The organism is Flavisolibacter ginsengiterrae DSM 18136, from assembly GCF_059568575.1.
In genome coordinates this window covers 1-57,671 of record NZ_JCANTR010000004.1, presented here as the reverse complement: position 1 = coordinate 57,671, position 57,671 = coordinate 1, and the positions used below count along the sequence as shown (strand labels likewise).

The window sequence follows — 57,671 nt, the reverse complement described above, 5'->3', positions numbered from 1 at the left end:
AGAGCATGGTGTATTGGACAGGGGAGATCATGCACAAATAGCAACCTATATTAAAGAATCCCTGGATAGTGAATTTATAGGTAACGTCATAGATGTTTGTCCAGTAGGTGCCTTGACGGACAGAACTTTCCGGTTCAAGAACAGGGTTTGGTTCACCAAGCCTGTTGAAGCCCACCGGGATTGCCCTACCTGCAAAGGAAAGGTGCGTTTATGGATGCGTGGGGATGATGTGTTGAGAGTAACAGGACGTAAAGATCAATGGGGTGAGGTGGAAGACTGGATCTGTAATGACTGTCGCTTTGAAAAAAAGAAAGTAAGCGATTGGGTTATTGAAGGGCCTACAACAGTGAACAGACATTCAGTGATATCGCAAGGTCACTATACTGGTATCAAAAAGCCAGGAGAAACATTTGAACCTTTGATGCATCGTAAGCCAAAGTTGATGATGGATATTCACAGCGTTAGCAATGTGAATAATGTAGACCTGAATAATATCCCGGGGCCGGCAACAGGCAAGACCTTTAATGGCGACCCCCTTGCTATGGGAAATAATCCTACAGATGTAAAAGAGGGTGTAGGTAGAAATAAAGCAGGAACTGATTCAACCAACCCTGATACTCATTAATGAGAGGACTCTGAAGGTATCAGGTGGAACATTCATATATTGGACTAACATAAAAAGGTAAAGGCGGCGGGAAACTGCTGCAGGAACCGGAAGCGAACAACATGTATTTATTGCAAATTGACTGGTGGATATTTTTCGAAAAGCTGATACTGGTAGCGGTGATCGTTACAACAGCCCTGATCGTTGCCATGTACAGTACTTATGCAGAACGTAAGATCGCGGCCTTTTTACAGGACAGGCGCGGGCCCAACAGGGCTGGTCCCTTTGGATTGCTGCAGCCTGTGGCTGATGGGGTAAAGCTTTTCATGAAAGAGGAGATCATTCCGCTTACTTCTTCCAAATTCCTTTTCGTACTGGGGCCTATGCTGGCCATGATAACTGCCTGTATGACCTCTGCGGTCATACCCTGGGGTTGGACCATTGATGTGGCAGGTCGCCAGGTGCCCTTGCAGATATCAGATATTAATATTGGTATACTTTACATATTTGGTGTTGTAAGCCTTGGTGTATATGGTATCATGATTGGAGGCTGGGCTTCCAACAACAAGTTTTCCTTACTGGCTGCCATTAGGGGTGCATCCCAGATGATCTCATATGAACTGGCAATGGGCTTATCACTTCTTGCGGTGCTGATGGTGGTAGGAGACCTGAGGATGAGTACTATTGTTAACCACCAGATCGCCCACGGATGGAATGTCATTTACCAGCCCTTAGGCTTTTTGATATTCTTTATCTGCGCCCTTGCCGAATGCAACCGTACACCATTTGACCTTCCTGAAGCAGAGAATGAACTGAATTTTGGTTACCACCAGGAGTATTCATCCATGAAGCTCGGATTTTACCTTTTTGCTGAATACATCAACATGTTCATTTCCTCGGTAGTCATGTCTACTTTATTCTTTGGGGGTTATGATATACCTTTTGTCAACGAAGCAGCCTGGGGCAATCATTGGTGGGTGGGCCTTATAGGGTTTGTAGTGTTAATGACAAAGGCAGCTATTTTTATTTTCCTGTTTATGTGGATACGCTGGACCATCCCGCGTTTCCGTTACGATCAATTAATGAATCTTGGCTGGAAAGGATTATTGCCCCTGGCCCTGGTAAATATGCTTATAACTGCAGTAGTAATACTGCTTCTATATAAATAATTGGTTTTAAGATTAGCTGCATCAAAACGGCTAATTTTGCGACCGTTAAAGAAGAATGAGGATCGAAGATGCAAGCATTAACGAACAGAAAGCAACAGGTTGAACGTAAGCCCATGACAATTTGGGAGAAGCTTTACCTGCCTTCCATATTTAAAGGCATGGGTATCACTTTTAGTCACCTGTTCAAGAAAAGGCCTACCATTAATTACCCTGAAGAGCAAAGACCGTTTTCATCGGTCTTCAGGGGACTTCATATTTTAAACAGGGATGAGGAAGGAAGGGAGAAGTGCACAGCCTGCGGGTTATGTGCTCTTGCCTGTCCGGCAGAAGCCATTACTATGGAAGCGGCTGAGCGTCAACCGGGAGAAGAACACCTGTATAAGGAAGAAAAATATGCAGCCAAATACGAGATCAATATGCTGCGTTGCATCTTCTGCGGTCTTTGTGAAGAAGCCTGCCCTAAAGATGCTATTTACCTGTCTCAAACCTTTGCACCTTCCAATTATGGCCGCAAAGGATTCATTTACAGCAAAGATGACCTACTGATACCTGATCCCAATAAAGATCCTGAAGGATATGAAAAAGCGAAGGGAGACATTGGTAAAAACATTAAATAATTGAAGACTGCACAATGGGAATTACTCAAATACTTTTCTGGATACTGGCAATAACTGCAATTTTCAGTGCATTAATGGTAGTTATCAGCAAAAATCCTGTGTATAGTGTTTTGTGGCTGATCGTGACCTTCTTTACTATATCAGGACATTATATCTTATTAAATGCCCAGTTCCTGGCTGTGGTCAATATTATTGTTTATGCCGGCGCCATTATGGTGCTGTTTCTTTTCGTGATCATGTTGATGAACCTGAATAAAGAGACAGAACCTCAAAAAAGCAAGTGGTTGAAGCTGGCAGGTGCGGTGGCTGGTGGCTGTTTGTTACTGGTACTGGTGGCAGGGCTACGTAATACTGAAAAACAAATGACAGAGCTGGTGACCGGTGATATCGGTTTGATCCAGAACCTGGGCAAAGTGTTGTTCCGGGATTATGTAGTTCCATTCGAGATCAGTTCCATCCTTTTTCTGAGTGCAATGGTGGGTGCGGTTATACTGGGTAAGAAAGAACCGAGAAGCCCTATTGAAAAAGAAACCAGGAAGGTGGAAGAGATCGAACTCGAAATGAAGTGATCGTGATATGTACGATTTGAATGTATTGCATTCAATGACACAACTTCGGATATTCAAATTATATTATGCCTATTAACTATTATATTTTTCTTTCTATCGCCTTGTTTGTGATAGGTATCATCGGGGTGCTGACACGCCGCAATGCCATCATCATATTTATGTGCATAGAGTTGATGTTGAATGCAGTGAATTTATTGCTGGTTGCTTTTTCCAAAATGCACTACATGGCTAATGTGGCCAGGGTAGCCAATGCAGGAAGTGATGGCCAGTTGTTCGTGTTTTTTATCATGGTAGTAGCGGCGGCTGAAGTGGCGGTGGGTTTATCCATCATTGTTATGTTGTTCCGCAACACCCATTCAGTGGATGTGAACTTTTTGAACAGGTTAAAACATTAATAAAGCTTTTTTTATTCCTGCTGCCAATAACTGCCTGCAGGTAATAAAGGAACTTGTAGATTAAATATGAAGAATTTAATATTCTGGATTCCTCTTCTGCCATTTATTGGGTTTTTGATCAATGGATTGGGAAGAAAATATTTGTCCAAAGGAATTGTTAGCATCATAGGCTGCGGAACTGTACTTGGTTCTTTTATAATATCACTTTTGGTTTTCTTCAATAAAGTGTATTCCGCAACACCACTTCAATATTTTGATTTTTTCACTGTTGGCACCCTAAAAGTTCCTTTTGCATTCCAGGTTGACCAGCTTTCTACATTATTTCTTCTCATCATCACAGGCGTAGGCTTTTTGATCCATGTGTATTCAACAGCCTATATGCACGAGGAAAAAAGAGAACATTTTGGCCGATACTTTTCTTTTTTAAACCTGTTTGTATTTTCCATGTTGCTGCTGGTACTCGGGGCAAACTATGTGATCATGTTCATTGGATGGGAAGGTGTGGGTTTATGTTCTTACCTGCTCATCGGATATTGGTTCAAAAACATTGATTTTACAAAGGCTGCAAAAAAAGCTTTTGTGATGAACCGTATTGGAGACCTTGGATTCCTGCTGGCACTCTTCTGGATCATTTCTAAGATAGGCTCTGTAAACTATTCAGATGTATTTGCCAATGTGAGCAAGCTATCAACTACAGACCTTATCGGCATCACCTTATTATTATTTGTAGGCGCAACTGGTAAAAGCGCCCAGATACCATTATATACCTGGTTGCCCGATGCCATGGCAGGTCCAACACCTGTATCAGCCCTGATCCATGCGGCTACGATGGTTACTGCAGGCATTTACATGATCGCCAGGAGCAATGTGTTGTATATAGCAGCTCCTGCTACCAATACGGTAATTGCCATCATTGGTGCGGCTACGGCTTTACTGGCAGCCACCATTGCCATCAGGCAAAATGATATTAAAAAAGTACTGGCTTATTCTACAGTAAGCCAGTTAGGCTATATGTTTCTTGCCCTTGGAACGGGCTCGTATGTAGCTGCTGTTTTCCATGTAATGACCCATGCTTTCTTCAAGGCTCTTTTATTCCTTGGCTCAGGCTCCGTTATTCATGCTGTAAGCGGCCAGCAGGACATTCGTTTTATGGGAGGCCTGCGCTCTAAATTGCCCATCACTTATATCACATTTTTAATTGGTTGCCTGGCCATTGCCGGTATACCACCTTTATCAGGTTTCTTTTCAAAAGATGCCATCCTTTTGGGAGCATTTGAACACGATAAATTCCTCTATGTAATAGGAGTACTGACAGCTGCGCTGACTGCCTTTTATATGTTCCGGTATTGTTCGTCACTTTCGGCGGCAGTTTCAGGGGCTCTGAAGAACAAAGACATCATATTCATGAAAGCCCGGCGGCCATGACCATTCCTTTGATCGTGCTGGCTGTATTAGCCATTATCGGGGGATTTGTTGGTGTACCTGAAGTTTTTATGCATGGAGGAGAAAAACTGGCAGAATATCTCTCACCGGTCATTCACCCAGTTGCGGAACACACTGTTAGTCACTCCACTGAAATGTTGCTGATGGGATTAACTACGGTAATTGCCATTGTCGCCATAGTCATTGCATGGATGCGTTACAGAACTTACAGGGAAGAACAACCTTCCTCATTTGGGAAAGTGTTGGAAAATAAATGGTATGTCGACGAATTGTATAATAGCGTCGTGGTGCGTCCGGTAAACAAGCTGGGTGTGTTTGCCAATAAATATTTTGAAAAGAGTGGCATCGATGCATTGGTAAATGGGGTAGGGCGGATGGTGAACTATGGTGGCAGGCAGATGCGCTGGTTGCAAAGCGGGCAGGTAGGAAGCTATATACTCTTGATGGTTATCAGCATGCTGATGTTCTTTGTATTGCAGTTCTTCCTGAGAAAATAATATTAATGAAGAATGCCCGATGCATTCTGAAATATATTCTGAATTGATATGATCGTTTTATTACTGTTCTTAGTTCCACTGATCGGCGGTTTCCTGTCTTTCTTTTTAAAGAATGATAAGACAGTTCGCACCTGGGCGCTGCTTACATCGGTTATCACTTTATTGATATCTATTGCAGGAAATACTATTGCCAAAACTCCGGGTCAGCTGCATTTCAGTTATTCCTGGCTGGGAAGCCTGGGAAGTTCTTTTTCCTTGCAACTGGATGGACTGTCACAGATACTTTGCCTGCTCACAGCTGTTTCTTACCCGCTTATCCTGGTATCTATCTGGAGATCGCAGTATAAAAAATCCAATAACTTTTTTGCCTTAATGCTATTAACGCAGGCAGGCCTGATGGGTGTGTTCCTTGCCACGGATGCTTTGCTCTTTTACTTTTTCTGGGAGCTTGCGCTGGTGCCCATGTATTTCCTTTGCTCAGGCTGGGGTGGAGAAAAAAGAATCCCTGTAACATTCAAGTTCTTTATTTATACGTTCACGGCTTCAGTGTTGATGCTGACCGGTTTGTTATACCTGTATTTTCAAACTCCTGACAGGTCATTCTCCCTGCATTCCTTCTATGCTTTAAAGTTGTCTGATGATACACAGAGCTGGGTGTTCTGGTTATTGTTCCTGGCCTTTGCCGTAAAAATGCCTGTTTTCCCTTTTCATACCTGGCAGCCTGATACCTATGAACAATCGCCAACCGCGGCTACTATGGTGCTAAGTGGTATCATGGTTAAGATGGGTGTATATGGTGTTATCCGCTGGGTATTGCCGGTAGTTCCTGTTGCGGCCTATTCATGGGGCGATGTTGTCATGAGTCTTTCTGTTATCGGGATCATATATGCATCAGTTATTGCCATTCAACAGGATGACTTCAAGCGAATGATAGCCTATTCTTCCATTGCGCATATTGGATTAATGTCTGCCACCCTCTTTGCAGAAACAAAAGCTGGCTACCAGGGTGTGATGATGCAGATGTTCAACCATGGCATTAATATTCTTGGTCTCTGGATAATTGTAGAATTGATAGAGCGCCAGTTTGGTACACGTAAACTCTCCCAGTTGGGAGGAATAGCTCAAAAAGCTCCGGCATTGGCTACCTTATTTGTAATTCTTGCATTTGCCAATATTTCACTGCCACTCACCAATGCATTCGTAGGGGAATTTATGATGTTCAGTGGCATCTGGAGTTCCGCGGTTACCCATTACAATATACTGTTCACAGTTCTTGCGGCACTTAGCATCATCCTGGCTGCGGTGTATACATTAACAGCTGTACAGAAGGTTCTTTATGGTCCCTCCAGCAGCATAACTGAAGCAACCCGGGATATCTATGGTAATGAGAAAATGGTGTTGTGGATCATAGTTATAGTTGTTGTAGTATTTGGAGTTTATCCGCAGCCCTTATTGAATGTAACGGATGGTTTTGTGGACCTGTTGTTGAATAAAATAAATGTTGCTCACCTGTTTGTAAAATAATATGAACGCATTAATCTTTTCGGCTGTCAGTGGTGTAATTATGATGTTCAGCTCTTTTTTGCTGAACAATAAGAATAATGTCAGGATTCTGGCACATGTGTTACTGCTGGCCACCATTATAGCTAACATCCTCGAATTAAGAGGCATTACATTTTTTCATATTGATACCAGGGGCATGCTTGAATTTGACCGCTTTGCGCTCTTATTTACGCTGGTAGCCAATCTATGCACTTTTGCCTTTTTCTTATTGTCTTCGCGTGACCTGGAAAAGGTAGGCAACCATTTCAGCGATTATTTTTCCTTGATCTTCTTCATATTAGCCGGGATAGTGGTAGCTTCTTCTTTCAAATCGCTATTGATGCTATTCCTTGGCATTGAGATCTTTTCTATACCATTATACATTCTTACGGGTAGCGATAAGCGCAACCTGAAGAGCAATGAAGCTTCCCTGAAGTATTTCCTCATGGGTTCTTTCTCCACAGGGCTGATGCTGATGGGTATAGCATTGATATATGGTGCTACGGGCACATTTCAAACGGGTATAACTGTTGCCGAAAAGGTTCCTGTATTACTCATCACTGGTATGATGCTGCTTCTATTCTCGATGTCTTTTAAGGTATCCGCAGCGCCCTTCCATTTCTGGACACCTGATGTGTACGATGGTGCACCTACGGTGATCACCTCTTTTATGGCTACGGTGGTTAAGGCTGCAGGTTTTATAGCCTTTATGAGATTGTTCTCGGAGGAATTTGGAAGCATACGTCCCGAATGGAAATTATTAGTGGGTATTGTAGCTGCAGTTACTTTATTTATAGGAAATATTACCGCGGTATTCCAGCAAAGTGTAAAGCGTATGCTGGCTTACTCCAGTATCTCACAGGCAGGCTTTATGATGCTTGCTATTTACTCACTGAACAATGATGCGAAGGAAGGTTTGATACTTTATGCTGCAGCTTATTCCCTGGCCACCATTGGCATATTTGCCGTGTTGGTAAGGATGAAGGATTACACCTTTGAAGGATTCAATGGTTTTGCCAAACAGCAACCATTCCTGGCAGGGATACTTGTAGTGTTTCTTTTATCACTTGCCGGTATTCCATTAACAGCTGGATTCCTTTCTAAGTTTTACATGCTCAAAGCAACCATAGACGGTGGAAGCCTGGCCCTTGCCATATTTGCCGTGTTGATGGCTGCGGTCAGTGTATATTATTATTTCCGGTTGATACAATCCATGTATTTCAAGACCGGCAATGCAACCATAACAGGTAGTACCATGGGTTTTAAATATACACTTGCTGCCCTTGCAGGCATAACTATCCTGCTTGGAATATTTCCTAACCTGCTGACTTACTGGTTATATTTTTAGTCCCGGAAAAAATTAACGGCGTTGTATAATGGGTTTACTAATTTAGTAGACCCATTTGCATGAATAACACAGATGTTTTAAGGCTCTCCTTTCGCACCGTTCGCAGCAATAAACTAAGAACAGGGATCACTATCGCCATCATCGCTTTAGGCATTATGGCGCTGATTGGCATTATAACGGCCATACAGGCCATGAACCAGAAGCTAACTGAGAGTTTTTCCACTATGGGAGCCAATGGGTTTAGCATTCGATTTAAAGAGCGTAATATTCATTTTGGAGGCAATGGTCCTACAATGAAGCTGACAAGAAAAGGTCAGCGTAAAGAAAAGACTTCCAATCTCGATAAGCCCATCACTGAAGACCAGGCAGAACATTTTGTTGATTATTATACTTTCCCCAGCCAGGTAAGTATTTCCGCTATGGCCGGGAATAACTATACGGTCTCCTATGCCTCTAAGAAAACTACGCCCAATGTATTTCTTTTTGGGGCCGATGAAAATTACCTGGACCTGAATGGATTTACGCTGGATGCAGGACGCAACTTCAGCAACCAGGATGTTACCTCGGGCGCTAATGTTTGTTTGTTGGGATATGATGTAGCTGTAGCATTGTTCCGTCAAAGTATTTCTTTGGCAGTTAATAAGATCGTCCGTATCAATGACATGCCATACCGGGTATTGGGTGTGTTGGGTAGCCGCGGATCATCTTTTGGATTCAGCAGGGATAAGATCGTTATTGTGGGCTATAAAAATCTGAAACGCTATTTTGGCGCCGACAGGTATGTAATAGGTGTTATGACCCCGGATGTGAAACAGGTGGAAACTGCCATGGGCCAGGCAGAAGGTTTGTTCAGATCTATCAGGAAGTTGAACACCACGGAAGAAAGCAATTTTGTTTTGGAAAGAAGTAATAGCATAGCTGAGAAAGCCATCAGTGTTTTAGGCTACCTTACAGCAGCGGTTATTGTGATTGGCTTCATTACACTTATAGGTTCCGCCATTGGACTGATGAATATCATGCTGGTGTCGGTAGCTGAACGTACCAAGGAAGTGGGGCTGATCAAGGCCATTGGAGGAAAGAGCAAAGCGGTCCGGCAACAGTTTTTATTGGAATCAATTATAATAAGTGTGCTGGGAGCTTTATTTGGCATCATACTGGGAATATTAGTGGGCAATTTATTTTCAATGGTGCTGAATACTGGTTTTGTAGTTCCCTGGAAATGGGTACTTTACGGAGTAGTAATTTGTACAATAGTTGGGTTGCTTGCAGGATTATACCCTGCATTAAAAGCTGGAAAGCTCAACCCGATAGATGCTTTACGCTATGAATAAATAACATAAATTGGACAGTGTTCTTTATTTCTATTATTGAAACACATAACTTGCTACCTTTAAAAATTACGGACTCACTATAAAAACTGTTTGAAAAAAATGCAACTACGTAATTATTTATTGCATTTTTTCAGTAGAATTGTGACCTTGAATTTTAATACTGAAATTTTTTAAATTAAAAACTAAAAATTACGATCATGGCAGAGACAAGACCGACTGCAAGTGCAACATCAGTTAAGGCTACATCAGTACAACCTAAAAGAAGCGGTAATGCTATTTCATGGCTTGCACCCATTATTTGTGTTATAGCCGGTTATTGTATTTGGAGATTTTTAATGGGAGATCCAAACGGCTTTAATCAGCCAGGTCAGGGAGCTTTTTGGCCAGAGCACAAAGGACCAAAAGACGCCTTCCACAGGATCTATGAAGGTGGTATCATCGTTCCATTATTGATCGGTATGTTATTGATGGTTATTACTTTCTCTATCGAGCGTTTCTTAACGATCAGCAAGGCTTTAGGTAAAGGTTCTATTGCTGATTTCATCAGGAAAGTACAATATCATTTAGCTAACCGTAATGTAGATGCGGCTCTTGCAGAGTGCGACAAACAACGCGGATCTGTTGCCAACGTTATGAAGGCTGGTTTGCGTCGTTACAAAGAAATGATCAATGTTACAGAATTAGATACAGAACAAAAAGTGATCGCGATTCAAAAAGAAGTAGAAGAAGCAACTGCACTGGAATTGCCAATGCTGCAAAAAAATCTGGTGTTCCTTTCTACCATTACTTCCGTTGGTACCCTTATCGCCCTTTTAGGTACGGTAATCGGTATGATCCGTTCATTCTCCGCGCTTGGTGAAGAAGGTGGTGGTAATGCAGGTGCACTGGCAGTTGGTATCTCTGAGGCCTTGTATAATACAGCCCTTGGTATCGGTACTTCCGCTCTTGCCTTGATCATGTATAACGTGTTCACTACCAAGATCGATAGCATCACATATGGTATTGACGAGTCTGGTTTCACATTAACACAGTCTTTTGCTTCTTTATACAAATAAGGGCAACAGGGTTTATGGAATTTTGAAACAATTGAATCTCAATACAAAACTTTTTATTAAACATGCCAAGTGTTAAAATACCCAGGAAAAGCACAGCGACGGACATGACTCCCTTTGTGGATGTGGCATTCCTGATCCTGTCTTTCTTTATGTTGGCTACCAAATTCAAACCACCAGAACCAGTAGAGATCACTACGCCCAGGTCTGTTTCTTCAGATAAATTGAAAGAGCAGGATGCGCTTTTGATAGAGATGGATAAAAATGGCCGTGTGTACTTTACTGTTAATGTTCAGAAGAGCTCTGATGAAGGTTTGAAAAAGAACGTTATTGCAAACGTGAATAAAAGCCGCAACTTAGGTCTTACTGAATCTGAAATGAACAGCTTTGCTAAAAATACTACGGTGGGTGTTCCATTTAGTGGTTTAAAGTCTCTTCTGGCAATGTCCAATGAAGACCGCCTGAAAGTGAAGCAGCCAGGTATCCCTGTTACAGATACATTGAATAATGAACTGACAACTTGGATCGCCAACGCGGTTACCGTTTTCCAGGGTCATAAGTTGAACTATATGATCAAAGGTGATAACGCTGCCAAGTATCCTTCTTTCAAAGGTGTCATTGATGCATTGAGAAAGAATGAGATCAATAAGTACCAGCTGATCACAGATCCTGAAGGAGTACCACCAGGAACTGATCTGTACCAAATACAGGAAGCTAAAAGGAAATAATATTCACAATTTAAAAGATTAACTATGGCAGATATAGATGTAGCCGGTGGAGATAGTGGCCATAAAAAAGGCCCGGGGGTCAAAAAAGCCAAGAAGCTATCCACTCGCGTAGACATGACTCCAATGGTTGACCTGGGGTTCCTGCTCATTACGTTCTTCATTTTCACCACAACGATGAGTACGCCCACCACTATGGGACTGATCATGCCAAAGGATGAAAAAAATCCTAAGGATCTTACCGAAGTAAAAGAGTCGGGAGCACTGACTATTTTATTAGGAAAGAATGACCTGGTGTATTATTACATGGGTCAGATCAAGCCTGATGGTTCAAATTTCAAGTCCACAACGTTCAAGGAAGTGCGTAAGATCATACAGGATAAGAAAAAGGAAGTGATCGCTAATTATTATCCAAGTCCGCTGGATGAGAATATAAAGAACAGGGCCAGGGAAGCAGGTGATCCCAACTGGCAGAATGCCGCCAAGGATAAAGACTTTGTAGTAGTGATCAAGCCAAATGAAGATGCTACCTACAAAAACACGGTTGATATCCTGGACGAAATGACCATTAATGATGTAAAACGTTTTGCTATTGTTGACATATCAGAAGATGAGAACAAGCTTATCCATGCTACTGAACCTAAGTAGGGCGGATAATCAGCTCAATTTTTGTGGAAAATAAAGCAGGATCGCATCTAAATACAAACAATACTAATGGAAGCAAATAAAATATTAAGTGCCGATATACTGGACCTGGTGTTTGAAGGCCGCAATAAGGATTATGGCGCCTATGAGCTCAGGAAAAAGTATAACAAGCGGATAGTTACAGCCCTGGGTATTACTGCGGCTGTATTGATCCTCGCTATAGGGGCCTCCTTTTTATCAAAGGCCCTGGGTCCAAAAGACAGCGGCAAGGTAGAGGTAAGGGATGTTGTTATGGCTGAGATCAAACAGGAAGAAGAAAAGCCACCACCCCCGCCACCGCCACCGCCAAAAACACCACCCCCACCAAAAGTGGAGATGGCCAAGTTTACTCCTCCCGTTATTAAAAAAGACGAAGAGGTAAAACAGGAAGAGATACCGCCGGTAAAGGAAATGGAGGATAAAAAGATCGACGTTATCAACCAGGAAGGTGTAAAGGATGAAGGTATTGCCGCACCTCCTGTGGTGGATGAAGGTAAAGCTGTAGTTGCCGCACCTAAGGTGGAAGATGAGAACAAGGTATTTGAAAAAGTGGAGATCGAAGCCAGTGTGGATGTAAAGCAATGGAGAAGACACCTGGAAAGCCAGTTGCAGCGTTATATTGAAGATGCTGCCTCACAGGGTATGAACCCAGGCAATTATACCGTACAGGTTCGTTTCCTTGTAGAGAAAGATGGTAGCATCACCGATGTTAAAGCCCTTAATGATCCGGGTTACGGATTGGGTAAAGGTGCCGAAGACGTGGTGAAAAGAGGTCCAAGATGGTCTCCAGGTGAGCAGAACGGAAGAAAAGTACGTTCCTATCACACGCAGCCTATCACCTTCGTAGTTTCCGAGTAAAAATTTCAGTAATAAAATTTGCAGATCCCTTTACCACTGGTAAAGGGATTTTTGTTTTGATCCCCCTTACTTTTGATTATGAGTTTAAAACTTTCGGGTTGGAATGATACTATCGTAGCGTTGGCAACGCCACCGGGTATTGGTGCCATTGGTGTCATCCGTTTGAGTGGAGAAAGATCTATAGCCATTATCAATGCACTATTCCCATCCAAAGACCTTGATAAGCAGGCCAGCCATACCATTCATGTAGGATACCTGAAAAATGGTGACAAGATCCTGGATGAGGTGGTAGTGTCACTTTATAAAGGACCCAGATCGTATACAGGGGAAGATATTGTAGAGATCAGCTGTCATGGTTCTCCATACATTCACCAGCAGGTGATCGATGCCTGTATGGAGCAGGGCGCACGTTTGGCAAAGCCGGGTGAATTTACACAGAGGGCTTTTTTAAATGGAAAGCTAGATCTTACCCAGGCCGAAGCCGTGGCTGACCTGATTGCCAGCAATACACAGGCATCTCATAAAACAGCCCTTAATAACATCAGGGGAGGCTTTTCCCAGGCCTTAAAGGATTTGCGGGAGCAACTCATTCAGTTTTCAGCACTTATCGAATTAGAGCTTGATTTTTCCCAGGAAGATGTAGAATTTGTTGACAGGTCTAAATTGCTGGAACTGGTAAGCAATGCAAAAGAACATACCGGCAGGTTGATGCAGTCCTTTCAATTGGGCAACGTCATAAAGAATGGTGTCAGCGTAGCTATTATAGGAAAACCTAATGCAGGTAAATCCACCTTGTTAAATGCTTTGTTGAATGAGGACAGGGCTATCGTTAGCGAGATACCTGGTACCACACGTGATACCATTGAAGAGGTGCTGAATATAGACGGTATACTTTTTCGCCTGATCGATACCGCCGGTATCCGTAATCATTCAGAGGACCTGATAGAAACAGTAGGTATAGAAAAGAGCCTGCAGAAAAGAAAACAGGCCGATGTTGTATTGTACCTGTTTGATGTGAATGAAGAATTGCCGGAAGAACTTTCAGAAACTATAGCGGAATTGAACAGGGAGGAAATCCATTTCCTGTTGGTAGGCAATAAGGTGGACCTGGTTGATGAACCATCTGCACGGGAGAAGTTTACCTACACCAGTGGTGTCATTTTTATTTCTGCAAAAAGTGGATTGCACCTCGAAGTATTAAAAGAAAGAATGGTTGACCTGGTCTTTCAAAAAGATGTCACCAATGAAAGTGTGATTGTTACCAACGCACGCCATTTCCATGCCCTCAATGAAGTGCATGCAGCGTTGAACGATGTTATTGAAGGATTGCACAATAAAATACCCGGAGACTTATTAGCACTTGATATTCGCAGGTGTCTTCAATATCTGGGTGAGATCACAGGTGAGATAACAAATGAAGATCAACTGGATTATATTTTTAGTAAGTTCTGTATTGGAAAGTAACTTACTTTTCTTTTTCTGTCAAATGATTGTCCAGCAACACTTTCAGAAAAATATCTTTCATATTTTGTTGCCAAACCGTAAAATAACCTCCCTGCCTGGGATGGTACCGATTACATTCAGCAATTAGCTGAAACTGTAAAGACCACCGATGATCCATTATGGCTCATGTGCTTCCGTAAATGGATTGTTGCTTTAGCTGCTGGACTGCTGATTGATAAAGTGGTAAACCAAACAGTGATTGTATTTAGTGGCAAACAGGGTGTGGGTAAAACAACATGGATACTGAACCTGGTACCACCACCACTAAGGGAATATTCCTTTTCCGGTACCATTAATCCGGGCAACAAAGACACTTTGATACAGCTTTCAGAATGTATGTTGATCAACCTGGATGAACTGGAGAACCTGAACCGGTCTGAATTGGGTACCATGAAGGAGATCATCACCAAAGCCAGTATTCGTATTCGCCGTCCTTACGGCTACAGCACAGAAACTTTACCACGGAGGGCAACATTTGCAGGTTCCGTTAACAACAAAGAGTTCCTTAGCGATACCACAGGCTCCCGCAGGTTTCTTTGTTTTGAAGTGACAGCTATTGACTACCAGCACAGCATTCCTTTGGACGGGGTCTATGCACAGGCAAAACACCTCTTGGATAATGGCTTTAAGTACTGGTTCGATCAGGCTGAGATTGAAGCCATCAACAAAAACAATGAGCAGTATCGTTCAATGTCCGTGGAAGAAGAACTTTTGCTTACCTGGTTTGAGCCCTGCACTGCTGAAGAAGGTGACCTGTACCTGTCAACTACAGAACTGGCAGCCTGGTTTACAGAGAAAGTGAAGATGAATGTTACCGATGCTACCAAGCAAAAGCTGGGTAAGGCTCTACGGGCACATAAGTTCCAGCGCATCAAAAGGCAGGACCGGTACGTATATGCCTTGAAACAGAAAGATGAAGAACTGATAGGCTACCAAACCCGCTTCAAACAAAAGAATGACATGTTTGAATTTGAAGGGTAAGCAGGGTAACATTTACCTTCCATTTAGTAAAGCCTGGATGCAAATAATGTATTCAGGCTTTTTTATGCACACTCTTACCTTCCTTACCCTTTAATTTCTTGTTTTTGATTGTTCTTGTTTACATTTGACCTAATCTGACAAGTCAATGATGAACAATTCTCAAAGCTTTGGTAACAAACTCCGTGAATTGCGGGAAACACAGGGCTTGCTCTTGAGGCAGGTGGCTGCAACACTCGAAGTGGACACTGCGTTTTTGAGTAAGGTGGAAAGAGATGAAAAACAACTAAGGCAGGAGCATATTATTAAGCTGGCGGCGTTGTTTGGTGTAAAAGAAGATGATCTTCATACGCATTGGTTGTCGGATAAAATACTGGACCTGGTGAAGAATGAAACAACGGCTGAACAGAGCCTTAAACTAACGCTTAAACGATTAAAGAATTAATGGCTAAGAAAAAGATATCCCTCAAATACCTGGAAACATTTCTTGAGAACACTTGTGAAGACCTCCGTGGTAACATGGATGCCTCGGAGTTTAAGGAATACATCATCGCCATGCTTTTCCTTAAAAGGGTGAATGACCAGTTTGATGTGGAACGGGAACACCGATCAGATGATCTTGCAAAGAGATACCAATTAGGGGAGCCTGAAATAGAAATTGCTTTGGAAGAAAACACCAAAGTGTACAGTTACTTCATTCCAAAGGAAGCCAGGTGGGAAAACATCCGATACCTGCAGGAAGAAATTGGCGACAAATTGAATGTTGCCCTGTGGGCAATTGAAGATCACAACTTGGATAAACTGGACGGTGTTCTTAAAGCCATCAACTTCAACAGGAGTATAGGTAAGAATAACAAGCGTATCACCGATGAAGACCTTCGGGAACTGATCAGGAACTTTAACCGCATCAGTTTACGGGATGAAAACCTGGAGTTTCCTGACCTGATGGGTGCGGCTTATGAAATCCTAATAAAATACTTTGCCGATAGTGCAGGCAAAAAAGGCGGCGAGTTTTACACGCCAAACGAAGTGGTAAAACTGTTGGTAAACATCCTGGAGCCTGCTGTGGATGCGGAGATTTATGATCCAACGGTGGGTAGTGGCGGCATGCTGATAGAAAGCAAAAAATATGTAGAAAGCCGTTACGGTACGGCGAGAAGGCTTTCATTATTTGGTCAGGAGAAGAACGGTACTACCTGGAGCCTTTGTAAAATGAACATGTTGTTCCATGGCATTTACAATGCTGACATTACCAATGCTGATACCCTGAATGATCCTGAGCACAAAGAAAACGGTGAGCTCAAACCTTTTGATATCGTTATTGCCAATCCGCCGTTCTCTCAAAACTATAATTGGGATGACCTAAAATATAAAGAGCGTTTCCATTACCGCATGCCCACCAAGGGCAAAGCAGACTTTATGTTTGTGCAGCACATGGTGGCAGTGCTAAAGAACAATGGACGTATGGCGGTTATCATGCCGCATGGTGTGTTGTTCCGTGGTGGCGAAGAGAGAAATCTGCGAAAATGGTTGATTGATCGTGGCTACCTGGAAGCCGTTGTCAGTTTACCACCTGCATTATTCTACGGTACCGGTATTGGTGCAGCCGTATTGGTCATTAACAAAGCCGGTGCTCACGAAAGAGAGCAGGTGCTCTTTATTAATGCCGACAGGGAGTACAAAGAAGGGAAAGTACAAAACAAGTTGCGTCCTGAGGATATTGAAAAGATTTCTTTCGTTTACCGCAACAAAAAAGAACTGCCTAAATACAGCAGGCTTATTGGTAAAGCGGAACTGGAAGAACAGGAGTACAACCTGAATATTCGCCGGTATGTTGACAATGCCCCGCCTGCTGAACCACATGATGTGCATGCACATTTACATGGTGGCATCCCTATGAGTGAAATTGAAAGCCTGCAAACTACTTTCAATTGTTATCCGGGTATCGAGAAGAAGTTGTTCGAAGGACTGAAGCCGGGATATGCAAAGTTCCTGAACGATATAAAGACGAAAGAAAACATCAAAACCATTTTGCGGGATAGTGTTGAAGTGAAGGAGACGATGGACCGTTATACTGGTTTGTTAAATGCGTGGTGGCAGCAGATACTACCAAGAGTAGAAGGACTGCCCGACACCAAAAACATTTTTGAACTCAATAAAGACTTCTCCGTAACATTTGCTGAAGCCATTGGTGCCGTACAGCAAGACAGGCAATCTGTTTTGGATCCTTACCAAAGCCGTGGTGCTTTTGCTGCTTACTGGAATGAATTGAATACTGATTTAAAAAGCGTAGCCGCCAGTGGGTGGAATGCAGAGCTGATACCCGACGATGAAATACTGGAAAGCCAGTTCCCCGAAGTATTGCAGGAGCTTAGAGAAAATGAAGCCCGCCGGGATGAAATAGAAGCCTTGTTTAAGGAAGTAAACGAACTGGAAGAAGGCGTGTGGAATGAAGAAGAGTATGAGGTATTTCCTTCCGATGAATTAAAGGAAGTCCAGAATATCATCAGCGAGACCAAAGCTCAATTGACCGAACACACCAGGGAAATGAAGAACCTGGACAAAAGGTATAATGCTGCTGTAAAGATCATTTTGAAAGATTACTCCCGTGCAGAACAGAAGGAGAAAAAAGCCGCTTTTGAAAAACGGGAGAAAGGTGCCCATCCTGAACTGGATGAATTGCTGGAATTAAGAGCCCAATCTCTTTACCATGTGTACGAACTAACGGAGAAGTTTGAAGCGGAATACAAGCGGATAAAAAAACACATGGACCTTGCCGCCGAGCTGAAAGCCTGCAAGAAAATAATCAGCGATATACGAAAGCGTAAAGAAGTATTGGTGGACCAGGCAAGGGCATTGATAAAACCCGAAGAAGCCAAACGGCTGATTGTTGCCAGGTGGCACAGAACCTTGCATGCAACAGTAAACGATTACCTGCAGGCACATTTACGAAACCTGCAACATGCAGTGGAAAATCTATGGGACAAGTATACAGTTGCTCTGACTTCAATCGTGAATGACAGGAAAAAGGAAACAGAGTTGTTGGATACTTATTTAGTTGAATTGGGATATGTATAAAAAGGTAAAAGAAATCGCAGACATATATTACGGAAGGGATTACAAGAAAAACCCTAAAGGGGAAGGCATACCAATATATGGAACTGGAGGTTTAATGGGCTATACAAGTATTCCATTAAATATAGGACCTGCTATATTATCTGGAAGGAAAGGTTCTATAAACAACCCGCAATATATTGAAGGCGAGTTTTGGAATGTTGATACTATTTTTTGCATTAAGCCGAAACATGGGTATCATGCCAAATGGCTTTATTACAATTTTCTTAATAGTGATTTAAGCGCTTTGAATGAGGCAACTGGAGTTCCGAGTGTTACTTCTAAATCTCTTTATAATCTTCGCTTCAAATATTTTGAATATCCGCAGCAAAGCAAGATTGCTGAGGTAATCAGCCAGATAGATAATGTTATAGAAAAAACCCAGCAAGCCATTGCAAAATACAAATGCATTAAGCAAGGCATGCTGCACGATTTGTTTACCCGTGGCATTGGTGCAGATGGCAAACTTCGTCCAACAGTGCAACAAGCACCTGAGTTGTACAAGCCTTCCGCTTTGGGCATGATACCGAAGGAATGGGAAGTAAATGAACTGCAGCACTATTTGAGTTATATTTCTTACGGGTTTACCAATCCAATGCCAACTACAGAAGATGGTCCTTTCATGGTGACGGCTGCTAACATTAATGATGGAATAATCCAACTAACTACTTGCCGTAGAACTTCACAAAAGGCGTTTGATACACTTCTGACAAACAAAAGCAAACCGATTTATAACGATATTCTGCTTACTAAGGATGGAACGTTAGGTAGACTGGCGATTGTTGAAACAAATAATATTTGCATCAATCAATCGGTTGCAGTCCTAAGACCAAAAAGCAATGTAAATCCGTATTACCTTAAAACGCTTTTGGAGACTAGAGATTATCAGAAGAAGATGCTTGATGATGCAGGAGGTTCAACGATCAAGCATATCTATATTACTGTTGTAGATAAGATGCTTATTGGTGTGCCAATTGACCTAGAAGAACAGTCTTTGATATTTCAGATGGTTATAAATATTGAAAAAGCGATGCAACAAGAAGAAGAATATCTGGGTAAGTTGATGTCCTTGAAGCAAGGCTTAATGGCTGATTTATTAACCGGTAAAAAAGAAGTAATAATCAATGAGGAGTTGGTGAGTGAGAAGGCAATGATGGTATAAAAAAGTTACAATGCCCCTAACTGCAATGCAATTGTTTGCTCAATTCAATGTTCCCTATGCAGGTACTGCACCATGGGGCACTCGCTTTGCAGAACCACGCCAGGGTATCTACATCGTTTCCACGTCATCTGATCCTGCACTTAATTCCGGCATCCTGCCTGCATGCACCATTTCGCAAACAGCGTTTACAACCTGGCTAACACATGCACCCGCTATGCAGGTGAATAAGTTGCCGGCAACTTTCATAATGGTGCAGGCAGCGCTAAATCGTTACTGGCATGCCACAGAAAGCATTTTATACATCGGTAAAGCAGATCAGCCCATAGCTGCCAGGGTAAACAATTTCTACAGGCACCAGTTGGGAAAAGATAGTCCCCATGGTGGTGGTCAGTGGATAAAAGCATTAAGCAACCTGCCACAGCTTTTTGTGCATTATGCTGTGTGTACAAATGCCCCTTTCATAGAATTCCAGATGCTGAAGTTTTTTGCTGAACACACTTCAGGTCTTCCGTTTCATTCCATAGCACAACCAGGCAATCACATTCCTTTTGCCAACAGGGAAATAAAGCACGAAGGTTATTGCTGCAGAAAGAAACATGGATTTACAAAAGCATGTTCAGCATAGAAGTTAAACCAAACTAACATGAAAGTTTTTGAACAGGAACTGAATATTGAACTACTAATACAATACGCTGAGCAGGAAAAGCTTTGGCTGCCTGAGTTTCAACGTCCGTTTGTGTGGGATAAAACGCAGATACGTTTATTAATTGATAGTCTTTATCACAATTACACCATCAGTAGCATTCTGTTGTGGGAAGGTGGGGATGAGTTGGCAAGAAGGAGAGTTGGAGGAAGCATAAAGGAAATCAAAGTACCGGAGGACAAACCTGAAACGGTTATCTACTTATTGGATGGTCAGCAACGTACCACAGCTCTAACCTTGGCTTTTACTAATAAGGCAATATACCATGGTAGTAATATCAAAAAAAAAGAATTATTAAATATTTATTGGGATAGTGAATATAAAGGAGATGATCCTGAATTAAGATGGGTGTTAGATGATGAACAAATTTTTTCACCTGATGATGCCGAAGAGCACATCTATTTAAGAGACCTTACTCAGGAAGAAATCTTTCAGAAGTTCGGGGTTCGGTTTGTAAAGCTGAAACATGCCTACAACTGGAAAGACAATTCAACTGCTGTATTGCCTCAGATGAACAACGACCCGGCTTTGTTTGTGCAATACATGAACAAGATCAATGATCTTCAAAAGAATATTCTCAACCGGAAAGTGTACGACATTGAACAACAAGGCTCCTTAGAGCAAGTGCTGGAGGTGTTTGAGCGGATTAATACAAGGAATACCAAGTTGAGCATCTTCGATATAATGGTTGCAAAAACTTATCGAAAAATTGGAGACCGGTACTTTGACCTACGCAGCTATTTATCACTAATTAATTATGAAGGTTCTGTAAAACAAGATTATTTCCAAAATCTGGATGACATTGATCTTAATGGTGTGGGGTTGAAGGTGGAAGAGGGAGATATGTTATTCCTGGTAATGATTATGCTGAAGAAGGAATTCAGGGCTTCCGGAATTTTAAAAATCAAAACAGATGAACTGATTACAAATACAAAACCTTTACACGATAAATTCAACTACTTGCTTGGTTTGTTGAGGCAACAGTTTTTAATTGAGAAGGAAGAGTTCTTTAAATACCAGCCCATCATGAAATTTTTAGCGGCAGCGGTAGTCCACTTCCCGAAAATCAATTTACAGGAGCAAGAATTTTTAAAAAGGTGGTTTTGGAACACGTTATTAAAAAACCGTTATCCGGGTGCTCAAAACGAAAGAATTGCCAAGGACTTTAAATACATACAGGAACACACATTGCCTGAAGCTTTGGAGAAGATGGTACTGGAAAATACCCGTGACTTTTCTTACATAGAAAGAGCAAAGGCAGATGAACCGGCTTACTTTGAAGCCTATTACAGTAATAAGACACAGCAATTGTATAGAAGCATGGTCTTGTTATTAAAGTCTCGTGGTGTAAAAGATTTTTATAGTGGTTTAGAGCCTGTGAAATCCGGGACATCTGCTCATTTCCTGGAGGAGCATCATATATTTCCTAAGAACTCTAAAGTTGGAAAAGACATACAGGTAAAGTATGAAAACCATCGTTATAACGACATCATCAACAATATTGCTAATATCGCCTTGCTTACGAAAGAGACCAATAATGCAAGGATAAAGGCTAAAAATCCCTCACAATACATATTACAGTTCGAGAAAGAATACAGTGATGCTGGCAAGCAGCAAGAGTTCATTGCTATAATGCAAACGCAGTTCATTACAGCGGCAATGATTGACTTATTGAAAGCAGATGACTTTGAAGGCTTTTTAAAAGCAAGAACCGACGAGATTTTGAAGGAGATCAACAAGCTGTGTGATATAAAAATTCTTCAACCAAATTCTGCAACTCCATAATAATGTCACTACCCGTAAACATAGAAGATCTTTTAGCCGGTACCATTGTGGAAGGCGAACGAATGGAGTTCAAACAAGGTTGGAACCCTGGACCCATCATGCGTACCGTTTGTGCATTTGCCAACGACTTTGAGAACCTGGGCAGTGGCTATGTAATTGTTGGTGTGGAGGAAGTAGATGGAAAGCCAAAACGACCGGTACTTGGGTTCAATCCTGACCAGTTTGAAAAGGTGCAAAAGGAAATGGTGGGCTATGCCAATGTAATGAAGCCGCCATACTTCCCCAGACTATTCCTGGAGCCGGTAGATGGAAAGCATGTGCTGGTAATTTGGGTACCAGCCGGCAGCAATCGTCCTTACGAGGTGCCTAGAGAAGTGGGTGCAAAAGATAAAGAGTATGCTTATTACATCCGGCAGTACTCAAGTTCTGTAATGGCTAACCGGGAACAGAAACAGGAGCTTATTAACCTCACTGCCAATATTCCATACGATGACAGGGTGAACCACCACGCCACTATAGATGACATTGACTTTCTGAAAGTGCGGTCCTTTTTAAAAGAAGTGAAGAGCCGTTTATACGAAGAGAGTGCAGCCATGGCACCTGCTGAAGTTTACAGGCAACTGAACCTCGTGGAAGGAGCAAACGAACACTTATTTCCAAAGCATGTTGCCTTGCTCATGTTTGGGCAGGACACACAAAAGTTTTTCCCTTATGCAAGAATTGAGGTAGTGGAATTTCCTGATGGTTTAGATAAACCCTTCATTGAAAGACCTCCCTACACCGGTCCCATTCAGCAACAGCTTCGCAGTGTTTTAGATTATTTAAAGAGTAACGTTATACAGGAAAAAGTAGTAAAGGTTTCGGGTCAGGCAGAAGCCGACAGGGTGTACAACTATCCTTATGAAGTATTAGAAGAAGCTTTAGCCAATGCTGTTTACCACCGTAATTATGAACTAACCGAACCCATTGAAGTTAGAATTCATATTGATAAAATTGAGATCATCAGCTATGGTGGTCCGGATCCATCTATCCGGATTGCTGATTTCAGCAAGGGTATAATAAGAGCCCGGCGGTACCGGAACCGGCGAATAGGTGAGTTCTTAAAGGAGCTTCGGCTAACCGAAGGCAGAGGTACCGGCATCCCCACTATAAAAGCCCGGTTGGATGAAAATGGCTCTCCGGCTCCTTCCTTTGACACAGACGGAGAAGATCGCCGGTACTTTCTGATAGAAATACCGGTTCATCCTGCCTTTCTTAGACTAAGTAGAGACCAAGTAGAGACCAAGCTGGAGGAACTAAAATCGGATGGTTTTCAGGCACTTGCGGCTTTTGTAAATAAGCTTGAAGATGGCGAATGGGACCAAGTGAGAGACCAAGTCGGGACCATGTTAGGGACCATGTTGCCGGCAAACTCCCTAAAGGCGATAGCTATACTGGAGGATGAGAAGAAAAGAGAGGAAATCCTGTCGGCAATTGGGCTTACGAACAAATCCACAAATTTCAAGAAATACGTTCAACCGCTTATGGAAGCAGGCTGGATAGAAATGACCATTCCGGATAAACCTAAAAGTGCTCTTCAAAAGTACCGGCTCACCAGGCAGGGGCATAAAATAAAATCAATTCTCCATGGCTAAATACGTTAATGTAGAAAAACCATTCTTAGATAAGCTGAGACAATTAGACTGGCAGGTAATTGACCAGGGGCAGGGCATTCCACAGGATGCTTCAAAAAGCCTTCGGTCAAACTTCAAAGAAGTAACCCTGGAGCAGGAATTCAAGAAAGCAATAAAGAAAATCAACGTTACTGCTGATGGCAGGGAATGGTTAACCGCTAACCAACTGGACCAGGTATATCGTGAAGTAATATCAACTACAGCAAAGGATCTTTTAGAAACAAATAAGACCATCTACAGGCTACTGGTGAAAGGGACACGGATGGAAAGAAATGAACTGACAGGGGAGGATAATCCAATGGTTCGGCTGGTGGATTTCAAAAATTGGAAAGCGAATAGTTTTATAGCGATTAATCAATTTCGATTACTTACACCCGGTGGTCCAAGGGAAGGTATTATCCCTGACATAGTATGTTTTGTAAATGGTTTACCATGGATCGTTATTGAATGTAAATATTTAGAAGTTGCCGAGCCTTTAAGTGAAGCTTTTATTCAGGTGGGCAGATACGCAAACACAAGAGACGACGATTATGGTATTAAAGAAGGCGAAGAACGACTGTTTCATTTCAATGCCTTTAGTGTTATTACCCATGGCAAAGAGGCGAGGTTTGGTACCATCAGTGCCGATTTTGATTACTATTTTAACTGGGTGGATATTTTTCCCGAAGAATACCTAACGTTTCCGGTAAAGCCAAATGAAGAAAGACAGGAAGTGCTGATCCATGGTATGTTCAATAAAGAAATATTATTGGACGTAATGAAGCATTTCACATTGTTCATGGAAATAAAAAAAGGTGTTGAGGTAAAAGCAATTTGCAGGTATCAGCAATACAGGGCGGTAGGTAAAATAATAAAGAGCCTACGACAAGGTACAACAGGCAAAGACAGAAGTGGGGTTGTATGGCACACCCAGGGTTCAGGAAAAAGTTTGACGATGGTCTTTTTAATCAGGAAGCTGAGAAGCTGCGATGACTTAAAAGACTTCAAAGTGATCATGGTTGTTGACAGGACAGATTTGGAAGATCAATTATCGGAAACTGCAGCCTTAACTGGTGAGCCGGTGCGAATAATAGATAAACGAAGAGACTTAGTGGAGCTATCTGATAATACCGGCGATTTAAACATGGTAATGATCCATAAGTTCCTGGACGAAAACAATGTGTCTGCACAGTCATTAATAGATGCCGGTGTGGTACCTAAGTTTAAACCTTTCGATGTAGTAAATGATAGTGACCGTGTACTAATATTAATTGATGAAGCACATAGAACACAAGGTGGGGACATGGGTGATAATTTGTTCGTTGCTTTCAAAAATGCAACAAGGATAGGCTTTACTGGAACGCCATTACTCACTGAACGGCATGAGGTAAAAACACATGAGCGTTTTGGTCCTTTTATTGATTTTTACAAGATGGATAGCGCTGTAAAGGACAGGGCTACAGTAGAAATTGTTTATATCGGCAAAACTGCCAAAGTTAATCTCCAGGACAAAGAGGTATTTGATGCCACGTTTGAAGATGTATTTAGGCAAAGAACAGAAGAAGAAAAGCTGGAGATACAAAGAAGATACGGAACCTTCTTGGCATACCTTGAAAGTAAAGACAGGGTTGCTAAAATAGCCACTGACATTATTGATCATTACAGCAAAGAGATTTTACCAAATGGCTTCAAGGCACAAGTAGTTGCATCTTCTATTATCGCCGCAGTGCGTTATAAATATGAGTTGGAAGAAGCGATAAAAAAGAAACTGGAACAGTTGCAAGCCTTACCTGAAAACGAGCAGGATAAGGATTTAATTGAACAACTGCAGTTTCTTAAAGTTGCATCTGTTGTAACAAAGATGGATAATAATGAACCGGGCTATATCAGTAAAGCGAGGAGAGAAGCAATTGAATTTGGTGCAATTGACAACTTCAAAAAAGATTTTGACCTCACGAAAGAAGAAGGACAATATAAAAAGCCTGAAACGGGCTATGGAATTTTATGTGTTTGTGATAGATTGATTACCGGTTTTGATGCTCCTGTAGAGCAGGTGATGTATTTGGATAAAAACCTTAGAGAACACGATCTTTTACAGGCAATTGCAAGAGTGAACAGAACAAAGAAGGGTAAGAAGCATGGAATAGTGGTGGACTATTTCGGTATCACAAAAAACCTGAAAGAGGCTCTGGCTATCTATACAGAGAAGGATGAAGAGAAATTACAGGACTTTTTAACTTTCTTTCGGGATATCAATAAAGAAATACCAGTTCTGGAAGCGAGGTATAAGCGACTGATTGATTTATTTAAAGATTATGGTATCGTAGAGATTGAAGATTTTGTAAACCAAAGAATGACTGATGATGCCAAAGAGTTTGAAGTTGCTGAAAGGTGCATAGAGCAGGCAGAAGATGTGAAGTTTAGAGCAGAATTTGATACCTATTTGAAAAGCTTTTTTGACAGCCTTGATCTTCTTTTCAATGTGCATGAAGTGCAGGCAAATTACTGGGTTCCGGCAAAAAGGTTTGGCTATCTGATATGGCGTATCCGAAACAGGTATAAGGATGATACTTTGGATTTAAAATGGGCGAGCGAAAAGGTGCGGAAACTTATTGACAAGCACCTGCAATCAATTGGCATAACAGAAGTTATTTCCCAGATATCAATTCTGTCCGACGAATTTCCTAAGAAGGTTGACGAGTTAAACCGGACACCAAAGTCAAAGGCTTCAGAAATGGAGCATGCTATTCGCTGGCATATTAAAGTAAACTTAGACAAGGATCCCGGATTGTATACCAGGATGAAGGACAGGTTAGAAAGTATTTTAAAACAGCATGAAGGAAATTGGGAAGCTCAAATAAATGAGTTTGAAAATCTGAGAACTGAGATGGCTCAGGGAAGAAACGACAATGCCTCAGACATACCTGTCAAGGAAGCACCTTTCTTTGATATCATAGCTGGTGCTGCAGAAGCTAATTGGGAAGATGCAAACGACCGGGATGCATTGAAGAAACTCACATCGGATATCGTAAACGTCATTTGCGAAGCAATTGAAATAAATAACTTCTGGGACAAACCATCTGATGTAAAACAGGTAACGGGGGTAATTGAGGATGAAATAAATTACTCAAGGATAAAAGGACTGAAAGGTAAACACGAAATGCTTGCAGCGGAGTTAATGAAGCTTGCACGTAAAAGAGAGATTGATTTAAAACGTGGATATTAATGAAGATTGGAGACTTAGATATTGAAGTTAAAAGGTCTTCGAGAAGAAAGACGTTAAGCATCTTCGTTGAGAGGGATGGATCGGTCACAGTCTTAGCCCCGGAAACCATTAGCGATGCAAGAATTGAAGAAGCGGTTTTATCTAAAGATTATTTGCTGTACAAAAAGTTAGCGAAGTGGAAGGAGTTAAATAAAGGAAAGGTTGAAAGGTCATACGTTAATGGTCAATCATTCTTATACCTTGGAAGGAATTACCGTTTGAATATTGTGGAGGACCAGGCGGAGCCCCTGATGCTTAAAAATGGATATTTGAACATTAGAAGAAAAGATCTGGCTAACGCTGATAAACATTTTATACAACTCTACAAAGAGAAAGGCTTACCTAAAGTGCAGGAAAGACTAAAATTGTATCAGAAGAAACTAAAAGTTCAGCCAAAGTCAGTTAAGATACAGGAGTTAAAGAACAGATGGGCATCATGTACAATAGGAGGTAGTATAAACTTACATTGGAAGGCAATTATGGCTCCGGTAGCTGTGTTGGATTATATCATCGTACATGAATTAGTGCATCTGATACATCCAAATCATTCACCTGAATTTTGGAATGAATTGGATAAAGTAATGCCTGACTACCGGGTGCATGAAGCCTGGCTAAAAAGTTATGGTGTGAAAATGACCTTATAGGCTGCAGCCTCCGGTAGCTAAGCCAACTCACAAAACCTTGATATTAGCCACCTACGGCTTCCCACAGCAAGAGCCATTTCGTTCCTTATGGCACTTGCTTTTTGCCAACGCTTCTTTTCAGCTTCAGAATAAATCCAGGCATTAGGATTTCTCACATCAACGATGCCCACGCTGCAAGGTAAAGCGGTGTTCCTCATGCCTATTCGGCAAAGCAGATGCGCCAAACCAGTGCAGCAGCAGCAATACGTCTGTTTAAAGCACTTTTATGGTATTGCTGCACCTACACTGCCCTACGGGTGCTTCGCTACGCTTCGCAGTTTGTCACACTGCTTGTAGCTCATACGGCATTCGTCACGGCAGCTCCTGTGTCCTTCATGCCACCTTATTCATTTCGTCCTTTGTTCCGCTCCATTACACCACGTTCGTAGCCCGACCATTTGCTGCAAGGAATGGCACACTACCTTGACCACAAAACCTAAACACAAGTGATGCACATACCTTTTCGCAAGCCACGCTACAATACTCACTGGGTTCCATTCCACTCCACTACGTCCTACATTCATTTCGGTCGCATTAAGTCCACCCGCTGCCAATAATTTTGCTCGCCTTGCGTACCACCGTCTGCGTTACGGGGCTGCACTGACACAAACCTTTGCTCATGCACTGACCCACACACAAAGCCTTGAAGTGCATGTCACGTTCCGCCCCTTCACTGTGCGTCCATCGTTCCCTTCGGTCACTTTACTGTCCGCCCCAGCCGGTGGTGCTCGCAGCCACCTCCGTTCGTACCTCTCTCCGGTGTCTTTGACGGCTCGCTACGCTGCCACGCTACAGCCCCTGTTACTCCCAGGGGCGGCTAACCCTTCTTTTTGCCGCAGGCGCTTTTACCTTTGCCCTCCACAATCGCAAGTATGAACGAAATTAAAATTCAACTCTTGTATGGTTCCGAGTTCTGGAATAAGTTGAGAGAGTTATGTACAAATGCAAAGTCTCGTGCAATTTTTGCATCTGCTTATATCAAACTTGCAACAGTAAATGAGTATAGAAACCTCCTGCAATCTACTGTTACTCATTACTTAATTTGCAGGGATGATAACAACAGCAGGGATTTTCCCGCTACCAAACTCATTAAAGTCAATTCAAGATATTTTCATGGGAAAATTTACTTAATTGACAATGTGGTCATTATAGGTTCTCAAAACTTAAATAATGCGAACAAAGAAGGAGAATTTAATGTGATGTTTGAGCTAACGAATGATGATGCTTCTACGATGTTTTATCAATCACTCATTAAAATTATTGAAGATGATCCTATATCGGCAGAACCAGTTAATCCAGACTTTCTTGGATTATATGACGTAAAAAGTCAATGTCCTTTTTGTTCAAATGAGTTTTCTGACCCAGGCGACATTCACACTTGCCCAGGCTATGGTGGTGGTAGTGGTTTTGTATCAGATTACGATTGCGAAGGTTATGGCGGCGAAGGAGCATGTCAATGGTGTTTTACAGAAAATAGGGAACCTATTCCCGAAGCATTAGTTTGTGACGATAGTGGTTGTGGTTTTGGTATCAATACTGTTGATTATACTCTTATGTACCACGCAATTAACCCACCCGAAGGTGAAAAGAAAAGGAAAGCACTTGAGTTTTTACGGCTATTCAATTTTATACATCGTTCATTAAGGTCGGATACGGTGGCTTTCTTCAAATCTATCGGCTTGCTTGGTCGAGTATACAAAACGTCGCTAGTAAGGGATAGTATTTCTGTTTATTTGTCTTGATGTAATCCTAATTCTGTTCAATAAAAAAAGTGCAGCAAGTTAGGCGGCTACCACAGTCCCTAACTATGCCTGCAAAGAAATTCCGCCATAAACACAAAACCTACCGCACAAAGCCTTCTTTTATTGCGTTGCTTCTTTGCAGCCAGCCTCACCGCCTGATGTAGATGCTTTCTTTTTTTCTCTTTTTTCTTTTAAAAATTAAACTTTTTAATGAGATGAAGAATGCAAATCACTACTTCGGAAGCAACATGGGTTCAGAAAACTTTTACCGCCACAAGCTTACTAAAATCTTATACACCGACGGAGTAAAAGAAATGGCTGAAGGCTGCGGAGCTTATTGGTTGATTGATCTGATCATCAGCCACCAAACCAATAAAGCAGTAAGGGTAGAACCTTTTCAGGTGTGGGATCTGAATAGAGTTGAAGATGACCGGTTCAAAATTGTTTGCAACGATGGAAATGGTAAAGACATCACAAGTCAGGAAATTTAGTTCAGCGATTTCCCCTATGATCTTGCTACCATCTGGTTGGTTGATGGCTGCCTGATGCTGCCGAAAGAATACTAAACAAGGAAAGCAGTCAGAAAATGGCTGCTTTTACATTCTACCACACTCGGTAAACAATACAACTTTTGCCTGATGTGTTTTTTATGCAGCAAAGTTAGCTCCGGCAGCTTACCGCACTTACCCGACAAAAAGAAACCAAAAGACTACGGCATAAACACAAGACCCTTCACACAGAGCCATCTTTTATTCCGTTTCCTTTTGGTTCTTTTAATGCCTTCGCTGAGAGATGCATATAAAAAATCACATTATGCAAAAGCAGCTTCGTATCATCACCAGTCGTCATTTGGCAGTTTGTTCATTCAGCAGTTCTACATTCCCGGTGCCTTGCGTTCTTCCGTATGTTTTCGGTAGGCACTTCGGCAGGCGTCCAGTTTATTACCGGTATTCAGGTACTCGTGTTTTTCACATGGGGTCCAGTGGTTGGTTCATCCACTGTTTTCCGTCTGGTCGTCGTCAGCTTGCAGCATTGCCCTTTTAGGGCTTTGCTGTTTTATCCTGACTGACCTTCATCCGCAACATGACTGCTACCTAAAAGCTACATGATTGCACATTAAGACAAAAACAGTGCTATTCACCTTCAACTGTAGCCTGACTGACTGCACCGATAACACCACCTGCAACAGCGAGATAACCTGCAACTGTTATTACAGCAGCTGGTAATGAAACAGGTGCAGTTAAGATTGCAGTGGATACAGCAGTGATGATTAGACCAATGTTTCTAAGCTTTTTGAAAAAGCCTGGTGTTGGTGCAGACAATCTTTCTTGCAATGATAATTTTTGGTTACTCATAGGACTTGTTTTTATTGGTTAAAAGTTCAATTACATCCATTCTCTTTTCCAGGTAAGCTACTCGCTGGTTCAGCAGATCATGACTGCTTTTAAATTCTGTTTTTATTAGTTGGGTAGTTGTCTTTACTTCAATGATGTCTTTTTCCATTTTGCGGAAGTCGCTATGGAGTTGCCGAATAAAGTAAGCAACCACAGACAGCAGAAGGCTGATGACGGTACCGAAGACAATATTTATTTCATTCATTGCTTCCATAGGTCTTGAATTAAAAAGGCTCAGGTGAGCAGCCCGAGCCTTGGATACTGAAACATCACAACCTTAATTAAAAGGCATCCACAATCTTCAGGCAATTATCACTTGCAAACTGGTAGTAATTGGCTCCAACTTTCTGATAAAATTCAATTCCCACAGCTTGTAATACTGTTACATCTGCCGGCATTGCACCTGGAGTGGTCAGGGTAGAAGTAACGGTTGTTGCAGGAGTGGCTGCAGTCAGATCCAGGTAACCACTGTAAGCAACATCGGACAATTCATTGAATGTTGGCTGGGTCGGTTCATAGGTGCTGGTTGTACTGTTAAATGCAAAATCAGATACAACAGCCAATGCATTAACTAACCTGTAGTGGGTTGCACCAGGAGGAGCGATGATGAGGCTCATAGGATCAAAGCCAGCCACCACTAAATCTGCTGTATCTCTCGCCACCGGATGTGTGACTGAATACGGAGCAGAAAATATACTATTCAGGCTAAGGCTTTTATCAAAGTCTAAACCATTGATGTAAGTACGTTGTGTTGAGATTTCGATTGCACGATATCCCCTGGCTTCAGTTTGATCCTCCAGGTTTATCTTTTTCATGATGGAAGTGAGACGACCAGTAAGTTGACTATCGGACATCTTAGAAAGCAATTGTGCGAAACCGTTTCTTACGCTTTTACCTGCTTTAGCTGATCCGCCAAATTCGTTCATGTTTTCACGGGTTCTTTCAAATTCAGGAGCAGTGTAAACCTGTTCTGCGGTAGGACCACCCACCATCCCAGCGAAATAGCCTTCCTGTCCTTTGATTTTGAAGTGTCGGATATCGCCAATGGTACCCACATATTTAATTACACCTTTTTGCTTTGCCATAGTTTGGATTTTTAGTTTTTGTTCTAAGGGTTCAATACTAAATTACCTATAAGTGCAGAGGTGCACCATTGCTAAAACAGTGAAGAACAAAACCTATGAATGCAAAGAACTTCAGTACCGGTATGAGTATGGAATAGTGACCCGAATTGTAGATGGAGACGGCATTTGCGTCGTGAATTTGACCAGTGAGAAAGAGCTGGAAATTCGTTTATTAGGCATTGATGCTCCTGAAGTGAGCAATTGTAAAAAGCTCCGGGAGGACGAAAGAGAAACACATATGCCTGGCGGTTTGCTACTAGAATTGGGGAGAGCTTCAAAACTATATTTACAAATGCTATTGCCAATTGGTACAAAGATCAGTTATGTGAGTGCTGTAAAAAGTAGCCAGGACGTTTATGGTAGGTTACTGGCTTACGTTTACCTTAATGATGGTAGATGTATTAACCAGGAGATTGTAAGAGCCGGATATGCCAAAGCCTTTGACAAGTACGATTGTGATCAATTATCTTTACTCATAGCTTTGAATGCAGAAGCAAGGAGAGAACACAGGGGAATTATCAATCAGTAGATATTTTCTGATTTTTTCAGAAAGTAACCTATGTTTTAGAAACCTTGTTGCCCACTTGTTGCCCAGAACGCTGAAACCCTTGATATACAAGGAAAGCTATATTCTGTATCGGAAAGTAAAAACCTCAGACTTTATTAAGCTTATAAAGTGTTTAAAATTATTGGAATAATGAGCCTTCTTTATTTAAGTAGAGGGGGTACAATTATTTGTATGCGCCTTCATTTATCTCCTTCATAATTTCTGCAAATAATCGGGCAGATTTGATCCGGTCATTTATATCATACATTGCTGATACAGCTATCAATTCATTTACACCTGTTTGATCAATAAACGCCTGTAAGCTATTCTTGACCGTTTGTTTGCTACCTACAAATGAGTATTTCAGCATTTGATGAACAGCAGGATGCTGTAACAGTTCTTTTAATTCTTCAGTCATTTCTGTTGGTGGCGGTAATGGCTGCCTGTTGCCGGTTAACACGCCAACAAACATCCTGATCAAGCTGGTGAACATCCTTTCCGCTTCTTCATCAGTATCTGCTATATAAACATTTATCCCGGCCATTGTATAGGGTTCACTTAAAACCTCAGAAGGTTGAAATTGCTCTTTATAGATCTTTAAAGCCTGGTCTAAATAGGTGGACGCAAAGTGACTGGCAAAAGCATAAGGCAGTCCTTTATTGGCGGCTAAATGTGCACTATCAGTACTGGACCCCAATATATAAATTGGTATATGCGTCCCTTCAGCAACAGGTGCTCTAACGTTGGATTTTTTATTTTCCAATGAAAAATACCGCTCAATTTTAGCCACTTCCTCCGGAAATAATTGCGCAGCCTGCATAAAATCTGACCGTATGGCCTGGGCGGTTTGCTGATCTGTGCCTGGAGCCCTGCCAAGACCTAAATCTATTCTACCAGGATATAAATGGGCAAGGGTTCCAAATTGTTCCGCTATAATCAAAGGTGAATGATTAGGAAGCATGATGCCACCCGAACCTACCCTTATCGTTTTAGTGTTTTCCGCAATGTATCCTATGAGTATAGTGGTAGCACTGCTGCCTATATTATCTGAATTATGATGTTCAGCAAACCATATGCGTTTGTAATGGTATTCTTCTGCCTTTTTAGCTAAGGTTAACGAGTTATTCAGTGTTTGTTTTATCGATTCTCCTTGCGAAACAATGGCAAGTTCCAATATTGAGTAGGGTATATTTTGTTTTTCCATAAGGAAGATTAGATAAATGTAATATTGACGTTGCGGGTAAAAACGGAATAGCAAAATTACCTATTGATGCCATCCTTTGTAGAATGCTTTCACCAAAGAAGTGTTATTAAAATAGTGTGGGTAGTAAAATAATAGTAAAGTTCCTTCACATATGTAAAGCCTTTTCGGTTGTGCCAGGTATAATAACGGGGAAATAAAAGTTGCCGGGGGAATTTTATTCGCTTTCAAAGGAATAATTGCCTTTTACCATTGAAAAAGCATTTATGCGGAACAATTTGTGGTTTCTCTCTCAGGCACTATATTTTCTATACTATTAAAAAAACAATTCCATGTCCATCCAATATCTCACAAGGTATCTGTTCATCAGCTTGCTTGTATTAAGTTTAGTCTCATGCATCAACAATAATAAGAATGATCATAAGGATAAAGCTTTAGTAAGAGGAAAGTCCGTTAATGCTGCAGAGTTCTCCCTTCAATATGACCTGTCAAAGCCCATTAATAAATGGGAACTTCCTGCACAGCTTAAAGAAGTTTCAGGGATTGTAAAGCTTGACAATAATCAAATGCTTGCTATTGAAGACCTGCACCCTACGCTTTATATCCTAAACCTTGAGAATGGAAAAGCATCTATAGCCGATACCATCTCTTTTTACGAAACAGCAAAGGAGAAATTCGATATAGAAGATGTGGCTGTAATTGGAAATGATGCTTATGCCTTATGGAGCCATGGTAGTATTTTTAAAATCTCTGACTTTAGAAAGGGCAAACAGGTAAAGGAGATCGTAACAGGACTGGATAAGACAAACAATACAGAAGGATTAGCTTATGATCCCGTTTCCGGTAATCTGTTGATCGCCTGCAAAAATGAATCAGGTTTGGAAGATGAGAAAAAATCAGCTCGTGCCTTATATGCACTGGATATCAAAAGCGAAAGCCTGGTACAAAAGCCTTTCCTGGTCATTGAAAGCAAAGACCTGAAGGCTATGAGCGGCGATAAAGTAAAGTTCTTTCCCTCAGGTGTTGCAGTTAATCCTGCTTCCCATGATATCTATGTCATTTCAACCAAAGACACGAAATGCATGGCGCAGTTCAGCCATGATGGTCAATTGGAATCTTTTACCTATTTGGATAAAGACCTCCTGGAACAGCCTGAGGGTATCTGTTTTGACCCTGCAGGTAGTTTATTTTTAAGCACAGAAGGAAAGCACGGCAAGCCTGCTTATATCTACCAATTTGGATCAAAGGGGCAATAGTTTAAGCTTGCCGGACTGCTAATAGGGAGTACGCTGCAATGCAGCCAGAAAGTACTCTCCATTTCTTATATGGTTGATACCTTGCAATAGGGTTAGGTCATAGAACTGACGACAAGCATACATTCTCCTGACTGTAATTCTTGTATAGAAACACCCTTGCAGATACCTTAGCCTTCATCAATAAATTAATCATATAAAACTATTATATGCAAAACTTGTCTGACACGCAATTGCGCGAATTAGCCAGGAAGCGGGTGGATTTCAGGCGTCACCTGGTTGTTTTTTGTGTGATCAATGCCACTCTATGGCTCTTATGGTGGATGACAGGTCAAGGTTATCCCTGGCCAATATGGCCTCTGGCAGGTTGGGGAATCGGCCTGGTATTCCATTATTTATTCGACTACAGGTCATCAAGGCTTTTTTCTGAAGAAGAGGAATATGATCGCCTGAGGCATAGGAGCCATGAAGAGCATGTAGCGCAATAAATAGTAAACAGGGCAGATAGCCGGAAGTATTGATTATACTTTTCCTAAGGAAATAGTGTAATGGGTAAGGTATATACTACAATAACTGTGAGATTATCTGAATTATTCGCCCACATTTTTCTTCATCTCGGCTATCTGTTCTTTTGTTCCTAGCACAATTACTTTCATATCCCTGGAAATGATCGTTTCATCAGGAGGATTGATAAGAAACTTTCCATTTTCATCTTTTATCCCAATACAATTAACACCTGTTTTCTTCCAGTTCATGATATGCTTCAACGATGTATCCCTGATATTGGAGGGTAGCTTGTAATAACTCACTGCTTCAATATGAATGGATTCACCATCTTCTCCGGATAGGAAATCAATGAATTCGATGACATCAGGCTTGGATACCAGTGTAGCCATATGTGTGCCACCAATAAGATCTGGCATCACTACATGATTGGCACCTGCTTTATACAACTTGGTTGTTGCACTGCTGTTGGATGCGCGACTGATGATATTCAAATGGGGATTGAGCGACCGGGCAGATAAAACTATGAACACGTTATCGGCATCTTCAGGTAAGCTGGTCAGCAATGTACTGGCTTTTTCTATGCCTGCCTTCACCAGCATCTCGTCTTCCGTTGCATCCCCGATCATGTAAACCAGGGAAGAATCTTCAAGATTCTGCATGGTGGCGGCATTCTTTTCAATGATCACAAAATCAATTTTATGCGCCTTCAGGGTCTTGGCTGCCTGGTGACCATTACGCCCATACCCGCACAGTATGACATGCTGCTCTTTTTTAGCTAACTGTTGCATAAGTCGTTTGGTTGTAAAATAACGAGCCAGTTCACCACTCAGAATGTATTGGGTCAGTCTGGCCAATACATAGGTAAATGTAGTGAAGGAAGTAATGATAAAGATGATGTTGAATATCCTCCCATTGGCTGATAGAGGCCTGATCTCGTGGTAGCCAATAGTTGAGATAGTAATAATAGCCATATACAACGCGTCAAAAAAGCTGTAACCTTCCACTATCATATACCCGGTCACTCCAAATACGATGATCAGGAAGATCATGAGTAGCCATTGTACAAATGAATTCAGCTTTTTGAAAGGCCACATGGAAGTGAGGTTGTACTTAAAGTTCCAGATATTTTTGAACAGGTCAAAATCCTCCTGTCATTCAGGCTATTAAATAAATTAAAGAGATGCACCAGTACTTTTGCAACCTGTGCTTGTTATAATGGTAATTGAACTGGGGATTAATGTCCGGTAAAACTATTGCCAGTTTATAGGTTATCCTTATAGCCTGGCAGGTATAGTCGAATAAGTAATATCCCTGAATAATGCTACCTGGGTAGTAAATTCTGAATAAGTAGAAGGCTTTATAAAACAGGCCAGCGCACCCATGTCTATAATAGCATTTTTAAAAACTGGTGACATGGTGGTTGAATACATGATAACCGGGATATCCTTTGTATAGGTATTGCTTTTCAAAAGTAGCAATACCTGCTCGCCATTTATTCTTGGCATGTTATAGTCTAATATAATCAATGCAGGCAACGGCCCTATTTTTAAATTTAAATAATTCATGACTTTATCTCCGGCATTTAATATTTTAATACTAAGACCTGCCAATTCAAGAGATGAGGAAAGTAATTCCATATCATCTTCATCATCATCTATTAATAATATATAAGGCAAAGAGTTGGGCATAATTGGTGGCTTTATTTTATTGTTACAGATAATTTGTCATTTTAAAACCTAAGGGTGGCTTTGAGTTTCAGGAAAACGACAATTACTTAAGTTTTCATTTATCTCCTGTTATTGGCAGGAATTCATTGTTTGGGTTTAAGGTAGGTGTGTCTTTGTAGGGGATAGTTTATTATAATGCAAAGATCAATGTGTTGCAGGGGTTAAACCTTACACCATTATGTTTAAATGTTATAAAGTTTACAGATTGGGAAGTTTAACGCCCATTCCAATAAAACCCATTTTTTAAGAAGTAACTTACGGTGGTTGAGTTTTTGGTGGAATTATGTTTTAAGGCATCAAATGGTAAATATTAAATTGTTGAATAAGAATTGAAGCTGTTAGTCAAAAATATGGTAAGCCTGCGTTGCAAAATGATCCTTAGATCAGAGTTGGAAAAAATGGGTTTACATTTTACTACAGTTGATTTGGGTGAGGCTGAAATCAAGGAGGATCTTACACCCGCTCAGAAAGCCGAACTGGAGACAGCTTTGCGAAAGTTTGGTCTCGAACTCATGGAGGATAAGAAAAGTATGCTTATCGAAAAAATAAAGAATATAGTAGTGGAGATGATTCACTACAGCGATGAGCCGCCTGTTTGGAACTTTTCCAGTTACCTGGCTGAAAAATTAGATTATGATTACAATTACCTCTCTAATCTTTTTTCTGAAGTAAAGGGCACTACTATTGAACATTTTATCATTGCGCATAAAATTGAGCGTGCCAAAGAACTGCTGATATATAATGAACTTACCCTTACTGAAATTGCTGATAAGCTTCATTACAGTAATGTGGCACATCTTTCCAACCAGTTTAAAAAAGTTACCGGTTTAACTCCTTCTTTTTTTAAGAAAATGAAGCATAAGCGCCTAATTGCATTAGAGAACCTTTGACTTTTTTCCATTAATTCATTTCTGCAAAATCATTGAATCCTGTAAGTTCTTTACTGAATGATGTAAGACTTTCTCCAATGCATTATGTGACCTTTACATAATAGAATTTCTTAATCATATTATGGGCATGCAAACAGATACTACCGAACTCGCAAAATCGAAAGCGCACATTATAGTGGAAATATTGGAATACATTGCTAATTCTACTTTAATTAAAACAATAATCAAAAAGAGCACTGGAAATATTACAGTAATGGCAATGGATGCAGGTGAAGAATTGGCTGAGAAAACTTCTCCCTTTGATACTTTTATCCAGGTAATAGATGGAGAGGCAGAGCTTATAATTAATAATAAAAAATATAACCTGCGCTTAGGCGAAGGCATAATAATACCAGCGCATGCCGCTCATTGCTTCAATGCTAATAAGCAATTTAAAATAATCGCTACCATAATAAAGAGTGGTTATGAAGATTGACCTTATGGGAAAGAAATTATTTGTGAAGAATAATTTAGATGGAATATGAAATGAGTAACTTATTTATAGTAAATCCAATCCGTACCCCTTGTTTTACTTATATGCGCTGCTAATTATATTAAATGTATGTAAAGCAAGCTCTTAACATTATTCCTTGCTTGTTAAGCTTACATTACATTTCTTGTGCGTAATTCTACCCGCAAGGTAAATTTATAAGATGTCAAATAGTTATCTCGTTATCGCAACCAGCAAACATAAGTCCTCAATCAAACAAGGTCTGATGGGTTTTACTTTACTGGTTTCAGTTTTAGCAATACTCATGTCCGGATGTAAAACCATGACAAAGTCTCAAAAAGGAGCTGTAATTGGTGGAACCAGTGGTGCCGTTATTGGGGGTGTAGTTGGTCATACTATGGGCAATACTGCTATGGGTGCTATTATAGGTGCAGCTGCAGGTGGCGTTGCCGGAGGCGTAATAGGCCATAAAATGGATAAGCAGGCAGAGGAAATAGCAAAAGAAATGGGTGATGCTGAAGTGATAAGAGAAGGAGAAGGAATTGTGATCAAGTTTAAAGAGAAGGTTTTATTTGCTTATGACCGTTCAGATCTAAATGCAACTGCCAAAACAAATCTTGATAAACTTAAAAATATCCTGCTCAAATATCCTGAAACGAATATTACTGTGATCGGGCATACAGATAGCAAAGGGTCTGACAGTTATAATCAAACCCTGTCTGAGAGCCGTGCCACTGCTGTTACGAATTATGCCAGCCAGAATGGAATTGACAAAGCAAGATTGACAGCGATTGGAAAAGGCGAATCTGACCCTATTGCAACAAATGATACAGAGGAAGGAAGTGCTTCCAACAGGCGGGTTGAATTTGTAATTACGGCAAACGATAAAATGAAAGCTGAAGCCAAAGCAGAAGCCGGTAAATAATCAGATGTAGAGATATATAATTAATTGTCCTTTACCTGGAAAACAATTTGCAGAGCCATAGATGAACAATCTATGGCTCTCTTTTTATGTAATGCTGTAAGGAAGAGAACTTCCTTTACAATTAGTCTGATTAGTCGTTTAATTATGATGAGAATGTAAGAGACGCAGATATCCAAAATGCAATAGCTGTTCCAGGATAACTGAAACAGCCATTGCTGAGAGTTCTAAAGTATGCTTAATTGAATTTGGCGGATATAAATTCAACCAGTTTTTCCTCACCCATTTTATTGGATGTACTTTGATTGGCTACGGTGTTTTTAAATTGTGGTGTTGTAGCCAGGTAATTGATAAATTGCTCCTGTACCTGTCCGGTACCGGTTACATGCAATTCTTCTGCGTTTTGCATATGAGAAGTTATCCCTTTGAAAAACTTGTCCTGCATTGTTCTTTCAGAATTATTTGCGGCATTTTCATTGGAATTTCCACCGCTCACAGGATTGATCTCATTGGCTAGTATAATAAAGTCACCACTGTTTATATTTTCCCTGCCAATAATGGTTGCCTGGTGCGAATCCATCCATATGCCAAATTGCTTTTTGTTTTTTCCAGTCATATAATTGAGTTGTTAATGAAATAAGTAGGTAGCATTATTGTTTTTCCTTTTCTTTCTTTTTCCTGTCTATTATAACCTGTTGAGCTTTTTGAGCAGCTGCTTCTATTTCAGCTAAATCTGCATCGTTCATTTCTATATCTGTACTGTCTATATTAACTGCAGCAAGTGCTGCTGCTTTTTCCTTTGCTTTGGCCTGCCTTTTAAAATAGCCCTTAAATAAAAAGTTTCCCTGCAGCGCTTTCATATTTTCACTAAACCCAAAAGCCGCATCATTGATAGTAGCCATAGTGGTGCTCGCACGCGCAGCAGTACCCTCCAGGCTTTTGGCTAATGTATCATTGTAAAGCAGCCTGCCCAATGAACCTTTTCCTCCTTTGATCTCACCGGTTATGTTGGCCAGGGAGCCGGTGATGTTTTCTGCATTCTTCATGGTTCCTTCCAATCCTTTGGCCAGGTCATCATTGTATAATAACCTTCCCATACTCCCTTTACCTTCCCTGATTTGAATAGTGATGGCGGCCAGCTCACCAGATATGATTTCTGCGTTGGATGCTACCTTGGTTAATTTGGAGATGCTCTTATCAAAATCTAGTGGATTGATCGTAAGTATCCTGCTTCCGTTTGTTAGCACTACGGTATTAGCTGCTCCTGCTGTGATGGTGATCAACTTGTCACCCATTAATCCATCGGAGCCAATACTGGCAAAGGAAGTTGATTTTAAAAAGGGTTTGATCTTCGCCTGCAGTACCATATCCACCCTGATCATTGTGTCAGAAATGATAGAAATATCCTCTACCGTACCAACATTGATACCTGCAAACCTGATATTATTACCAACCTGTAAACCTCCCACATTATTGAAAGTGCCATAAATATGAAAAGTATCTCCAAAAAGATTTTTCTTCTTACCAATAATAAAGACACCGGCCACCAGGATCAACAGGCCTATTATGGTAAACAGGCCTATCCTGGTTTTTTGAGACATTGTAGTTTTCATAATTAATTATTTAAAAAATGAGCTCACCAGTTCATTGGGCGAGCTTTCCAATTCTTTATAGCTTCCTTCTGCTATGAATGCACCATCATTCATTACCAGTATCCTGTCTCCGGTGATTTCTGCACAGGCAATATCATGCGTAATGATGAGGGAAGAGGTTTTGTATTTTTTTTGCATCTCCAGGATCAATTCACTTATTTCCCGGGAAGTAATAGGATCCAGTCCCGTGGTGGGTTCATCATACAGCATGATCTCTGGTTTCAGGATCAGGGTCCGTGCAAGGCCAATCCTTTTGCGCATGCCACCCGAAAGATCGGAAGGCATCACATCAATGGCGCTTAATAAACCAACACCTTCCAAAACTTCTTCAATGCGTTGGTTGATCATGGCAGCATCTGTACTTCGCAATACTCTTGTTAGTGGAAATTCCAGGTTTTCCCTTACCGTCATGGAATCATAAAGTGCTGCGCTCTGGAATAAAAATCCCACCTTGGTCCTGAGTAATTTTAATTCGTCATCATTCAATCCTTTCACTTCCTGCCCGAATACTTTCAGGCTTCCTTCATCATGACTCAATAATGCAACAATGCATTTGATGGTGACAGATTTGCCTTGTCCCGATTTTCCCAACACAACCAGGTTTTCACCCTTGAACAGGTCCATCGTGATATTGGTAAGCACTTTTTTCTTGCCAAAGAACTTCTTCATGCCCTTAATCTGGACAACTGCTTCTTTATTATTTCCGTTTATAGTTTTTACTGAATTGATATTTTCCATGTTATTTATGCTATTAACTGTAAGCAAATATGCTTGTCAACTGCACTGCAATAGCATCCAGCACAATGATCCAGAGAGAAGCATTTACAACAGCAGAATTAGCCGCTACACCTACGCTTTCTGTTCCCCTGTTAGAATTATATCCTTTATAGCAACCAATAAAGCCAATGGCGAAACCAAAAAATATGGTCTTGGCAACTGAAGGCAACAGGTCGGAAAAGGTTAAAGCATCAAAGGCCTTATTAAAATAGAGTAGGAAAGTAAAATGCCCTCCCAGGTTCGAAGCAGTAAATCCACCCAGTATGGCTAAAGTGTCAGCCATCAGGGTCAACACAGGTATCATGAAAATGCAGGCAAGAATTCGTGGAACTACCAGGTACTGCATTGGATTGGCTCCGGATACTTCCATGGCATCTATCTGTTCACTCACTTTCATACTGCCTAACTCTGCACCGATACTCGAGGAGATTTTTCCTGCGCATATCAATGCAATGATCACAGGTCCTATTTCCCTGATCACTGAGATGGCTACCATACTTGGCACAAAGCTTTCGGCACCAAATGCTTTCAGGGTAGGTTCAGACTGTAGCGTTAAAACGAACCCGAGTATAAAGCCTGTTATACCTACTAATGAAAATGATTTGTATCCTATTATATAACACTGCCTGATAAATTCATTCCATTCGAATCCCTGCCGGAAAATATTTTTAAAGAATCCAGACATGAATTGCATCTGGTTCCCGGTTTCTTCCAATACGTCAGTTATTTTGCCTGCCATATAATTTTGAGTTTAGGTAATTATTTGCTGTTGAGCTTACCATATACTTTTTAAAAGAATTCTTTTTACAGTTATTCATAATTAATTGGATTCACATCCACGTACTCGTTGTTTGAAATACGATCATCATTCTATTTTTCGATGTTAATTAAACCTCCATATTTTATTAAAAGATCTATCTATGGAGTTTTGTTATAAACCACTGACTGAAATAGTTCCCTTTGAAGAAAATTTTGCCTGGTGATAATCCAGTTGAAGGAACGGTTTATAAAACGGGTTGCTTAGAAGGAAAATTAAATCAATGTAAAGGTCCGGAATTTTTAAAGAGCCTTTGTTACATGATTCATTATAATCCTTGCAAAATTCTTTGTTTTATATGCTTTTATAGCCAATTAACGTTTGTTGGCCGAATGTTTACAGGGAGAAGTAACAACTTTACTTCAATTGTTTATTTGTGATTTATTTTATTTTGGAAATAAACTTGTAATACACCAGATAAACCTGGCGCTAAAGAAAGTTCAGTTTAGCATCTGAATGTCCGGTTTCTAAACCTTATTATGAAGAATATAATAGCAGATCTTATTTATTGGGGGAGACCTGCAAAATCAATTAAACCTATTGTTCTTCTTGTATTGGTTCACTTATTTTTTATCTCATTAAACGCACAAGATGCAACCACCATCATTCCAAAGAACAATGCTACCAAATCCGATACATCGAGGCAGACGGACCTGATAGATATTGCTAAAAGCCTGTTTCGCATAAAACCTGGTAAAATAAGAGAGCAAAAAGACCAAAAGGTTTATTTTTCATTGTTACCCATTGGTGCATCGGTTCCCGGTGGTAGCGGCAGGGCCCTGATTACGGCTACTACAGCTGGTATTTATTTAGGCCCACGCAGAACAACCAATTTGTCCAGTGCCACATTTGCTCCCTACTGGAATTTTCATGGACGATTTGGCCTTCCCCTGCGCAACAGCATTTGGTTTCCCGGGAATACACGTACCATCCAGGGTGATACGCGGTTTCTTGTCTATCCGCAGTTTACCTGGGGATTGGGAAGTAGTCACAGCACTGATGAAAAAATGCTGGTTGATTACAAATACATCCGCTTCTATCAAAGTCTGCTCAACCGTGTCAGGTCTTATTTCTTTGCCGGCCTCGGTTATAACCTGGATTATCATTTCAATATTAAAACTGAGGACTCGCTGGTGGACCTTAAAACCTATACTGGATATTCTTATGGTACCAGCCGGAATTCCTTTTCTTCAGGTGTAACCCTCAACCTGTTGTATGATACACGTAACAATTCATTAAACCCATTACCTGGTTCTTATGGAAATATTATTTACCGGGTCAACCCCCGGTTTCTAGGTAGTAATGATAACTGGCATTCATTGTATGTGGATGTTAGAAAATATCTTTCGTTGAATAATGCAAATCCAAACCAGCAAAACAAACTGGCGTTTTGGTCCTACCTGTGGACGGTCTTAAATAAAAATAGTCCTTACCTGGATCTTCCCAACATTGGCGGAGACCCGTACAATCGTTCAGGCAGGGGGATAGATCAAAACAGGTACAGGGGCAGAACCCTTTTCTACCTGGAAAGCGAATACAGGAGAGATATCACACCAAATGGATTATTGGGATTCGTGGTATTTGCCAATACAAATACAGTAAGCGGTTTCGGTACCTTATTTACTTCGTGGCACCCGGCTATTGGGGCGGGTTTACGCGTCAAATACAATAAAGGGTCCAATACCAACATTGGTATTGATTATGGAGTTAGTAAAGGGTTTAGTTCTATCATGATAAACCTGGGTGAGGCCTTCTGATAATTGATAAGTTCGCGGGAATGCCATTCCCTACTAATACCAGGATATAATCTTAGCTGAACAGGTTTACTATAACAGACTGGCATATATCCTGTGATAATAATTAACGCGAGCCTACCTTTAAATAGCCTACCTTTCCCCAATCACCAATTGAAGAGGTTAAACATATTTATTCTACATCTTCAATTAACTCTTTAGGTCAATGAAAAAAGTTACTATCGTTTTTGCATCCTGGAAAGACCTGTGGGATTTCCAAAACCATGTCCGTTCTGATAATTTTGATATCGTTCAAAATTCCTGCGAATTAAAAGGTCAGTTCTCTGATGATGAAATTTCTTTTGCAGTCAATGTTATGAAGGCAAAGCTTGTAGAAGAGACTACAGCTGTAAAGTAAGGTTGACAAAAGAAAGGGTTGACAGGTTAACAAGTTGAAATGTTGATAAGGAAGTATCTACAACCGAATGCTTTTTGTCGAATGTAATGACTGCAACCAATAACACGCTGCAACCTAACCAGTCGTTTATTCTTAAGATTAACTGCATATAACAGTTCTGCCCAGCCTAACGAACCAGAAACAAAAAACCAGAAACCAGAAACGCTTAAGCAGCATGCTTAAGCAAAAACAATGGAATCATATATCCCGGAGGAAAGTCTCCTTCAAACCTCACCTTCCAGTCATAGTCATTCATGTATAGCTCCATGAACTCCTTGTCTTCATCATTGAGTGGTGCCTGAACTTTAATATCCAGCTTATTCTTTAGCTTCTTTGGCTTTTCGGGCTTTGGTTCCTTCAGCCTTTGATCCAGTTCCACTTCAAAGGAAGAGAGCAAAAGGGTAAACTGATCTTGGGTAAGGGAGATACGCTGTTGCTCTTCCAGGAAATGGTACAGGGCAGTAAATACATCCCCTTTATTCATTCCCTGCTTTAAACAAACAATGGCTATGGTCCTTACCTGTTTAAACAACTGCCTGTACCTTCTTTTAACCGGTACAAAGCGGTAGATGATGGAAGACATGATATTGCCTGTACCAAACCTTTCTGCGCTTCTCCTACTTCCTTCAAAGGCAGGATCACTCCAGAAGCGCTTTGAATCCACTCCTGGCAGCAGCCGTACCAGGTAACCCCATTCCACATCCTTATAAAAGTTCACGTTATCATCCACTGTACCTGTTGCCTTGATGTAGCCTACTTGCTTTGCCATATGATATTGGTTTTATAGCTGCAAGTTTTTGAAAATCCCTCTCAGTTCAAAACCACCCTGTCCGTTTTGGCCGTTTTTGGCCGATTTGACCGTTATTGTCCGCTTTTGGCCGTATTGACCGGTTTTGTCCGTTTTCCTCTCTAACCAATTGATCCTTACTCCTTTTTCCCTTTCTTGAAAATTGAACATTGAGCATTGCTCATTGAGCATTATTCCTCCTTCAACCCAAGCGAGGAACGCAATGAAGCCTCTCCAACCTAACCTCACTTCATCATTCGATATTCCTTGTTCATCTGTTCGATATTCCCCTCCTTCTCCCTATCTCCAGTATACCAGCGCCCTGGCTGCAGTATACCTAGGGTATAGATACTGCGTGATGATCACGCAGTATCTATACCCTAGGTAGGGATTTGATAGGGCGCAGCTATACTCCAGGTAGGGAGTCGATAGGTTGTTAATTGGGAGAATGCCGGGAGAACATTGGATGGAAAATTTTCAAATGCAACTATAGCTTACATTCAATGTATGACTGATGGAAATCACCGGAAATCTTGCGTTGAGGAGTTATTTTTATTGATCTATAAAAAATTAGGCTAATGCAGGTTTTGGAAACTGGAAGATTGAAAATTCTTACAAGTATTATAGCTCTTTATTTGTGTTCCTTATTAGCCTGCAATAAAAAAGCGGTTATCCCTGATCCGGTTCCTACCCCGCCGGCTACACCATTCCTGTTTGCAAAGGGTGCAGACATAAGCTGGCTGACAGAGATGGAGGCTGCTGGTAAAAAGTTTTATGATACTAATGGCAATGTAAAAGATGGCATTGCGTTGCTTACAGAACTAGGGATGAACACTGTAAGGTTAAGGGTGTGGGTAGATCCTGCAAATGGGTGGAATAACAAGGCTGATGTGGTGGCAAAGGCTTTAAGAGCCAAAAGCCAGGGCATGCGCATCATGATCGATTTTCATTACAGCGACACCTGGGCTGATCCCGGCAAGCAAGGCAAGCCTGCTGCCTGGGCCTCGAAATCAGTTGCTGATTTGCAGCTTGCTATTGAATCTCATACCACTGATGTTTTGAATGCGTTAAAAGGACAGGGCATAGAACCTGAATGGGTGCAGGTGGGTAATGAAACAAATGATGGTATGCTTTGGCCTGAAGGCAGGGCCTCAACCAATATGAAGACATTCGCCAAATTCATTGCTTCGGGATACAAAGCGGTAAAATCTGTATTTCCTGCCTGCAAGGTTATAGTGCATCTTTCTGATGGATTTAATAATACACTTTACCGCTGGTTGTTTGATGGACTTAAAGACAACGGAGCTGGCTGGGATGTTATTGGCATGTCTTTGTACCCACAGTCATCCAACTGGTCAATGCTGACCACACAGTGCCTTGCCAACATGGAAGATATGGTGTCGAGATATCAAAAAGAAGTTATGGTAGTGGAAGTGGGCATGAGCTGGGATCAGGCAGCGTCCTGCAAATCTTTTCTTGAAGACATTATGGCAAAGACCCGGTCTCTTCCGGGAAACAAAGGATTGGGTGTATTGTATTGGGAACCTGAAGCGTATGGTAACTGGCAAGGATACACGCTTGGTGCATTCGACAACAGCGGGCGGCCAACAGTGGCGCTCCAGGCTTTTCAAAAATGAACTGAAAATTACAGTTGGCATCACTTTATTGCCTTTGTCTTTTTTCGAACACGGAAATTGGCCAGGAACCGCTCCCCGGTTTTTAATTCCTGCGCCAGGTCGCGGATAGTCTTGGTTTCAAATAATCGTATCAACTGCTGCTTGATTGGTTTGTATTGAAAATGCATAGGACAGGGTTGGGCTTCGGAGCAGGCTTTGAGTCCAAGTACGCATTTGGTAAAGATGTCATCTTCTTGAATGGTTTCAAGTATGGTTCGTATGGATAAACCTTTTGCCTTATCTGTAATATAAAATCCTCCATTAGGACCACGTACGGAGCTAATCACCTCATTGTCCTTTGTAAGCAGTTGTAATATTTTGGCAGTGAAGGACCTAGGTGCATCTATCGATTTGGCAATTTCGTCAATGCCAAGCTTATTTTCTTCGCTACTTTTCTGGGCTATATAAATGGTGGCACGAAGAGCGTATTCGGCGGTTTTTGAAAACATCTGTCTATGGTTTACCAGATCAACTTTGATCTACAGGCAAAATAAGGCAACCTTCATGTTTTTACAATAATATTCTTGCAGATATAAACAATTCACAATCAGGTAAGGTGCATATTAAAGACCTCATTATCCTTTTCACATTGCTTTACTATTGGTTATAAGTTACAGGCCGTCGCGGAATTTGATAAAGAAATAAAGATAAAATTGTCTTTATTTATTACTTTTGTTCCAATAGTAGCGCAATTGTAAACCATTGGCCTGCCACCATTCTGTTTTCACCACCCTATCCAAACCAGGTAAATAACGCAGGCTATTATTTTTAAAATGATCTATGATACAACAAGCTTTATTGGAAAAGTTTGAGCAGTTTACCGCTCCGGAAGAACTAAAAAGGGCAGGCATATATCCTTATTTCCGTCCCATTGAAGAGAACCATGATACGGAGGTCATCATACATGGCAGGAAGTTGTTAATGTTTGGTTCCAACAGTTACATGGGATTGACCAATCATCCCAAAGTGAAAGAAGCTGCAAAGAAGGCGATTGACAGGTTTGGTAGTAGTTGTTCGGGATCCAGGTTTTTGAATGGCACTTCCCAACTGCATATAGAACTGGAAGAAAAGCTGGCGGCGTTTACAGGAAAAGAAGCAGCACTGGTTTATAGTACGGGTTTTCAAACCAATCTTGGCACAGTGGCTTCCATGGTAGGAAGGCATGGAGTGATAATTCTGGATGAACTGGACCATGCCTCGATCATTGAAGGCAGCCGGTTGTCATTTTCAAGAGTGCTGAAGTTTGCGCATAATGATATGAACGACCTGGAAGGTATTTTGAAAACATTTCCTCATGATAAAGTGAAGATGATCGTAATTGACGGTGTGTTCAGCATGGAGGGTGATATCTGTAATCTTCCCGAGATCACAAGGCTGGCTGAAAAGTATGGTGCATTGGTAATGGTGGATGATGCGCATGCCTTAGGTGTGATAGGAGAACAGGGAAGGGGCACTGCTGATCATTTTGATTTGACAGAACAGGTGGATATCATCATGAGTACATTCAGTAAATCACTGGCTTCCATCGGTGGCTTTGTAGCCTCTACAAAAGAGGTAATAAATTATTTGAAACACCACTCCCGTCCTATGATCTTCAGTGCAAGTATCCCTCCATCTGCTGCAGCTGCAGCACTGGCGGCACTGGAGATCATCCAGGAGGAGCCGGAAAGAATGGAAGCTTTATGGGATAACACCCATTATATTTCAAAAGCTATCAGGGATATTGGTTTTGATACCAATACTTCAGAAACGCCCATTATTCCCATTTATATCCGCGACAACCAGGTCACTTTCCAATTTACACAACGCCTGTTTGAAGAAGGCATATTTGTTAACCCGGTAGTATCCCCTGCAGTACCCAGCGACTCATCCCTGATCCGCATGTCCATTATGGCTACACATACCCGTTACCAGCTGGATGAAGCCATTGGCAAGATAGAAAAGATAGCAAGTGAGCTGCAGGTATTTGCGGAGCGCCACTGATCTTAAAAATGAAGAGAAGGTATGAGTATCGTTATAAAAGAAGTCAATGATAAAAAAGGTCTTGCAGCATTCATAGACCTTCCCTACAGGCTATATAAAGATCATCCCTATTATATACCACCTTTACGCTTTGATGAGGAAGCTACATTAAGAAAAGATAAGAACCCGTCCTTTGACTACTGTGATGCAAGGTATTGGCTGGCCTATAAGGGCAACAAGGTAGTGGGCAGAATTGCCGGCATTATCAATAAAGCCTATATAGAAAAATGGAAGGACAGGCATATACGTTTTGGATGGATCGATTTTGAAGAAGATGAAGCTATTGTAAAGGCGCTGATGGAAAAAGTTGAAGAATGGGGAAGAGAACTTGGAATGAAGGCTGTTCATGGCCCGCTTGGGTTTACAGATCTTGATCATGAAGGCACATTGATAGAAGGCTTTGACCAGGTAGGTACTCTTGCCGCGCTGTATAATTATCCCTACTATCCTGTGTTGATGGAAAAGCTGGGCTACAACAAGCATACTGACTGGGTGGAGTACAGGGTAAAGGTGCCTCAGCGCATGGATGAAAAGCTGGAGAAGATCGCATCTATTGTGGAAAGACGTTTACAATTAAAAGTAGTGCGCTTTAAGAAGGCAAAGGAATTATTACCCTATGCTCCAGCTATTTTTGACCTTATTAATACAGCTTACTCTGACCTGTATGGAGTGGTGCCCCTGACACAACGCCAGGTAGATTATTATACCAAGCAGTATTTCTCCTTTATCAAAGCAGATTTTGTGTCCCTGATCCTGGATAAGGATGATAAGCTTGCTGCATTTGGCATTACCATGCCTTCATTATCCAAGGCCCTGCAAAGGAGCAGGGGAAGGTTATTTCCATTTGGTTTTATTCACCTGTTGAAGGCGATGAAAAAAAATAATACTGCAGACCTGTTAATGGTGGCCATTCGTAAAGACCTGCAGGGTAAGGGGGTTAACTCCTTGCTGATGTGCGAGACATTGAAATCATACATCCGCAATGGAATTGAGTTTGCTGAAACCAACCATGAACTGGAGGATAACAAAAAGGTACAGTCATTATGGGAGCATTTTGATGCTACATTGCATAAGAGAAGAAGGTGTTATATCAAACAGCTTTAGTTTTTAATTTAATGAGTAGATGAAGAAACGGATACTGATAACCGGTGCGAGTGGCTTTATTGGTAGCTTCCTGGTAGATGAAGCTATTGCCAATGGTTATGAAGTGTGTGCAGGTATCAGGCCTTCCAGCAACAAGCAATACCTGCAGCATCCGGGTGTGCGCTTCCTCGAAATGGATCTTTCCTCTGCCGAACGGTTAGAGTGCCAGCTGCAGGCATTTAAAAACCAATACGGAAATTTCGATTATGTCATTCACAATGCGGGTATAACACAGGCGCATAAACGCGAAGATTTCCATACTGTGAATTATGAGTACACCAGGAACCTGGTTGATGCACTCATAGGTGCCTCTATAGAGCCCCATAAATTTATCCTGATCAATTCATTGGCAGCCTATGGGCCGGGTGATGCGCATAAAATGCAACCCATCAGGCTATCTGATGATCAAAAGCCTATCTCTGAATACGGCCGGAGCAAAATGAAAGCTGCCAGCTATATTAAATCACTTGATCTTCTTCCTTATATCATTGTTCATCCAACAGCAGTATATGGGCCCCGTGACAAGGATTTTTTCCAGTTTATCAAACTGGTAAATAATGGTATTGAGCCCTATGTGGGCAGGCATGCTCAAATGATCTCCCTGATCTATGTAAAGGACCTTGCCAAAGCAGTCATAGCCTTGCTTAACTCGGGATCAGTGCGGTGTTCGTATATAGTGTCTGATGGTATTGATTACAATAAGGAACAATTAGGTTTAGAGGCAAAATTGTGCCTGAGAAGAAAAACTGTAAAGATCAAATTGCCCCTGCGACCTGTTCAAATGACCATTTCTGCCATTGACAGTATGCACCAGTTGTTATTCAGGAAACTTCCTTTTATTAACCGCGAAAAGCTGAATGAGATCAGCAGTGCCAACTGGCTTTGTGAAAGCAGGGAAGTGTGGGGGCATTTAGGTGACAAGCCTGCGTATTCTTTGAAGGAAGGAATAGAAGAAACTATTTCCTGGTACAAAAGCAATGGCTGGCTGTAATGTATTCCAATGATATTATCCAGGAAAAGATGAGGGCTTTGTAAAACTGGCTACCTTAATTAAGGATAAAAATATCTTTAATTAGTATATTGAGTGACAATTCTGCTGTTATGAGACAAAAAAACTTCATCAGTTATTTACTGAACCCAAAGAACTGGTGGCTGCCTTTATTGGTGATCTTCACCATAAGTGCAGCGGGTGTGACCATGATCGGTATACACACATACACCGAGGCACCACCTATCCCCAATTATACTACAGGCAAGGGAGCAACGATCTTTTCAAAGGATGATATTTTACAAGGGCAGGCAGTGTTTCAAAAGTATGCCCTGATGGAGTATGGAAGTATGTTTGGAGATGGGGCAAACAGGGGCCCGGATTTTACCGCCGAAGGCCTGCACCAGGTTTCACTATACATGAATCAGTACTATGCTTCAGCACTAAAGGGAAACAATAGTGATGATTTGTTAAGACAGGGGATGGAGCAACAGGTAAAAAAAGAGATCAAGAGTAACAGGTATAAAGCATCAACAAATAACGTGTCACTGTCTGATGCCCAGGCATTCGCTGCTGATGAACTGGTAAAATATTATACTGCAAAATTTACTGATCCTTCATCTCCGGGGGCTTTCAGACCTTCGGGATATCTTTCAAATGCTGCTGAAATAAGGTCCTTTACGGCTTTTGTTTTTTGGGGCGCATGGGTTTGCGGAGTGGAACGACCGGGCAAGACCTACAGTTACACGCACAACTGGCCTTTCGATCCGCAGGCTGGCAACACACCCAGTGCAGCTATTATTTTATGGAGTATTATTGGATCCCTGGGGTTGATCATAGGCCTTGGGTTGGTTCTTTTTTACCATGGTCGAATGGACAAGCTGGATGATAATGCTTTTGTCAACAAATCATCCAGCTTTATGACGAAAAAAGCTGTGCAGAGATTCAGGCCCAACGACATTCAAAGAGCTACCTACAAATATTTCTTTACGGCAATAATTCTTTTTGCCGTACAGGTTTTATCGGGGATATTAACGGTGCATGATTTTGTTGGATTTGTAAGGTTCTTTGGATGGGATATTTCACAGGTACTACCAGTTACGATCACCCGTAGCTGGCATGTTCAATTATCGCTTTTGTGGATCTCTGCGTGCTGGGTAGGCGCATCACTTTTTGTGATGCCATTAATTTCCTCTGTGCAGCCCAAAAGGCAATTGTTGTTGGTCAACTCTGTTTTTTGGCTTCTTGTTGCAACAGTTGCAGGATCAATGGCAGGCATATTTTTAGGACCACATGGGTTATTGGCTAACTGGTATTGGTTGGGTCACCAGGGTTGGGAGTATGTGGAACTGGGGAAGCTTTGGCAGGTTTTACTGGCTGCTGCTCTTGTGCTATGGGTTGTAACATTATATAGGGGCATCAGGCCGGTAATGAAATGGAACCAGCCATGGGCTTTACCCAACTGGATGGTTTATACGACAGCCAGTATTCTCCTATTGCTTATATCCGGGTTTATAGCTACCCCTAAAACCAATTTTGTCGTAGCAGATTTCTGGCGTTGGTGCGTAATACATATGTGGGCTGAGGCCTTCTTTGAAGTTTTCACTACTGTGCTTATAGGATACTTCATGGTGTTAATGGGATTGGTGAGCCGCCAGGCAACCATTAGGGTGATATACCTGGCTACATTGTTATTCCTTGGATCCGGATTGCTGGGCATATCTCATAATTTTTACTGGAATGCAAAGCCTGTGGGCACAATGGCGCTGGGTTCTGTTTTTTCAACCTTACAGGTAATACCTCTTGTATTGTTGACCCTGGAAGCATGGCGATTTAGTAAGATGCCAGGGCTATTGGAAAAAAAATCAGGTGCAACAGCAGGTAACCAGCTTTTTGGATTTAAAGAAGTGTTCCTGTTTTTAATAGGTGTAAACTTCTGGAACTTCTTTGGTGCAGGTGTACTCGGTTTTATCATAAACCTGCCCATTGCCAATTATTATGAGCATGGTACCTATTTGACAGTGAACCATGGGCATGCAGCCTTAATGGGAGTTTATGGTAACCTGGCACTTGCATCCGTTTTATTCTGTTGCCAGTTATTATGCAAAAGTTGGTGGTGGAAACCTAAAACGGTGCGTTTGATCTTCTGGTCCATCAATGTAGGTTTGATACTGATGGTTTTCCTTGACTTATTTCCCGTTGGTATATGGCAGTTCCAGACTGTAACAGAGAAAGGTTTCTGGTATGCCCGTAGCAGCAATTTCATTGAGAGTACAGGATTTCAAACGTTTACCTGGCTAAGAATTATAGGAGGAGCCTTATTTACAATGGGTGGTGTTTTTCCTTTACTATGGTTGATCATAAAAGGAAGCAGTAAAGTGAAAAGAAATATTCCCGGCCTGGAAAGACTTATTGCAGGAAATGAACCGGTAAGTGAAGCTATCTATTGACCTGTGTGGTATTAGAATATTGAATCAATAGCGAAAAAATTAAGTGTATGAAAAATATGGTAGATCAAAAACCACTTGTGTATTCATGTTCCGGTTGTTCAAGCTCAGCGCAAATGGCGAATTATTTGGCTGTACAACTTGACCGCCAGGGAGTTGCCGAGATGTCATGTATTGCCGGTGTAGGAGGCAATGTAAAAAAGTTGGTCAAGACCGCATTATCGGGAAGGAAGATAGTGGTAATAGATGGCTGTCCATTGGCCTGTTCCAAACACTGCCTTGAAAATCATAATGTAAAACCTGATATATACTTTGATCTTTCTTTAATGGGAGTAAACAAAAAAACCCATGAAGATTTTAGCACTTTACAGGCAAAAGCTCTACTTATTCGGTTGAAGCAAGCTATAGATCCTTCCTATGAAGAGACAGAATTAAATCCTATTCCCCTATGAATATTACGGTAAGGTCCCTCTGCTTCTAAAGAGAGGGGCTGATGACCGTATATAATAATGTTACCTATAAATGAGAAACAATAAGATTGAGTTATTGGCACCAGTGGGATCATTCGATTCTTTACATGCGGCAGTGAATTCCGGTGCTGATGCATTCTATTTCGGAGTGGAACAATTGAATATGCGTGCGCGTTCAATAAATGCCTTTACTGTAACAGATATAAAGGAAATAGCTTCCATAGCCAGGAAAAAAAATGTAAAGGCTTACCTCACGCTAAATACGGTGATGTATGAGCATGATATGCAATTGCTACAATCAGTATTGAAAGAAGTTAAAAAGCATGGGATACATGCTGTTATAGCTTCTGATTTTGCAGTGATACGAATGTGCAATGAGTTGGGTGTTCCCTTACATGTATCTACCCAGGCCAATGTATGTAATGTGGAGGCTGTCGCATTTTTTGCTGCTTTTTCAGATGTAATCGTTTTAGCCAGGGAGCTTACACTGAAACAGGTGGAACAAATAACCAAAGAGATAAGGCGGCGAAAAATAAATGGGGTTTCTGGTGAACCACTGCGTATTGAAGTATTTGTGCATGGAGCATTGTGTATGGCGGTATCTGGGAAATGTTATTTAAGCCTTCACCAACATAATGCTTCAGCCAACAGGGGAGCATGCCTTCAAAATTGCAGGCGATCTTATAAGGTCATTGATGCAGAGACCAACCAGGAACTACTAGTCGACAATGAATATATTTTTTCCGCCAAGGACCTTTGTACAATTGATATTCTTGACCAGGTAGTTAACAGCGGGGTCGATGTAATAAAAATTGAGGGTCGTACTAAAGGGCCAGAATATGTTTTTACAACCACCAGGTGTTACAGGGAGGCCCTGGATGCCATAGCTGATGGCAGTTATTCAGATAAAAAGGTGGAGGCCTGGAAACATGAATTAGAAAAGGTATATAACCGCGGATTCTGGGAGGGGTATTACCTGGGAAGGAAATTAGGCGAGTGGACAAAAGGCCCTGGATCTGTTGCGACCGAAAAAAAAGTCTATATAGGTAAGGGCACTAAATACTATCCCAAAATTGGTGTGGGGGAGTTCCTTGTGGAAGCAGGAACAATAAAGGAGGGGGATACAATTATGGTAACCAGTCCATCTTATGGAATTTCCAGGAATAAGATGGAAACGTTGGTGGTGAATGGGGTAGTGGCCAGGGAGGCAGGTAAGGGTGATAAGATCACCTTTCCCATAAAAGAAAAAATTACGGTTAAGGATAAACTTTATAAAATCATAGATAACTCCATTGTTTAAGATCGTTCATTATAGAAATAAATGCATTGGCTGCGGGATATGCTTTGAGTTGCAACCGCATTTGTGGAGGATGAGTAAAAAGGATGGTAAAGCTGTTTTACTCAATGCTTCCGTCAATAAAAAGTTGTTCATTCTTGGGGTTCCGGAAACTGAAATTGAATTGACCATGGAAGTTATAACGGCTTGCCCTGCAAGGGTGATTAAAATTATGTAGTGGCTTGTTTACGTTAAAGGCTAAACATCTTTTTACCCTGTTATGAAATAAAAAAAGCTCCTGTTTAGAGGAGCTTTTTTTATTGTATGTATCAGATATTATTTTGTATAAACAATCTTGGAAACATTATTATTGGCAAGAGAGTACACACTATTGTAAGAATAGAACGAAGCGTATGCAACTGTTTGGCTCTGATCCTGTACAAGGGCATTTTGCTTATCTAATGCAGCCTGGTTATTACTCAGTACACTAACGAATTTAAATAGCCTGCTGATGGTGACCTTTACATATTTCTTACCGTCCACTGTAGTATCTGAAGTGGTTTTCTGGCTGGGATGCACATCATTCAGGTTAATAGGAACCCAATCAGTAGCTACTCCTGCCGCATTTGCCAATGCAGTAAAATGAAGCCCATTCAGGTAAGAATGTGAAAAATCCTGTGTTAAGTGCAATGCCCAGGAACGCTGGTATTCAGTTGGATCAACTAAAAAGTTCACAATCTGGTTGAAATCAAGATGCAGTGTGTCATTAACAACCGTGGTTTTAACCACCTGGTCTTTTACATCAAATTTGATAGTGTAAGCATTGTTTGGATCGATAGGGACTTCCTTGTTGTTCTTGGTACATGCGGTCAAAAAAAGTGTTAATAGGGCGATAGACAGGTAGCGTTTCATACTAGGTGTTTTATAGTTTTCAAAAGTTTTCATGGTAGGGTAAAATTTAAAAAGCGCGTTGCTTCCGAAAGTACATATTTAATCTTCAAAAGCAAATGAAGTTTACTGCTTTACCTGATTATTTTTTGGGTACAGCTAAAGCAGTAAATCTTCTATTCAATAGATGTTATATATTAAAGTTTAATGATCTTCCTGGTTTCTTTTTTTCCATTCATATCAATCATTATAACATATTCCCCTTTTGGCAGATCACCGATTGAAAGATCAGTTCTCATGATATTATTTGCCTTGGTTACAGAGAATTGTTTTTGCAAAACTCCTGCCATATTTACTACTTGTATTTTCATTGCTCCTGCAAAAGAGTTTTGCAATGTCATGGTAAAACGATCCCTGACAGGGTTTGGATAAATAGCAGCAGTTGAAATGGTAGTTTCCATCTGCTCCCTGACAGGGGCAGCGGCAATTCTTCCTGCTACAACACTAGCACTTGCAATCTCCAGCCAATTAATATTAAAACCCTGGGCTGAGGTGGAAAGTAATCTTAGTGTTTGTGGTCCTGCAGTCAGGTTTATGTTTACACTAACTGTTTGCCAGGTTTGGTATCCACCTGTTGAAGGAAGGTTGACAGAGGCAAGTACAGTAGCCCCGTTTTTCACCTGGAGGCTTGCTGTGTTATATGGAGTAGCAATTCTAAGTTTTAAGGTATAAGTTCCTGAAGTGGAAGGATTGATGGCATAATCCATCCAGTCGCCATTGTCTATCCAACCCACATCCAGTGTTCCGCCAACGTCCGCTGTGTTTTCGGTAAGCACTCCACTCATGGCGCTCCAGTTCTCTGCTTCAATATGCATGGAAGATCCGGAAGGCACAGAAGCGTTTACGGTTACCACCACATCATCTGTAGCAGTAGCACCGCCATTATCTGTTACGGTGAGGCGGAAAGTATAACTGCCCTGGGTAAGACCTGTTACAGTGGTTGAAGCAGAAGAAGGAGAGGTGATGGTAGCTGCTCCGCCGGATAGTTTTGTCCAGGCATAA

55 protein-coding genes and 1 pseudogene (1 of these 56 running past the window's edge) are annotated in these 57,671 nt (G+C 41.3%); 42 read left to right on the top strand and 14 right to left on the bottom strand.

Annotated features, from left to right (window positions below; all coding sequences use genetic code 11):
• From BP74_RS05725 to BP74_RS05600, 26 genes and pseudogenes are all read left to right on the top strand, one after another.
• Window positions 1–625, top strand: the 3' portion of a protein-coding gene (locus tag BP74_RS05725) for an NADH-quinone oxidoreductase subunit G (protein ID WP_496371966.1). 542 nt of this gene lie to the left of the window's left edge; the window shows 625 of its 1,167 coding nt (coding positions 543–1,167); the start codon falls outside the window, past its left edge; it ends in the stop codon at window positions 623–625.
• Between the two features lie 101 nt (window positions 626–726).
• Complete coding sequence (nuoH, locus tag BP74_RS05720) at window positions 727–1,773, top strand: NADH-quinone oxidoreductase subunit NuoH (RefSeq protein WP_496371964.1); 1,047 nt, start codon at window positions 727–729, stop codon at window positions 1,771–1,773.
• Window positions 1,774–1,841: 68 nt separating this feature from the next.
• Complete coding sequence (gene nuoI / locus BP74_RS05715; protein ID WP_496371962.1) at window positions 1,842–2,390, top strand: NADH-quinone oxidoreductase subunit NuoI; 549 nt, start codon at window positions 1,842–1,844, stop codon at window positions 2,388–2,390.
• A gap of 14 nt (window positions 2,391–2,404) precedes the next feature.
• A complete protein-coding gene (locus tag BP74_RS05710) occupies window positions 2,405–2,959 on the top strand; it encodes an NADH-quinone oxidoreductase subunit J family protein (RefSeq protein ID WP_496371960.1) in 555 nt (184 codons plus the stop codon).
• Between the two features lie 65 nt (window positions 2,960–3,024).
• The gene (gene nuoK, locus BP74_RS05705; RefSeq protein WP_496371958.1) at window positions 3,025–3,354 is read left to right on the top strand and encodes an NADH-quinone oxidoreductase subunit NuoK; all 330 of its coding nucleotides are present in this window, start codon (window positions 3,025–3,027) and stop codon (window positions 3,352–3,354) included.
• Window positions 3,355–3,420: 66 nt separating this feature from the next.
• A complete protein-coding gene (nuoL, locus tag BP74_RS05700) occupies window positions 3,421–4,779 on the top strand; it encodes an NADH-quinone oxidoreductase subunit L (protein WP_496371956.1) in 1,359 nt (452 codons plus the stop codon).
• Window positions 4,776–5,294 (top strand): hypothetical protein, encoded by a 519-nt coding sequence (locus tag BP74_RS05695; RefSeq protein ID WP_496371954.1) that lies wholly within the window; start codon window positions 4,776–4,778, stop codon window positions 5,292–5,294. The genes nuoL and BP74_RS05695 overlap by 4 nt, the downstream gene beginning before the upstream one ends.
• A 48-nt stretch (window positions 5,295–5,342) precedes the next feature.
• The gene (locus tag BP74_RS05690; RefSeq protein WP_496371952.1) at window positions 5,343–6,818 is read left to right on the top strand and encodes a complex I subunit 4 family protein; all 1,476 of its coding nucleotides are present in this window, start codon (window positions 5,343–5,345) and stop codon (window positions 6,816–6,818) included.
• A 1-nt stretch (window position 6,819) separates the two neighbouring features.
• A complete protein-coding gene (locus BP74_RS05685; protein ID WP_496371950.1) occupies window positions 6,820–8,184 on the top strand; it encodes an NADH-quinone oxidoreductase subunit N in 1,365 nt (454 codons plus the stop codon).
• Between the two features lie 59 nt (window positions 8,185–8,243).
• Window positions 8,244–9,515, top strand: a complete 1,272-nt coding sequence (locus tag BP74_RS05680) for an ABC transporter permease (RefSeq protein ID WP_496371948.1) — start codon at window positions 8,244–8,246, stop codon at window positions 9,513–9,515.
• A 197-nt stretch (window positions 9,516–9,712) separates the two neighbouring features.
• Window positions 9,713–10,570, top strand: a complete 858-nt coding sequence (locus tag BP74_RS05675) for a MotA/TolQ/ExbB proton channel family protein (RefSeq protein WP_072835501.1) — start codon at window positions 9,713–9,715, stop codon at window positions 10,568–10,570.
• 62 nt (window positions 10,571–10,632) lie between these two features.
• Window positions 10,633–11,295 carry an ExbD/TolR family protein gene (locus tag BP74_RS05670; RefSeq protein WP_496371945.1) on the top strand — a complete coding sequence of 221 codons (663 nt, stop codon included), beginning with the start codon at window positions 10,633–10,635 and terminating at the stop codon, window positions 11,293–11,295.
• A gap of 24 nt (window positions 11,296–11,319) precedes the next feature.
• Window positions 11,320–11,940 (top strand): ExbD/TolR family protein, encoded by a 621-nt coding sequence (locus BP74_RS05665; protein WP_496371943.1) that lies wholly within the window; start codon window positions 11,320–11,322, stop codon window positions 11,938–11,940.
• 66 nt (window positions 11,941–12,006) lie between these two features.
• The gene (locus BP74_RS05660; RefSeq protein ID WP_496371941.1) at window positions 12,007–12,834 is read left to right on the top strand and encodes an energy transducer TonB; all 828 of its coding nucleotides are present in this window, start codon (window positions 12,007–12,009) and stop codon (window positions 12,832–12,834) included.
• Between the two features lie 78 nt (window positions 12,835–12,912).
• Entirely contained in the window at window positions 12,913–14,298 is a 1,386-nt protein-coding gene (gene mnmE / locus BP74_RS05655) for a tRNA uridine-5-carboxymethylaminomethyl(34) synthesis GTPase MnmE (RefSeq protein WP_496371939.1), read from the top strand.
• Window positions 14,299–14,403: 105 nt separating this feature from the next.
• Window positions 14,404–15,318, top strand: a pseudogene (locus BP74_RS05650) (VapE domain-containing protein); the annotation flags it as partial.
• A gap of 145 nt (window positions 15,319–15,463) precedes the next feature.
• Entirely contained in the window at window positions 15,464–15,760 is a 297-nt protein-coding gene (locus BP74_RS05645; RefSeq protein WP_496371937.1) for a helix-turn-helix domain-containing protein, read from the top strand.
• Complete coding sequence (locus tag BP74_RS05640) at window positions 15,760–18,393, top strand: type I restriction-modification system subunit M (protein WP_496371935.1); 2,634 nt, start codon at window positions 15,760–15,762, stop codon at window positions 18,391–18,393. Before BP74_RS05645 ends, BP74_RS05640 begins: the two co-directional genes overlap by 1 nt.
• Window positions 18,386–19,591: a restriction endonuclease subunit S gene (locus BP74_RS05635; RefSeq protein ID WP_496371933.1), complete on the top strand. Its 1,206-nt coding sequence runs from the start codon at window positions 18,386–18,388 to the stop codon at window positions 19,589–19,591. The genes BP74_RS05640 and BP74_RS05635 overlap by 8 nt, the downstream gene beginning before the upstream one ends.
• Before the next feature lie 10 nt (window positions 19,592–19,601).
• Window positions 19,602–20,216, top strand: a complete 615-nt coding sequence (locus BP74_RS05630; protein ID WP_496371931.1) for a hypothetical protein — start codon at window positions 19,602–19,604, stop codon at window positions 20,214–20,216.
• A gap of 18 nt (window positions 20,217–20,234) precedes the next feature.
• A complete protein-coding gene (locus BP74_RS05625) occupies window positions 20,235–22,079 on the top strand; it encodes a GmrSD restriction endonuclease domain-containing protein (protein WP_496371929.1) in 1,845 nt (614 codons plus the stop codon).
• 2 nt (window positions 22,080–22,081) lie between these two features.
• Complete coding sequence (locus BP74_RS05620) at window positions 22,082–23,713, top strand: RNA/DNA-binding domain-containing protein (RefSeq protein WP_496371927.1); 1,632 nt, start codon at window positions 22,082–22,084, stop codon at window positions 23,711–23,713.
• Complete coding sequence (locus tag BP74_RS05615; RefSeq protein ID WP_496371925.1) at window positions 23,706–26,957, top strand: type I restriction endonuclease subunit R; 3,252 nt, start codon at window positions 23,706–23,708, stop codon at window positions 26,955–26,957. The genes BP74_RS05620 and BP74_RS05615 overlap by 8 nt, the downstream gene beginning before the upstream one ends.
• Window positions 26,957–27,640, top strand: coding sequence for a M48 family metallopeptidase (locus BP74_RS05610; protein ID WP_496371923.1), 684 nt, complete (start codon window positions 26,957–26,959; stop codon window positions 27,638–27,640). The genes BP74_RS05615 and BP74_RS05610 overlap by 1 nt, the downstream gene beginning before the upstream one ends.
• Before the next feature lie 911 nt (window positions 27,641–28,551).
• A complete protein-coding gene (locus BP74_RS05605) occupies window positions 28,552–29,421 on the top strand; it encodes a hypothetical protein (protein ID WP_496371921.1) in 870 nt (289 codons plus the stop codon).
• Between the two features lie 215 nt (window positions 29,422–29,636).
• Window positions 29,637–29,912, top strand: a complete 276-nt coding sequence (locus BP74_RS05600) for a DUF6876 family protein (RefSeq protein ID WP_496371919.1) — start codon at window positions 29,637–29,639, stop codon at window positions 29,910–29,912.
• Between the two features lie 642 nt (window positions 29,913–30,554).
• Here BP74_RS05600 and BP74_RS05595 read toward each other — a convergent pair.
• The 3 genes from BP74_RS05595 to BP74_RS05585 all read right to left on the bottom strand — a co-directional run bounded on the left by BP74_RS05595 (window position 30,555) and on the right by BP74_RS05585 (window position 31,900).
• Window positions 30,555–30,776 (bottom strand): hypothetical protein, encoded by a 222-nt coding sequence (locus tag BP74_RS05595; RefSeq protein ID WP_496371917.1) that lies wholly within the window; start codon window positions 30,774–30,776, stop codon window positions 30,555–30,557.
• Complete coding sequence (locus tag BP74_RS05590; protein ID WP_496371915.1) at window positions 30,769–31,029, bottom strand: hypothetical protein; 261 nt, start codon at window positions 31,027–31,029, stop codon at window positions 30,769–30,771. Before BP74_RS05590 ends, BP74_RS05595 begins: the two co-directional genes overlap by 8 nt.
• Window positions 31,030–31,096: 67 nt before the next feature.
• Complete coding sequence (locus tag BP74_RS05585; RefSeq protein ID WP_496371913.1) at window positions 31,097–31,900, bottom strand: hypothetical protein; 804 nt, start codon at window positions 31,898–31,900, stop codon at window positions 31,097–31,099.
• A gap of 79 nt (window positions 31,901–31,979) precedes the next feature.
• Here BP74_RS05585 and BP74_RS05580 point away from each other — a divergent pair, with 79 nt between their 5' ends.
• Window positions 31,980–32,468, top strand: a complete 489-nt coding sequence (locus tag BP74_RS05580) for a thermonuclease family protein (protein ID WP_496371911.1) — start codon at window positions 31,980–31,982, stop codon at window positions 32,466–32,468.
• Between the two features lie 202 nt (window positions 32,469–32,670).
• Here the strand turns inward: BP74_RS05580 and BP74_RS05575 are convergent, their stop codons facing one another.
• On the bottom strand, window positions 32,671–33,690 hold the full coding sequence (locus BP74_RS05575; protein ID WP_496371909.1) for an LLM class flavin-dependent oxidoreductase: 1,020 nt from the start codon (window positions 33,688–33,690) through the stop codon (window positions 32,671–32,673).
• Window positions 33,691–34,019: 329 nt separating this feature from the next.
• Between BP74_RS05575 and BP74_RS05570 the strand changes: the two genes are divergently transcribed.
• Window positions 34,020–34,943: an SdiA-regulated domain-containing protein gene (locus BP74_RS05570; protein WP_496371907.1), complete on the top strand. Its 924-nt coding sequence runs from the start codon at window positions 34,020–34,022 to the stop codon at window positions 34,941–34,943.
• Window positions 34,944–35,149: 206 nt separating this feature from the next.
• Complete coding sequence (locus BP74_RS05565; RefSeq protein WP_496371905.1) at window positions 35,150–35,428, top strand: 2TM domain-containing protein; 279 nt, start codon at window positions 35,150–35,152, stop codon at window positions 35,426–35,428.
• Window positions 35,429–35,530: 102 nt separating this feature from the next.
• Here BP74_RS05565 and BP74_RS05560 read toward each other — a convergent pair whose 3' ends face one another.
• Entirely contained in the window at window positions 35,531–36,541 is a 1,011-nt protein-coding gene (locus BP74_RS05560; protein WP_496371903.1) for a potassium channel family protein, read from the bottom strand.
• 180 nt (window positions 36,542–36,721) lie between these two features.
• Window positions 36,722–37,135, bottom strand: a complete 414-nt coding sequence (locus tag BP74_RS05555; protein ID WP_496371901.1) for a response regulator — start codon at window positions 37,133–37,135, stop codon at window positions 36,722–36,724.
• A gap of 410 nt (window positions 37,136–37,545) precedes the next feature.
• Here BP74_RS05555 and BP74_RS05550 point away from each other — a divergent pair, with 410 nt between their 5' ends.
• From BP74_RS05550 to BP74_RS05540, 3 genes are all read left to right on the top strand, one after another.
• Complete coding sequence (locus BP74_RS05550; protein ID WP_496371899.1) at window positions 37,546–38,064, top strand: helix-turn-helix domain-containing protein; 519 nt, start codon at window positions 37,546–37,548, stop codon at window positions 38,062–38,064.
• Window positions 38,065–38,191: 127 nt separating this feature from the next.
• Entirely contained in the window at window positions 38,192–38,539 is a 348-nt protein-coding gene (locus tag BP74_RS05545) for a cupin domain-containing protein (RefSeq protein ID WP_496371897.1), read from the top strand.
• 217 nt (window positions 38,540–38,756) lie between these two features.
• Window positions 38,757–39,479 carry a YiaD family glycine zipper/OmpA-like lipoprotein gene (locus BP74_RS05540; protein WP_496371895.1) on the top strand — a complete coding sequence of 241 codons (723 nt, stop codon included), beginning with the start codon at window positions 38,757–38,759 and terminating at the stop codon, window positions 39,477–39,479.
• Between the two features lie 235 nt (window positions 39,480–39,714).
• Here the strand turns inward: BP74_RS05540 and BP74_RS05535 are convergent, their stop codons facing one another.
• Genes BP74_RS05535 through BP74_RS05520 form a run of 4 tightly spaced genes read right to left on the bottom strand, consistent with a single transcriptional unit; the run spans window position 39,715 to window position 42,644 of the window.
• Window positions 39,715–40,092 carry a hypothetical protein gene (locus tag BP74_RS05535; protein WP_496371893.1) on the bottom strand — a complete coding sequence of 126 codons (378 nt, stop codon included), beginning with the start codon at window positions 40,090–40,092 and terminating at the stop codon, window positions 39,715–39,717.
• Window positions 40,093–40,126: 34 nt separating this feature from the next.
• The gene (locus BP74_RS05530) at window positions 40,127–41,089 is read right to left on the bottom strand and encodes an MlaD family protein (protein ID WP_496371891.1); all 963 of its coding nucleotides are present in this window, start codon (window positions 41,087–41,089) and stop codon (window positions 40,127–40,129) included.
• A gap of 6 nt (window positions 41,090–41,095) precedes the next feature.
• Complete coding sequence (locus tag BP74_RS05525; RefSeq protein ID WP_496371889.1) at window positions 41,096–41,866, bottom strand: ABC transporter ATP-binding protein; 771 nt, start codon at window positions 41,864–41,866, stop codon at window positions 41,096–41,098.
• A 13-nt stretch (window positions 41,867–41,879) separates the two neighbouring features.
• Window positions 41,880–42,644, bottom strand: coding sequence for an MlaE family ABC transporter permease (locus tag BP74_RS05520; RefSeq protein WP_496371887.1), 765 nt, complete (start codon window positions 42,642–42,644; stop codon window positions 41,880–41,882).
• A 557-nt stretch (window positions 42,645–43,201) separates the two neighbouring features.
• Here BP74_RS05520 and BP74_RS05515 point away from each other — a divergent pair.
• Both BP74_RS05515 and BP74_RS05510 read left to right on the top strand, forming a co-directional pair.
• Complete coding sequence (locus tag BP74_RS05515; protein WP_496371885.1) at window positions 43,202–44,479, top strand: BamA/TamA family outer membrane protein; 1,278 nt, start codon at window positions 43,202–43,204, stop codon at window positions 44,477–44,479.
• 202 nt (window positions 44,480–44,681) lie between these two features.
• Window positions 44,682–44,873 (top strand): hypothetical protein, encoded by a 192-nt coding sequence (locus BP74_RS05510; RefSeq protein ID WP_496371883.1) that lies wholly within the window; start codon window positions 44,682–44,684, stop codon window positions 44,871–44,873.
• 205 nt (window positions 44,874–45,078) lie between these two features.
• Here BP74_RS05510 and BP74_RS05505 read toward each other — a convergent pair whose 3' ends face one another.
• Window positions 45,079–45,681, bottom strand: a complete 603-nt coding sequence (locus BP74_RS05505; RefSeq protein WP_496371881.1) for a hypothetical protein — start codon at window positions 45,679–45,681, stop codon at window positions 45,079–45,081.
• Window positions 45,682–46,277: 596 nt separating this feature from the next.
• Between BP74_RS05505 and BP74_RS05500 the strand changes: the two genes are divergently transcribed.
• On the top strand, window positions 46,278–47,336 hold the full coding sequence (locus BP74_RS05500) for a glycoside hydrolase family 53 protein (protein ID WP_496371879.1): 1,059 nt from the start codon (window positions 46,278–46,280) through the stop codon (window positions 47,334–47,336).
• A 20-nt stretch (window positions 47,337–47,356) separates the two neighbouring features.
• On the opposite strand, the gene BP74_RS05495 is transcribed toward BP74_RS05500, so the two are convergent.
• A complete protein-coding gene (locus BP74_RS05495) occupies window positions 47,357–47,824 on the bottom strand; it encodes an RrF2 family transcriptional regulator (RefSeq protein ID WP_496371877.1) in 468 nt (155 codons plus the stop codon).
• Between the two features lie 331 nt (window positions 47,825–48,155).
• Between BP74_RS05495 and spt the strand changes: the two genes are divergently transcribed.
• The 7 genes from spt to BP74_RS05460 all read left to right on the top strand — a co-directional run bounded on the left by spt (window position 48,156) and on the right by BP74_RS05460 (window position 55,959).
• The gene (gene spt, locus BP74_RS05490; RefSeq protein ID WP_496371875.1) at window positions 48,156–49,358 is read left to right on the top strand and encodes a serine palmitoyltransferase; all 1,203 of its coding nucleotides are present in this window, start codon (window positions 48,156–48,158) and stop codon (window positions 49,356–49,358) included.
• Between the two features lie 21 nt (window positions 49,359–49,379).
• Window positions 49,380–50,501, top strand: a complete 1,122-nt coding sequence (locus tag BP74_RS05485) for a hypothetical protein (protein ID WP_496371873.1) — start codon at window positions 49,380–49,382, stop codon at window positions 50,499–50,501.
• 19 nt (window positions 50,502–50,520) lie between these two features.
• The gene (locus tag BP74_RS05480; RefSeq protein WP_496371871.1) at window positions 50,521–51,531 is read left to right on the top strand and encodes an NAD-dependent epimerase/dehydratase family protein; all 1,011 of its coding nucleotides are present in this window, start codon (window positions 50,521–50,523) and stop codon (window positions 51,529–51,531) included.
• A 110-nt stretch (window positions 51,532–51,641) separates the two neighbouring features.
• On the top strand, window positions 51,642–53,978 hold the full coding sequence (locus BP74_RS05475) for a nitric-oxide reductase large subunit (RefSeq protein WP_496371869.1): 2,337 nt from the start codon (window positions 51,642–51,644) through the stop codon (window positions 53,976–53,978).
• Between the two features lie 47 nt (window positions 53,979–54,025).
• A complete protein-coding gene (locus BP74_RS05470) occupies window positions 54,026–54,427 on the top strand; it encodes a putative zinc-binding protein (RefSeq protein WP_496371867.1) in 402 nt (133 codons plus the stop codon).
• A gap of 70 nt (window positions 54,428–54,497) precedes the next feature.
• A complete protein-coding gene (locus BP74_RS05465; RefSeq protein ID WP_496371865.1) occupies window positions 54,498–55,745 on the top strand; it encodes a peptidase U32 family protein in 1,248 nt (415 codons plus the stop codon).
• Complete coding sequence (locus tag BP74_RS05460; protein ID WP_496371863.1) at window positions 55,738–55,959, top strand: ferredoxin; 222 nt, start codon at window positions 55,738–55,740, stop codon at window positions 55,957–55,959. Before BP74_RS05465 ends, BP74_RS05460 begins: the two co-directional genes overlap by 8 nt.
• Window positions 55,960–56,057: 98 nt before the next feature.
• Here BP74_RS05460 and BP74_RS05455 read toward each other — a convergent pair whose 3' ends face one another.
• Together BP74_RS05455 and BP74_RS05450 are read right to left on the bottom strand one after the other, a co-directional pair.
• Entirely contained in the window at window positions 56,058–56,633 is a 576-nt protein-coding gene (locus BP74_RS05455; RefSeq protein WP_496371861.1) for a hypothetical protein, read from the bottom strand.
• Window positions 56,634–56,806: 173 nt separating this feature from the next.
• Window positions 56,807–57,671 (bottom strand): carbohydrate-binding protein (locus tag BP74_RS05450; protein WP_496371859.1); only part of this gene is annotated, 865 nt, incomplete at its 5' end.

Excerpts from the sequence above, each read along its gene's own strand:
- nuoH (WP_496371964.1), top strand. The coding sequence starts at position 727 with ATGTATTTATTGCAAATTGACTGGTGGATATTTTTCGAAAAGCTGATA.
- nuoI (WP_496371962.1), top strand. The coding sequence starts at position 1,842 with ATGCAAGCATTAACGAACAGAAAGCAACAGGTTGAACGTAAGCCCATG.
- BP74_RS05710 (WP_496371960.1), top strand. The coding sequence starts at position 2,405 with ATGGGAATTACTCAAATACTTTTCTGGATACTGGCAATAACTGCAATT.
- nuoK (WP_496371958.1), top strand. The coding sequence starts at position 3,025 with ATGCCTATTAACTATTATATTTTTCTTTCTATCGCCTTGTTTGTGATA.
- nuoL (WP_496371956.1), top strand. The coding sequence starts at position 3,421 with ATGAAGAATTTAATATTCTGGATTCCTCTTCTGCCATTTATTGGGTTT.
- BP74_RS05695 (WP_496371954.1), top strand. The coding sequence starts at position 4,776 with ATGACCATTCCTTTGATCGTGCTGGCTGTATTAGCCATTATCGGGGGA.
- BP74_RS05690 (WP_496371952.1), top strand. The coding sequence starts at position 5,343 with ATGATCGTTTTATTACTGTTCTTAGTTCCACTGATCGGCGGTTTCCTG.
- BP74_RS05685 (WP_496371950.1), top strand. The coding sequence starts at position 6,820 with ATGAACGCATTAATCTTTTCGGCTGTCAGTGGTGTAATTATGATGTTC.
- BP74_RS05680 (WP_496371948.1), top strand. The coding sequence starts at position 8,244 with ATGAATAACACAGATGTTTTAAGGCTCTCCTTTCGCACCGTTCGCAGC.
- BP74_RS05675 (WP_072835501.1), top strand. The coding sequence starts at position 9,713 with ATGGCAGAGACAAGACCGACTGCAAGTGCAACATCAGTTAAGGCTACA.
- BP74_RS05670 (WP_496371945.1), top strand. The coding sequence starts at position 10,633 with ATGCCAAGTGTTAAAATACCCAGGAAAAGCACAGCGACGGACATGACT.
- BP74_RS05665 (WP_496371943.1), top strand. The coding sequence starts at position 11,320 with ATGGCAGATATAGATGTAGCCGGTGGAGATAGTGGCCATAAAAAAGGC.
- BP74_RS05660 (WP_496371941.1), top strand. The coding sequence starts at position 12,007 with ATGGAAGCAAATAAAATATTAAGTGCCGATATACTGGACCTGGTGTTT.
- mnmE (WP_496371939.1), top strand. The coding sequence starts at position 12,913 with ATGAGTTTAAAACTTTCGGGTTGGAATGATACTATCGTAGCGTTGGCA.
- BP74_RS05645 (WP_496371937.1), top strand. The coding sequence starts at position 15,464 with ATGATGAACAATTCTCAAAGCTTTGGTAACAAACTCCGTGAATTGCGG.
- BP74_RS05640 (WP_496371935.1), top strand. The coding sequence starts at position 15,760 with ATGGCTAAGAAAAAGATATCCCTCAAATACCTGGAAACATTTCTTGAG.
- BP74_RS05635 (WP_496371933.1), top strand. The coding sequence starts at position 18,386 with ATGTATAAAAAGGTAAAAGAAATCGCAGACATATATTACGGAAGGGAT.
- BP74_RS05630 (WP_496371931.1), top strand. The coding sequence starts at position 19,602 with ATGCCCCTAACTGCAATGCAATTGTTTGCTCAATTCAATGTTCCCTAT.
- BP74_RS05625 (WP_496371929.1), top strand. The coding sequence starts at position 20,235 with ATGAAAGTTTTTGAACAGGAACTGAATATTGAACTACTAATACAATAC.
- BP74_RS05620 (WP_496371927.1), top strand. The coding sequence starts at position 22,082 with ATGTCACTACCCGTAAACATAGAAGATCTTTTAGCCGGTACCATTGTG.
- BP74_RS05615 (WP_496371925.1), top strand. The coding sequence starts at position 23,706 with ATGGCTAAATACGTTAATGTAGAAAAACCATTCTTAGATAAGCTGAGA.
- BP74_RS05610 (WP_496371923.1), top strand. The coding sequence starts at position 26,957 with ATGAAGATTGGAGACTTAGATATTGAAGTTAAAAGGTCTTCGAGAAGA.
- BP74_RS05605 (WP_496371921.1), top strand. The coding sequence starts at position 28,552 with ATGAACGAAATTAAAATTCAACTCTTGTATGGTTCCGAGTTCTGGAAT.
- BP74_RS05600 (WP_496371919.1), top strand. The coding sequence starts at position 29,637 with ATGAAGAATGCAAATCACTACTTCGGAAGCAACATGGGTTCAGAAAAC.
- BP74_RS05595 (WP_496371917.1), bottom strand. The coding sequence starts at position 30,776 with ATGAGTAACCAAAAATTATCATTGCAAGAAAGATTGTCTGCACCAACA.
- BP74_RS05590 (WP_496371915.1), bottom strand. The coding sequence starts at position 31,029 with ATGGAAGCAATGAATGAAATAAATATTGTCTTCGGTACCGTCATCAGC.
- BP74_RS05585 (WP_496371913.1), bottom strand. The coding sequence starts at position 31,900 with ATGGCAAAGCAAAAAGGTGTAATTAAATATGTGGGTACCATTGGCGAT.
- BP74_RS05575 (WP_496371909.1), bottom strand. The coding sequence starts at position 33,690 with ATGGAAAAACAAAATATACCCTACTCAATATTGGAACTTGCCATTGTT.
- BP74_RS05570 (WP_496371907.1), top strand. The coding sequence starts at position 34,020 with ATGTCCATCCAATATCTCACAAGGTATCTGTTCATCAGCTTGCTTGTA.
- BP74_RS05565 (WP_496371905.1), top strand. The coding sequence starts at position 35,150 with ATGCAAAACTTGTCTGACACGCAATTGCGCGAATTAGCCAGGAAGCGG.
- BP74_RS05560 (WP_496371903.1), bottom strand. The coding sequence starts at position 36,541 with ATGTGGCCTTTCAAAAAGCTGAATTCATTTGTACAATGGCTACTCATG.
- BP74_RS05555 (WP_496371901.1), bottom strand. The coding sequence starts at position 37,135 with ATGCCCAACTCTTTGCCTTATATATTATTAATAGATGATGATGAAGAT.
- BP74_RS05550 (WP_496371899.1), top strand. The coding sequence starts at position 37,546 with ATGATCCTTAGATCAGAGTTGGAAAAAATGGGTTTACATTTTACTACA.
- BP74_RS05545 (WP_496371897.1), top strand. The coding sequence starts at position 38,192 with ATGCAAACAGATACTACCGAACTCGCAAAATCGAAAGCGCACATTATA.
- BP74_RS05540 (WP_496371895.1), top strand. The coding sequence starts at position 38,757 with ATGTCAAATAGTTATCTCGTTATCGCAACCAGCAAACATAAGTCCTCA.
- BP74_RS05535 (WP_496371893.1), bottom strand. The coding sequence starts at position 40,092 with ATGACTGGAAAAAACAAAAAGCAATTTGGCATATGGATGGATTCGCAC.
- BP74_RS05530 (WP_496371891.1), bottom strand. The coding sequence starts at position 41,089 with ATGAAAACTACAATGTCTCAAAAAACCAGGATAGGCCTGTTTACCATA.
- BP74_RS05525 (WP_496371889.1), bottom strand. The coding sequence starts at position 41,866 with ATGGAAAATATCAATTCAGTAAAAACTATAAACGGAAATAATAAAGAA.
- BP74_RS05520 (WP_496371887.1), bottom strand. The coding sequence starts at position 42,644 with ATGGCAGGCAAAATAACTGACGTATTGGAAGAAACCGGGAACCAGATG.
- BP74_RS05515 (WP_496371885.1), top strand. The coding sequence starts at position 43,202 with ATGAAGAATATAATAGCAGATCTTATTTATTGGGGGAGACCTGCAAAA.
- BP74_RS05510 (WP_496371883.1), top strand. The coding sequence starts at position 44,682 with ATGAAAAAAGTTACTATCGTTTTTGCATCCTGGAAAGACCTGTGGGAT.
- BP74_RS05505 (WP_496371881.1), bottom strand. The coding sequence starts at position 45,681 with ATGGCAAAGCAAGTAGGCTACATCAAGGCAACAGGTACAGTGGATGAT.
- BP74_RS05500 (WP_496371879.1), top strand. The coding sequence starts at position 46,278 with ATGCAGGTTTTGGAAACTGGAAGATTGAAAATTCTTACAAGTATTATA.
- BP74_RS05495 (WP_496371877.1), bottom strand. The coding sequence starts at position 47,824 with ATGTTTTCAAAAACCGCCGAATACGCTCTTCGTGCCACCATTTATATA.
- spt (WP_496371875.1), top strand. The coding sequence starts at position 48,156 with ATGATACAACAAGCTTTATTGGAAAAGTTTGAGCAGTTTACCGCTCCG.
- BP74_RS05485 (WP_496371873.1), top strand. The coding sequence starts at position 49,380 with ATGAGTATCGTTATAAAAGAAGTCAATGATAAAAAAGGTCTTGCAGCA.
- BP74_RS05480 (WP_496371871.1), top strand. The coding sequence starts at position 50,521 with ATGAAGAAACGGATACTGATAACCGGTGCGAGTGGCTTTATTGGTAGC.
- BP74_RS05475 (WP_496371869.1), top strand. The coding sequence starts at position 51,642 with ATGAGACAAAAAAACTTCATCAGTTATTTACTGAACCCAAAGAACTGG.
- BP74_RS05470 (WP_496371867.1), top strand. The coding sequence starts at position 54,026 with ATGAAAAATATGGTAGATCAAAAACCACTTGTGTATTCATGTTCCGGT.
- BP74_RS05465 (WP_496371865.1), top strand. The coding sequence starts at position 54,498 with ATGAGAAACAATAAGATTGAGTTATTGGCACCAGTGGGATCATTCGAT.
- BP74_RS05455 (WP_496371861.1), bottom strand. The coding sequence starts at position 56,633 with ATGAAACGCTACCTGTCTATCGCCCTATTAACACTTTTTTTGACCGCA.